General features: G+C 62.1%; 56 protein-coding genes (2 of these 56 only partly in view). 23 read left to right on the top strand and 33 right to left on the bottom strand.

Annotated elements, in window-relative coordinates:
• The 3 genes from MUM_RS0123795 to MUM_RS0123785 all read right to left on the bottom strand — a co-directional run.
• On the bottom strand, positions 1-487 hold the beginning of the coding sequence (locus MUM_RS0123795) for an FAD binding domain-containing protein (RefSeq protein ID WP_010174887.1). 503 nt of this gene lie to the left of the window's left edge; 487 of the gene's 990 nt are visible here — the first part of the coding sequence; its start codon is at positions 485-487; the stop codon falls past the left edge of the window.
• Entirely contained in the window at positions 484-1,008 is a 525-nt protein-coding gene (locus MUM_RS0123790) for a (2Fe-2S)-binding protein (protein WP_010174884.1), read from the bottom strand. Before MUM_RS0123790 ends, MUM_RS0123795 begins: the two co-directional genes overlap by 4 nt.
• A gap of 106 nt (positions 1,009-1,114) precedes the next feature.
• A complete protein-coding gene (locus tag MUM_RS0123785; protein ID WP_010174882.1) occupies positions 1,115-1,561 on the bottom strand; it encodes a DUF4879 domain-containing protein in 447 nt (148 codons plus the stop codon).
• Positions 1,562-1,761: 200 nt separating this feature from the next.
• Here MUM_RS0123785 and MUM_RS0123780 point away from each other — a divergent pair, with 200 nt between their 5' ends.
• Positions 1,762-3,057 carry an NCS2 family permease gene (locus tag MUM_RS0123780; RefSeq protein ID WP_010174880.1) on the top strand — a complete coding sequence of 432 codons (1,296 nt, stop codon included), beginning with the start codon at positions 1,762-1,764 and terminating at the stop codon, positions 3,055-3,057.
• Positions 3,054-4,133, top strand: coding sequence for a tRNA (uridine(54)-C5)-methyltransferase TrmA (trmA, locus tag MUM_RS0123775; RefSeq protein WP_010174878.1), 1,080 nt, complete (start codon positions 3,054-3,056; stop codon positions 4,131-4,133). Before MUM_RS0123780 ends, trmA begins: the two co-directional genes overlap by 4 nt.
• Before the next feature lie 58 nt (positions 4,134-4,191).
• Here trmA and MUM_RS0123770 read toward each other — a convergent pair whose 3' ends face one another.
• From MUM_RS0123770 to MUM_RS0123730, 9 genes are all read right to left on the bottom strand, one after another.
• Positions 4,192-4,659 carry a DUF2442 domain-containing protein gene (locus tag MUM_RS0123770; RefSeq protein ID WP_010174876.1) on the bottom strand — a complete coding sequence of 156 codons (468 nt, stop codon included), beginning with the start codon at positions 4,657-4,659 and terminating at the stop codon, positions 4,192-4,194.
• Complete coding sequence (locus MUM_RS0123765; RefSeq protein WP_010174874.1) at positions 4,656-5,084, bottom strand: hypothetical protein; 429 nt, start codon at positions 5,082-5,084, stop codon at positions 4,656-4,658. Before MUM_RS0123765 ends, MUM_RS0123770 begins: the two co-directional genes overlap by 4 nt.
• Positions 5,085-5,218: 134 nt before the next feature.
• Positions 5,219-6,547: a TolC family outer membrane protein gene (locus tag MUM_RS0123760; protein WP_010174872.1), complete on the bottom strand. Its 1,329-nt coding sequence runs from the start codon at positions 6,545-6,547 to the stop codon at positions 5,219-5,221.
• Positions 6,544-7,875, bottom strand: a complete 1,332-nt coding sequence (locus tag MUM_RS0123755; protein WP_010174870.1) for an HlyD family type I secretion periplasmic adaptor subunit — start codon at positions 7,873-7,875, stop codon at positions 6,544-6,546. Before MUM_RS0123755 ends, MUM_RS0123760 begins: the two co-directional genes overlap by 4 nt.
• On the bottom strand, positions 7,872-9,614 hold the full coding sequence (locus MUM_RS0123750; RefSeq protein ID WP_010174868.1) for a type I secretion system permease/ATPase: 1,743 nt from the start codon (positions 9,612-9,614) through the stop codon (positions 7,872-7,874). The genes MUM_RS0123755 and MUM_RS0123750 overlap by 4 nt, the downstream gene beginning before the upstream one ends.
• Before the next feature lie 176 nt (positions 9,615-9,790).
• Complete coding sequence (locus MUM_RS0123745) at positions 9,791-10,411, bottom strand: heme acquisition protein HasA (protein ID WP_003215551.1); 621 nt, start codon at positions 10,409-10,411, stop codon at positions 9,791-9,793.
• A 108-nt stretch (positions 10,412-10,519) separates the two neighbouring features.
• Positions 10,520-13,270 (bottom strand): TonB-dependent receptor, encoded by a 2,751-nt coding sequence (locus MUM_RS0123740; protein ID WP_010174864.1) that lies wholly within the window; start codon positions 13,268-13,270, stop codon positions 10,520-10,522.
• A 133-nt stretch (positions 13,271-13,403) separates the two neighbouring features.
• Entirely contained in the window at positions 13,404-14,393 is a 990-nt protein-coding gene (locus tag MUM_RS0123735) for a FecR family protein (protein WP_010174862.1), read from the bottom strand.
• Between the two features lie 63 nt (positions 14,394-14,456).
• Positions 14,457-14,978: an RNA polymerase sigma factor gene (locus MUM_RS0123730; protein WP_003215543.1), complete on the bottom strand. Its 522-nt coding sequence runs from the start codon at positions 14,976-14,978 to the stop codon at positions 14,457-14,459.
• 204 nt (positions 14,979-15,182) lie between these two features.
• Here MUM_RS0123730 and aroQ point away from each other — a divergent pair, with 204 nt between their 5' ends.
• The gene (gene aroQ, locus MUM_RS0123725) at positions 15,183-15,623 is read left to right on the top strand and encodes a type II 3-dehydroquinate dehydratase (RefSeq protein WP_010174858.1); all 441 of its coding nucleotides are present in this window, start codon (positions 15,183-15,185) and stop codon (positions 15,621-15,623) included.
• On the top strand, positions 15,620-16,480 hold the full coding sequence (locus MUM_RS0123720; RefSeq protein ID WP_177325014.1) for a shikimate dehydrogenase: 861 nt from the start codon (positions 15,620-15,622) through the stop codon (positions 16,478-16,480). Before aroQ ends, MUM_RS0123720 begins: the two co-directional genes overlap by 4 nt.
• A 125-nt stretch (positions 16,481-16,605) precedes the next feature.
• Here the strand turns inward: MUM_RS0123720 and MUM_RS0123715 are convergent, their stop codons facing one another.
• Positions 16,606-17,271: a TetR/AcrR family transcriptional regulator gene (locus MUM_RS0123715; RefSeq protein WP_010174854.1), complete on the bottom strand. Its 666-nt coding sequence runs from the start codon at positions 17,269-17,271 to the stop codon at positions 16,606-16,608.
• A gap of 71 nt (positions 17,272-17,342) precedes the next feature.
• The gene (gene quiC / locus MUM_RS0123710; protein WP_010174851.1) at positions 17,343-19,241 is read right to left on the bottom strand and encodes a 3-dehydroshikimate dehydratase QuiC; all 1,899 of its coding nucleotides are present in this window, start codon (positions 19,239-19,241) and stop codon (positions 17,343-17,345) included.
• Between the two features lie 255 nt (positions 19,242-19,496).
• Between quiC and MUM_RS0123705 the strand changes: the two genes are divergently transcribed.
• Positions 19,497-20,831: an MFS transporter gene (locus MUM_RS0123705; protein ID WP_010174849.1), complete on the top strand. Its 1,335-nt coding sequence runs from the start codon at positions 19,497-19,499 to the stop codon at positions 20,829-20,831.
• Positions 20,832-20,836: 5 nt separating this feature from the next.
• On the opposite strand, the gene MUM_RS0123700 is transcribed toward MUM_RS0123705, so the two are convergent.
• Positions 20,837-21,715 (bottom strand): DMT family transporter, encoded by an 879-nt coding sequence (locus MUM_RS0123700; RefSeq protein ID WP_003215531.1) that lies wholly within the window; start codon positions 21,713-21,715, stop codon positions 20,837-20,839.
• Between the two features lie 186 nt (positions 21,716-21,901).
• Here MUM_RS0123700 and MUM_RS0123695 point away from each other — a divergent pair, with 186 nt between their 5' ends.
• The 3 genes from MUM_RS0123695 to MUM_RS0123685 all read left to right on the top strand — a co-directional run bounded on the left by MUM_RS0123695 (position 21,902) and on the right by MUM_RS0123685 (position 24,426).
• Positions 21,902-22,318, top strand: a complete 417-nt coding sequence (locus MUM_RS0123695) for a hypothetical protein (RefSeq protein WP_010174846.1) — start codon at positions 21,902-21,904, stop codon at positions 22,316-22,318.
• Positions 22,319-22,554: 236 nt separating this feature from the next.
• On the top strand, positions 22,555-23,445 hold the full coding sequence (gene ypfJ, locus MUM_RS0123690) for a KPN_02809 family neutral zinc metallopeptidase (RefSeq protein ID WP_010174845.1): 891 nt from the start codon (positions 22,555-22,557) through the stop codon (positions 23,443-23,445).
• Positions 23,446-24,426, top strand: coding sequence for a hypothetical protein (locus MUM_RS0123685; protein WP_010174843.1), 981 nt, complete (start codon positions 23,446-23,448; stop codon positions 24,424-24,426).
• A gap of 129 nt (positions 24,427-24,555) precedes the next feature.
• Here MUM_RS0123685 and MUM_RS0123680 read toward each other — a convergent pair whose 3' ends face one another.
• From MUM_RS0123680 to MUM_RS0123670, 3 genes are read right to left on the bottom strand one after another with little or no spacing between them, the layout of a single operon-like run.
• The gene (locus MUM_RS0123680; protein ID WP_010174842.1) at positions 24,556-25,143 is read right to left on the bottom strand and encodes an HAD family hydrolase; all 588 of its coding nucleotides are present in this window, start codon (positions 25,141-25,143) and stop codon (positions 24,556-24,558) included.
• Positions 25,140-26,009 (bottom strand): acyl-CoA thioesterase II, encoded by an 870-nt coding sequence (gene tesB, locus MUM_RS0123675; RefSeq protein WP_010174840.1) that lies wholly within the window; start codon positions 26,007-26,009, stop codon positions 25,140-25,142. Before tesB ends, MUM_RS0123680 begins: the two co-directional genes overlap by 4 nt.
• A 41-nt stretch (positions 26,010-26,050) precedes the next feature.
• The gene (locus tag MUM_RS0123670; RefSeq protein ID WP_010174838.1) at positions 26,051-26,620 is read right to left on the bottom strand and encodes a GNAT family N-acetyltransferase; all 570 of its coding nucleotides are present in this window, start codon (positions 26,618-26,620) and stop codon (positions 26,051-26,053) included.
• Positions 26,621-26,696: 76 nt separating this feature from the next.
• On the opposite strand from MUM_RS0123670, the gene MUM_RS0123665 reads away from it, so the two are divergent.
• The gene (locus tag MUM_RS0123665; RefSeq protein ID WP_010174836.1) at positions 26,697-27,617 is read left to right on the top strand and encodes a histone deacetylase family protein; all 921 of its coding nucleotides are present in this window, start codon (positions 26,697-26,699) and stop codon (positions 27,615-27,617) included.
• Between the two features lie 172 nt (positions 27,618-27,789).
• Positions 27,790-29,061, top strand: a complete 1,272-nt coding sequence (locus MUM_RS0123660; RefSeq protein WP_010174834.1) for a TIGR03862 family flavoprotein — start codon at positions 27,790-27,792, stop codon at positions 29,059-29,061.
• 3 nt (positions 29,062-29,064) lie between these two features.
• Here the strand turns inward: MUM_RS0123660 and MUM_RS0123655 are convergent, their stop codons facing one another.
• The 4 genes from MUM_RS0123655 to yedA form a co-directional block, all read right to left on the bottom strand.
• On the bottom strand, positions 29,065-29,331 hold the full coding sequence (locus MUM_RS0123655) for a hypothetical protein (RefSeq protein ID WP_141629538.1): 267 nt from the start codon (positions 29,329-29,331) through the stop codon (positions 29,065-29,067).
• Between the two features lie 10 nt (positions 29,332-29,341).
• Positions 29,342-29,878 carry a hypothetical protein gene (locus MUM_RS0123650; RefSeq protein WP_141629537.1) on the bottom strand — a complete coding sequence of 179 codons (537 nt, stop codon included), beginning with the start codon at positions 29,876-29,878 and terminating at the stop codon, positions 29,342-29,344.
• A gap of 218 nt (positions 29,879-30,096) precedes the next feature.
• Complete coding sequence (locus tag MUM_RS0123645) at positions 30,097-31,428, bottom strand: DEAD/DEAH box helicase (protein ID WP_010174828.1); 1,332 nt, start codon at positions 31,426-31,428, stop codon at positions 30,097-30,099.
• Between the two features lie 48 nt (positions 31,429-31,476).
• Entirely contained in the window at positions 31,477-32,373 is an 897-nt protein-coding gene (gene yedA / locus MUM_RS0123640) for a drug/metabolite exporter YedA (protein WP_010174826.1), read from the bottom strand.
• A gap of 160 nt (positions 32,374-32,533) precedes the next feature.
• Here yedA and MUM_RS0123635 point away from each other — a divergent pair, with 160 nt between their 5' ends.
• Positions 32,534-32,995, top strand: a complete 462-nt coding sequence (locus MUM_RS0123635) for an Lrp/AsnC family transcriptional regulator (protein ID WP_010174823.1) — start codon at positions 32,534-32,536, stop codon at positions 32,993-32,995.
• A gap of 105 nt (positions 32,996-33,100) precedes the next feature.
• Here the strand turns inward: MUM_RS0123635 and MUM_RS0123630 are convergent, their stop codons facing one another.
• Positions 33,101-33,355: an acyl carrier protein gene (locus MUM_RS0123630; RefSeq protein ID WP_029616067.1), complete on the bottom strand. Its 255-nt coding sequence runs from the start codon at positions 33,353-33,355 to the stop codon at positions 33,101-33,103.
• A gap of 195 nt (positions 33,356-33,550) precedes the next feature.
• On the opposite strand from MUM_RS0123630, the gene MUM_RS0123625 reads away from it, so the two are divergent.
• Positions 33,551-33,844, top strand: coding sequence for a DUF6124 family protein (locus MUM_RS0123625; protein WP_010174819.1), 294 nt, complete (start codon positions 33,551-33,553; stop codon positions 33,842-33,844).
• Between the two features lie 193 nt (positions 33,845-34,037).
• Here the strand turns inward: MUM_RS0123625 and MUM_RS0123620 are convergent, their stop codons facing one another.
• The 3 genes from MUM_RS0123620 to MUM_RS0123610 form a co-directional block, all read right to left on the bottom strand.
• Entirely contained in the window at positions 34,038-34,649 is a 612-nt protein-coding gene (locus MUM_RS0123620) for a 3'-5' exonuclease (RefSeq protein ID WP_003215504.1), read from the bottom strand.
• A 24-nt stretch (positions 34,650-34,673) separates the two neighbouring features.
• Positions 34,674-35,150 carry an NYN domain-containing protein gene (locus MUM_RS0123615; protein ID WP_003215502.1) on the bottom strand — a complete coding sequence of 159 codons (477 nt, stop codon included), beginning with the start codon at positions 35,148-35,150 and terminating at the stop codon, positions 34,674-34,676.
• Between the two features lie 129 nt (positions 35,151-35,279).
• Positions 35,280-36,050, bottom strand: a complete 771-nt coding sequence (locus MUM_RS0123610; protein WP_010174816.1) for a DUF2076 domain-containing protein — start codon at positions 36,048-36,050, stop codon at positions 35,280-35,282.
• A 179-nt stretch (positions 36,051-36,229) separates the two neighbouring features.
• On the opposite strand from MUM_RS0123610, the gene MUM_RS0123605 reads away from it, so the two are divergent.
• Positions 36,230-36,889 (top strand): YciC family protein, encoded by a 660-nt coding sequence (locus MUM_RS0123605; RefSeq protein ID WP_010174814.1) that lies wholly within the window; start codon positions 36,230-36,232, stop codon positions 36,887-36,889.
• 41 nt (positions 36,890-36,930) lie between these two features.
• Positions 36,931-38,019, top strand: a complete 1,089-nt coding sequence (locus MUM_RS0123600) for an endonuclease/exonuclease/phosphatase family protein (protein WP_010174812.1) — start codon at positions 36,931-36,933, stop codon at positions 38,017-38,019.
• 138 nt (positions 38,020-38,157) lie between these two features.
• Here the strand turns inward: MUM_RS0123600 and hrpB are convergent, their stop codons facing one another.
• On the bottom strand, positions 38,158-40,665 hold the full coding sequence (gene hrpB / locus MUM_RS0123595; RefSeq protein WP_010174810.1) for an ATP-dependent helicase HrpB: 2,508 nt from the start codon (positions 40,663-40,665) through the stop codon (positions 38,158-38,160).
• Positions 40,666-40,854: 189 nt separating this feature from the next.
• Between hrpB and MUM_RS0123590 the strand changes: the two genes are divergently transcribed.
• Positions 40,855-41,274, top strand: a complete 420-nt coding sequence (locus tag MUM_RS0123590; RefSeq protein WP_003215492.1) for a hypothetical protein — start codon at positions 40,855-40,857, stop codon at positions 41,272-41,274.
• A 15-nt stretch (positions 41,275-41,289) separates the two neighbouring features.
• Positions 41,290-42,183 (top strand): cation diffusion facilitator family transporter, encoded by an 894-nt coding sequence (locus tag MUM_RS0123585; protein WP_010174809.1) that lies wholly within the window; start codon positions 41,290-41,292, stop codon positions 42,181-42,183.
• Here the strand turns inward: MUM_RS0123585 and MUM_RS0123580 are convergent.
• Positions 42,180-43,310, bottom strand: coding sequence for a DUF6515 family protein (locus MUM_RS0123580; protein ID WP_010174808.1), 1,131 nt, complete (start codon positions 43,308-43,310; stop codon positions 42,180-42,182). The two genes, MUM_RS0123585 and MUM_RS0123580, sit on opposite strands and share 4 nt — an antisense overlap.
• A gap of 414 nt (positions 43,311-43,724) precedes the next feature.
• Here MUM_RS0123580 and MUM_RS0123575 point away from each other — a divergent pair, with 414 nt between their 5' ends.
• Together MUM_RS0123575 and MUM_RS0123570 are read left to right on the top strand one after the other, a co-directional pair.
• Positions 43,725-44,204 (top strand): Lrp/AsnC family transcriptional regulator, encoded by a 480-nt coding sequence (locus MUM_RS0123575; protein WP_003194418.1) that lies wholly within the window; start codon positions 43,725-43,727, stop codon positions 44,202-44,204.
• Between the two features lie 186 nt (positions 44,205-44,390).
• A complete protein-coding gene (locus MUM_RS0123570; RefSeq protein ID WP_026077819.1) occupies positions 44,391-44,600 on the top strand; it encodes a DUF2788 domain-containing protein in 210 nt (69 codons plus the stop codon).
• Here MUM_RS0123570 and MUM_RS0123565 read toward each other — a convergent pair.
• The 4 genes from MUM_RS0123565 to MUM_RS0123550 form a co-directional block, all read right to left on the bottom strand.
• The gene (locus MUM_RS0123565; protein WP_029616066.1) at positions 44,595-45,236 is read right to left on the bottom strand and encodes a pseudouridine synthase; all 642 of its coding nucleotides are present in this window, start codon (positions 45,234-45,236) and stop codon (positions 44,595-44,597) included. The two genes, MUM_RS0123570 and MUM_RS0123565, sit on opposite strands and share 6 nt — an antisense overlap.
• 71 nt (positions 45,237-45,307) lie before the next feature.
• Positions 45,308-46,807, bottom strand: a complete 1,500-nt coding sequence (gene amn / locus MUM_RS0123560; RefSeq protein WP_177325013.1) for an AMP nucleosidase — start codon at positions 46,805-46,807, stop codon at positions 45,308-45,310.
• Between the two features lie 33 nt (positions 46,808-46,840).
• Complete coding sequence (locus tag MUM_RS0123555) at positions 46,841-48,493, bottom strand: acyl-CoA dehydrogenase family protein (protein WP_010174805.1); 1,653 nt, start codon at positions 48,491-48,493, stop codon at positions 46,841-46,843.
• A gap of 88 nt (positions 48,494-48,581) precedes the next feature.
• Complete coding sequence (locus MUM_RS0123550; protein WP_010174804.1) at positions 48,582-50,960, bottom strand: hybrid sensor histidine kinase/response regulator; 2,379 nt, start codon at positions 50,958-50,960, stop codon at positions 48,582-48,584.
• Between the two features lie 286 nt (positions 50,961-51,246).
• Between MUM_RS0123550 and MUM_RS0123545 the strand changes: the two genes are divergently transcribed.
• The 4 genes from MUM_RS0123545 (at position 51,247) to MUM_RS0123530 (ending at position 54,779) form a co-directional block, all read left to right on the top strand.
• Complete coding sequence (locus MUM_RS0123545) at positions 51,247-52,044, top strand: hydroxymethylpyrimidine/phosphomethylpyrimidine kinase (protein WP_010174803.1); 798 nt, start codon at positions 51,247-51,249, stop codon at positions 52,042-52,044.
• Between the two features lie 18 nt (positions 52,045-52,062).
• The gene (thiE, locus tag MUM_RS0123540) at positions 52,063-52,686 is read left to right on the top strand and encodes a thiamine phosphate synthase (protein ID WP_010174802.1); all 624 of its coding nucleotides are present in this window, start codon (positions 52,063-52,065) and stop codon (positions 52,684-52,686) included.
• Between the two features lie 17 nt (positions 52,687-52,703).
• Positions 52,704-53,987: a glutamate-1-semialdehyde 2,1-aminomutase gene (gene hemL, locus MUM_RS0123535; protein WP_010174801.1), complete on the top strand. Its 1,284-nt coding sequence runs from the start codon at positions 52,704-52,706 to the stop codon at positions 53,985-53,987.
• A gap of 225 nt (positions 53,988-54,212) precedes the next feature.
• Entirely contained in the window at positions 54,213-54,779 is a 567-nt protein-coding gene (locus tag MUM_RS0123530) for a tetratricopeptide repeat protein (protein WP_010174800.1), read from the top strand.
• Positions 54,780-54,818: 39 nt separating this feature from the next.
• On the opposite strand, the gene MUM_RS0123525 is transcribed toward MUM_RS0123530, so the two are convergent.
• Positions 54,819-55,145, bottom strand: coding sequence for a DUF1820 family protein (locus MUM_RS0123525; RefSeq protein ID WP_003215457.1), 327 nt, complete (start codon positions 55,143-55,145; stop codon positions 54,819-54,821).
• A gap of 133 nt (positions 55,146-55,278) precedes the next feature.
• Between MUM_RS0123525 and miaB the strand changes: the two genes are divergently transcribed.
• Positions 55,279-55,358, top strand: partial view of a tRNA (N6-isopentenyl adenosine(37)-C2)-methylthiotransferase MiaB gene (gene miaB, locus MUM_RS0123520; RefSeq protein ID WP_010174799.1) — the 5' portion only. The gene runs 1,249 nt beyond the window's last position; 80 of the gene's 1,329 nt are visible here — the first part of the coding sequence; its start codon is at positions 55,279-55,281; its stop codon lies off the right edge, out of view.

Below are 55,358 nucleotides of genomic sequence, written 5' to 3'. Positions count from 1 at the left end.
TGTCCGAGGGATGGGTGGCGACGCACTGGTCGCTGGCCCCGAGGATCGCGTGGATGCGGTTCAAACCGACCCGCGCCGGGCAACCACTGCCGGGCTCGCGCTTATTGCAGGGCACGGCGGCGTCATAGAAGTAGTAGCAACGGGTGCGCTGCAACAGGTTGCCGCCGGTGCTGGCCATGTTGCGCAATTGCGGTGAGGCACCGGCGAGGATGGCCTGGGACAGCAGCGGGTAGCGCTCCTCGATCAAGGGGTGCCAGGCCAGGTCGGCGTTGCTCACCAGGGCGCCGATCATCAAGCCACCCTCAGTGGTTTCTTCAACGTCGCGAAGCGGCAGGCCGGTGATATCGATCAGGTGTTCGGGGCGGCTGATGTTTTCTTTCATCAGGTCCAGCAGGTTGGTACCACCGGCGATAAAACGCGACGCCGGGCTGACCAGGTGCACCGCCTCCTGCACGTCGGCCGGCTTGCTGTAGTGGAAGGGATTCATTGCTCACCTCCCTGCGTGCGGCACGCGGGCAAGGCTTCTTCGATGGCATCGCGGATGTTGTTGTAGGCGCCGCACCGGCACAGGTTGCCGCTCATCAGTTCCTGGATTTGCGCGGTGTCGTGGGCACGGCCTTCGCGGGCCAGGCCCACCGCCGAGCAAATCTGCCCCGGGGTGCAGTAGCCGCACTGGAAGGCGTCGTGCTTGATAAAGGCCTGCTGCATCGGGTGCAGGTCTTCGCCCGAGGCCAGGCCTTCAATGGTGGTCAACTCGGCGCCGTCGCACATCACCGCCAGGGTCAGGCAGGCGTTCACCCGCTTACCGTTGAGCAACACCGTGCAGGCGCCGCACTGGCCGTGGTCGCAGCCCTTCTTGGTGCCGGTCAGGTCCAGTTGCTCGCGCAGCAGGTCCAACAGGGTGGTCCAGGGCAATACGTCCAACTGAAGGTCTTGGCGATTGAGGGTCAGGCGTATCGGATGGCTGACGAACGGCTTGGCCGCCGCGCCGTTGGGGGTCGCGCTCATAAACACCTCACGGATTGGTGTGCAATCGCGGCGTTCAGGGAAGTCGCCGTCTTAGCGGTACGACTTCCCGGGGTTATGAGCGTTCAAGGCAATTGATGGGTGGTGATCAGCGAATGCTGAGGGTGGTGACCAGTTGGTTGCGCGGCGGGTTGATCGAGGTGTTGCTGTACTGGAACGTGCCGCCGGCTTCGATATCCAGCTGGAACGTATAGATGTAGCCCATCAACGTGCCGGCGCCGCTGCACGCCTGGCTGATGGCGCCGACCTGGCAGATGGCGGTGCTGCTGCCGGACACCGGCGCGCCATCGAAAAACGCCTGGGAGCTGTTGCCCAGGCCGACTTCCATCACATACACGAAGGTTTGCCCGCGGTGCGTGCACATCTGGGTGCTGGCCGCCCGCTCTGGGATGGTTTCAGTGCAATTGGCCGACTGCACCTTGAACACCCGCACCTCGCTCAACGCCGGTGCAGGCGCGCCCCACGCCGGTGCTGCACCGAGCCACAGGCCGATACAACCGAACAGAGCTAGACTCCAGGCGCTGGCTTTTTTCATGCTGTCGATGACCCTGTAATAAACGTCGGCGCAGTATGCCTCAAGGCCATGATCAAGCCTATGCGCCACTGGCCCTCGGCTGCTGGTATGATGCGCCGCTTTTTCCGATCCTCTCTGGAACCACAGGCGCTTGGCGCAGTTTGTGCTTTGACTTAGAGGTCAACAAATAACGACGCAAAATAGCGTCACAGGGAGCAGGCATGCTGGAAAAGCTGTTTCAACTCAAGGCACACAATACGAATGTGCGCACCGAGATTCTCGCGGGCGTCACCACCTTCCTGGCCATGGCCTACATCCTGTTCGTCAACCCGAGCATTCTCGGCGAGACCGGCATGGACAAGGGTGCGGTCTTTGTCGCGACTTGCCTGGCAGCCGCCATCGGCTCCACCGTGATGGGCCTGATCGCCAACTATCCGATTGCCCTGGCACCGGGCATGGGCCTCAACGCGTTCTTCACCTACACCGTCGTCCTGCACATGGGCCACACCTGGCAAGTGGCGCTGGGTGCGGTGTTCATCTCGGCGGTGCTGTTCTTCCTGCTGTCGATCTTCCGCATCCGTGAATGGATCATCAACAGCATCCCGTTGCCGCTGCGTTCGGCGATTGCGGCGGGCATCGGCCTGTTCCTTGCGCTGATCGCCCTGCATAACGCCGGCATCGTGGTCAGCAACCCGGCCACCATGGTGGGCCTGGGCGACCTGAAACAACCGGCACCGATCCTCGCCACCCTCGGCTTCGCGCTGATCGTGGCGCTGGAAGCCCTGAAAGTGCGCGGCGCGGTGTTGATCGGCATCCTGGTGGTGACCATCGTCTCCATCGTGCTCGGTTTCACCCCGTTCGGCGGCGTGATGTCGATGCCGCCTTCGCTGGCCCCGACCTTCCTGCAACTGGACATCAAAGGCGCCCTGGACATCGGCCTGGTGAGCGTGATCTTCGCCTTCCTGTTCGTCGACCTGTTCGACAACTCCGGCACCCTGATCGGCGTCGCCAAGCGCGCAGGCCTGATGGGCAAGGACGGCCACATGCCGAAAATGGGCCGTGCGCTGATCGCCGACAGTACTGCGGCCATGGCCGGCTCTCTGCTGGGCACCTCGACCACCACCAGCTACATCGAATCGGCGGCGGGCGTGAGCGCCGGTGGCCGTACCGGTTTGACCGCCGTCGTGGTCGCCATCCTGTTCCTGCTGGCGCTGTTCTTCTCGCCACTGGCGGCCAGCGTACCGGCCTTCGCCACCGCGCCGGCGCTGCTGTTCGTCGCCGTATTGATGACCTCGGGCCTGGCCGAAATCGACTGGGACGACATCACTGTCGCCGCGCCGGTGGTGATCACCGCCCTGGCGATGCCATTCACTTATTCCATCGCCAACGGCATTGCCTTCGGTTTCATCGCCTGGACCGCCATCAAGCTGCTTTCGGGCCGCTACCGTGAGCTGAACCCGGCGCTGGTGATCCTGTCGATTCTGTTTGTGATCAAGCTGGGCTGGTTCAACGCATGACTTTTGACGCCGCAAGCTACACCGCTCAACTGCAAGACAAGGTCACGCGCTTGCGTGACCTGCTGGCGCCGTTCGACGCGCCAGAGCCGCAGGTTTTCGACTCGCCCTTGCAGAACTTCCGCCTGCGGGCGGAGTTCCGCCTGTGGCGTGAAGGGGGTGAACGTCACTACGCGATGTTTTCCCAGGACGACAAGCGCACGCCGATCCTCATTGAAGAATTCCCGATTGCCAGCCTGCGCATCAACCAGTTGATGCCGCAGCTCAAGGCCGCCTGGCAAGCCAGCGCCGCCCTGAGCCACAAGCTGTTCCAGGTGGAGTTCCTCACCACCCTGGCCGGCGACGCGATGATCACCCTGTGCTATCACCGCCCGCTGGACGAGCATTGGCACACCGCCGCGAACAAGCTGGCGGCTGATTTGAACGTGAGCATCATCGGCCGCTCCAAGGGCAAGCGTGACGTGATCGGCCGCGATTACGTGGTCGAGAAACTCGATGTCGGCGGTCGCACCTTCAGCTATCGCCAGCCGGAAGGCGCGTTCACCCAGCCCAACGGCACGGTGAACCAGAAGATGCTCAACTGGGCATTCGAAGCCCTCGGCGATCGCAGTGATGACCTGCTGGAGCTGTACTGCGGCAACGGCAACTTCACCCTGCCCCTGGCCACCCGCGTACGCAAAGTGCTGGCCACAGAGATCAGCAAGACTTCGGTGAACGCGGCGCTGAGCAACCTTGATGAAAACGCGGTGGATAACGTCACCCTGGTGCGCTTGTCTGCCGAGGAACTGACCGAAGCCTTGAACGAAGTGCGGCCGTTCCGGCGCCTGCACGGCATCGACCTCAAGAGCTACGAGTTCGGCAGCGTGTTCGTCGACCCGCCGCGTGCCGGCATGGACCCGGACACCTGCGAGCTGACCCGACGCTTCGAGAACATCCTGTACATCTCCTGCAACCCGGAGACGTTGGCGGCGAACATTGCGCAACTGCATGACACACACCGGATTACCCAGTGCGCGATGTTTGACCAGTTCCCGTGGACGCACCACATGGAATCGGGTGTGTTGCTGACTCGGCGGTAAGTCCCCAGGACACCGAAAATATCCCATGTGGGAGCTGGCCGGCTCTCACATGGGATCCTCATGTATCAGTGGAATCACCGTCCTCCAGCACCTCCTTGCGTGGCCGGCCGCCCTTCTTGCCATTGGCTCGGGCGGCCGCGGATTTGGCGGCGCTGCTCTTGCGACCGTTGCTGGAGGCGACCAGGCTTGTAGCCAGGGCCATTAACGGCTGGCTGGTGGCGATAAGGCCCGTGATGGAGACATCCAGGTCCTGACCCTCACAGCAAAGCGCCTTTCCGCCAAAACCCACCTCCAACTGCTGGAAATCCTGCAAGGTAAACCCTTTGAACTCCGGCAGCCCCGCCACCGGCAACAGGATCCGACTGCCGTCGCTGAAGCCAATGGAAATGCTGTCATTCTCATACCGCACGTTGCTGGCGTTGGCGTACAAACGCTTCGACCTGCGTCCCCGGTCGATGGCCTTATCGATATCGGCCTCGGTAATCGGTACATACGGTAGAACCTTGGCCTTTACGATTTTTTTCATAAATCGATCTCCACAAAACCCGGTGCCCTGACCAGATTCAAAATTGTTTTCTGCCCCACGACATCGTGCCGGGCACGTGCGATCACATAGACACCGCGCTGAATGATCAACCCAGGCAACACCTCGCTGGCTTCCCAATCCCAGGAGTGATTCTCCAGACAAACCGTTTGCAGTTTTTCCCACCAGATCCGGCGTGCCCGCGCCAGGTAATGCGGTTGCATCAGGGTGTAGCGAATTCCTTCAAGAATCGACATCGATGGCCGGCGCCGTTCGGGGTCTACGTCCCACAACGCCACATGCCCATCCAGAAAGCTGAAACGAAACCGCGCATCCCATTCCTTGCCCGCCACATGCACATGAGGCGGGCAATGCTCATCCCTGAGAAACACCGCAATCACACATCCTTTGTAAGTGCCTACTTTCATCGTAACCCATCCGTTAGGTTATTTTCCGTCAGGTAACACTTTTCCTCATGCACCCGACAACCGGCTCCATGCCCCGAAGCTGTTTCACAGATTAGTAACCACGAACAACCCGTCGAATGCCGGGTTGTAACCACTCATGCCGATGGCTGGAAATACCCCGCCAACGCCCGCAGGTCCTGCTCGTTCAGCAACCCGGCGAAATACTTCAGCTGTATCCGCGCCAGCAGGTATGCATGCCGTGCATCCGCCAGGTCACGCCGAGCCGTGAACAGTTGCTGCTCGGCGTCCAGAACGTCGAGGTTGACGCGCTCACCGCCGGTCACACTTTTTTTGGTCGCCGTCACCAAGGCCGTGGCCGAGCTGACCGCCATTTCATACGCCCGCACTTTGGCCGCGCCGCTGGTGTTGAGGTTGAATTGCTTGCGCAGTTCGATCAGCGTTCTGGCGGTTTGCGCGTCCAGTTCGTATTGGGCCTGGGACAGTTGATTGGCCGCCTGGCGCGTCGACGCCGACACCGAGCCACCGGCGAACAGCGGCAGGCTGACCTGGATGCCGACGCTGTTGGTGTCGTACTTCTGGTTGTAGCTGCTTTCCGAATCCGAGCTGGTCTGGCGGCTGCTCGCATACAGGCTGACCTTGGGCATGTGCCCGGCGCGCTTGCGCTCCACTTCGTATTCGGCGACGTCCAGCGCATGGTGCTGGGATTTGAGCTCCGGGTTGTTGGCCATCGCCATTTCCCGCCAGGTCTCGAAACGGTTGGGCTCCAGCGGCGGGATCTCGAACTGTCGAGTCAGCGGCGCCAACTCTTCTATCTGCAACGGCTGGCCCACAATCGCTTCCAGCTCGCGCAAGGCTGCGTCCTGAGTGTCCAGGGATTCAATTTCTTCGGCCTGGGCCAGGCTCAGGCGTGCCTGGGTTTCCAGCACATCGGTGCGGGTGCCCTCGCCGCCCTTGAGCAGCCGTTCATTGAGTTGCAGGCGCTCGGCGTACGCGCGTTTCTGGGCGCGGCTCAGCTCGATCCGCTCCTGGGCCAGCAACGCCTGGCTGTAGGCGCTCAACACCCGCACGGCCAGTTCCTGGCTCTTGCCGCGAAAGCGTTCATCGGCAAACAGCGCCTGCGCTGCACCTTGGCGATAGCGCGCATAGGCTTCGTAATCGAGCAGCGGTTGTTGCAGGGTCAGGGTCGAGGCATAGCTGCGGTAATCGCGGTCGCTGGTGACGTTGCCCACCGCCGTCGACTGGGTAACTTCGGATTCATTGCGCGAGTTGTTGTAGCTCCAGGACAGGTTCGGCAACAGCCCGGCGCGGCCGATGATGCGGTTTTCCTCGCCGGCCTCGCGCTCCTGGATTGCCGCCTGAAACGTCGGGTCGTTGCGCAGGGCCAAGTCATAGGCGTCGAGCAATCCCAGCGCCTGGACCGATCCACTGCAGGCAAAACACAGACCGAATAACAGCGCCTTCATTCTTCCACCAACGCCATGTGAGTCCGATCCAGCAAGGGTTTGAACAGGTAGTTGAGCATCGAGCGCTCACCGGTTTTGACGAACGCTTCCACCGGCATGCCCGGGCGAATCTGCAAGCCGTCGAGCTGGCGCATGCCGGCTGCGCTGACCTGGGCGCGCAAGGTGTAATACGGCTCATCGGTGCGCTCGTCGACCTGGCGGTCGGCCGACACCAGCGTCACTTCACCGGCAATGCGTGGGGTGGTGCTCTGGTTGAACGCCGAGAACAGCAACTCCACCGGCAAGCCCGGGTGCACCTTGTCGACCATCTGCACCGGCACCCGCGCTTCCACCAGCAGTGGTTCACCCTGGGGCACGATGTCCATCAGCGCCTGGCCGGGCTTGATCACGCCGCCTTCGGTGTACACGTCCAGCCCCACCACCACGCCAGCCGCCGGCGCGCGCACCAGGCTGTTGGCCAGTTCGAATTCGGCCGAGGCCAGCCGGTTGCGCAAGTCGTCGCTGCGGGTGCGGGTTTCGGCCAGTTGGCTGCGCAGGTCTTTCTGGAAGTCTTCGCCGAGCTGGCGGATGCGCAGGCGCAGTTCAAGGACTTGCCGTTGCAACTGGCCGATGCGGCCGAAATCCTCGGCAATCGCACCGTCGAGCTGGGCATACAGCCGTTCATTTTCCAGCAGCCGATTGCGCGGGATGTAGCCGTCCCGCGCCAGCTCGCGCAGGCCTTGCAGTTGTTCATTCATCGCGGTGCGCTGCAGCACTTTGCTGGCCTGGGATTCGCGGGTGCCGCGCAATTGTGCCTCAGCCCCGGCGATGGTTTCCCGCAGGCCTTGCTGCTCCGTGGCCAGGGCCTGGGCGCGACTGCTGAACAGTTGCCGTTGCAGGCTCAAGGTGGCGGCGGCCTCCGGCTCGTTCAGCAGTTCGGGGCCGAAAACGACGGCCGACAAGCCTTCGCTCTCGGCACTCAAGCGCGCTTCGCTGGCCTGGGACGCAATGAACTGGCTGCGCAAAGACTGCATCTGCCCGCGCAACGGAGTTTCCTTCAGGCGGATCAATACCTGGCCGGCGCTCACCACCTCGCCATCGCGCACCTCGATCCGCTCGACGATCCCGCCCGACGGGTGCTGCACCGTCTTGCGGTGCCCCGACACCATGACCTTGCCGGACACCGCCACGCCCTTGTCCAACGGCGCCAGCGCGGCCCAGCCGAGGAACCCGGCAAACCCGCCGAGCACCAGCAACCAGCCCAGGCGGGCGTATTTTTTATCGTCCAGCGCCAGCACGTTGTTCACCGGCGGCACGCTGTTGTCCGTGACAAGCACAGGTCGGCTCATGCTTTTTTTCCTTCACCGAGGCGGTAGCTCATGCTCATCGCCGACACCGGTTTGGGCGGCGCGGCCGCCGGTTTCTGCGTGGCCTCCAACACCCGCGCCGTGGGCCCGAACGCCTGCAACTGGCCGTCCCGCAGGATCAGCAATTGGTCCGTCAACGCCAGCACAGGGGTCTTGTGGGTGATCAGCACCAGCGTGCGACGCTGCGCCTTGAGCAAGGTGATGGCATGGAGCAAGGCCTGCTCGCCGGCCTCATCGAGATTGGAATTGGGCTCATCCAGTACGATCAGCGCAGGCAAGCCGTACAGCGCCCGCGCCAGCGCGACACGTTGCTTCTGCCCGCCGGACAACCCGGCACCGCCCTCCCCCAGTGGGGTGTCGTAGCCTTGGGGCAACTGCAGGATCAGTTGATGCACGCCGGCCATTTGCGCGGCAGCGAGCACCTTGTCCGAATCCACGCTGTCGAAACGCGCGATGTTGTCGGCAATGCTGCCGGCGAACAGCTGGATGTCCTGGGGCAGATACCCAATGTGCGGGCCGAGTTGCTGCTTGTCCCATTGCGCCAGGTCCGCGCCGTCCAGCCGAACCTTGCCGGCCATCGGCGTCCAGGCCCCCACCAGCAACCGCGCCAGGGTCGACTTGCCGCAACCGGAAGGACCGATCACGCCCAGCACGTCACCGGCAGGCAGGCTGAACCCGAGGTTGGCCAACGCGGGCCGACGACTGCCGGGCGCACACGCGCTTACCTGCTCGACCGTCAACTGGCCGCTGGGCACCGGCAAGCTCATGCGCTCGGTGCGCGCCGGGTTGGCCGCCAGCATCAGGGTCAAACGCTCATAGGCCAGGCGCGCCGAACTCCACTGTTTCCAAACGCCGATCAGTTGGTCGATAGGGCTCAGTACCCGCCCCATCAGGATCGAGCCGGCGATCATCATGCCCGGCGTAATCGCCCCCTGCACCGCCAGCAATGCGCCCAAACCGAGGACCAATGACTGCAACGCCAGGCGTACGCCCTTGGACCAGGCACTGATGGCGGCGGTCTTTTCACTGGCCAGGTTCTGCGCCGCCAGAAACGCCTGGTGCTGGGCAAACCAGCGCGCACGCAGGGTTGCCAGCATGCCCATGGCTTCGATGGCTTCGGCATTGCGCAGGTTGGCCGTGGCCTGCTGGCTGGCGCTGATCGACAGCTGATTGGCCTGGGTCAACGGGGCCTGGCAGATGTGCTGGTTGGCCCACGCCAGCGCCATCAGCATCAGCGCACCGGCCAGCGCCAGGACGCCGAGCCAAGGGTGGAACAGGAAGATCACCAGCAAGTACACCGGAAACCACGGCGCATCAAAAAATGCGAACAGCGCCTGGCCGGTGGCGAACTGGCGCAAGGTCGTCAGGTCGCTCAACGCCTGCCCTGCCGCCTGGGTGCTGCCCTTGAGTTGCGCCTCGAACGCGGCGTCGTACACCCGCTGGTTCAGGCGCATGTCCATCTGTGTACCGAGGCGGATCACCACCTGGCTGCGCACCCACTCCAGCGCGCCCATCAAGCCGAACAAGCCAAGGATCATCAGCGTCAGCATCAACAGGGTCATCGGGTTGCCGGAGGCCAGCACCCGGTCGTAGACCTGCAACATGTACAGCGCCGGGGCCAGCATCAACAGGTTGATCACTGCCGAAAACAGGCCAATGTTGAGGAAGCCACTTTTATAGGCCGTGAGAGCGGCCAGGGTTTCGTTGCCGGCATGGCGCATCGAGGGATTCTCATGGGGGAAATCGGGAAGCGCCGCCCGCGTTTGACACGCCGCGCGCCGCTCCGCAGAATTTGTCACCGCCGTCGCCCTGGCCTTCGAAACTCACGGCGACGACGGGGTTTACGCAGCGAATGGGAGAGTGACCTTCCATTCGCTTTTTTCATTGCGCAGCAAAGTCAGGCAGCGAGTGCCCAGTCCTGTGCAACGTCCTGCACGCCTACCAGGGCGACGTCGGTGGTGGTTGCCGTAGCGTGTGCTGCCAGGCCGGCCGAGATCTCGTCGAAGGTGTTGGCGGTGGACAGGCCGAAGTCGTCCAGCAGGTTGTTGAGCACGGTTTCCAGTGCCGAGGTGTTGCCTTGCATCAGGCTGTAGATCACGTTCTGAACGTCGTTGCCGACGCGGCCTGCACCTTGTGCCGCGCTCAGGTCGAGGCCGTTGAACGCCACTTTGAACGCATCGAGGGTGAAGTCGCTGCCATTGCCGCCGCCCAGGCCGGTGCCCAGTTGAACGTTATCCAGGTTGCCCCACAGGTAGTGGTTTTCGTTGTGGCTGGCTGGCAGCGCCGGGTTGAATACGTAGTGCAGGCCGTTGCTGGTGTTGCTGTCGGCAATGAAGGCGTAGTCGGAATTGTTGGCGCCGTGGGTCGAATACTGGTCGCCGCTCAGGGAGCCGTTGCTGAAGCCGCCGGTGTTGCTGCTGCCGTGACCCGCAGTGTTGAACCCCAGTGCCCAGTCGGTCAGGTAGTCCGAGACGGAGTAAGCACCGAGCGCAGCTTCGTAACTAACAGAAATAGTCATCACTTAACCTCGTTATAAACAACACGATTGATCAGCACGCTCATACAGCGCACTTTTTGCCCACCCTTGGGCAAAACCGTTGGTTGATAAAGTGCCGTGGCACCTTGATCAGAACTTGTATTCGAGCATCCCGCTCAACGTTCGCCCGCGCGCCAGGCTCAGGTTATTGGCATCCCCCATGGCGACGAAGTAGGCCTCATCGGTGGCGTTTTCCAGCGCCAGGGCGATGTTCAATTGGTCGGTCATCCAGTAGCTGGCGTACAGGTCATAGAGGGTGTACTGGGGCCATAGCGCCTGGTCGATGAAGTCATAACCTTGTGAGTCGAGGTTCTCGCCATTGCCTGAGCTGTAGCGCACGCGGACGCCCATATCGAGTCGCTTTTCCAGGAAGCGCGCGCCCAGGGTCAGCGAGCCGCGATCAGCCGGCATATAGGTGGCGTTGCCCATGATCCGGCCACAGCTTTCCTTGTTGTTGGCGGCATCGTCGTCCAGCACTTCATACGTGGTCACCGGGCGCAGGCCGATCGTGCCGTTCGGCCGGGTGTAGCGTTCATAGCGTGTGGTGGACGGCCCGTTCTTCTTCGCCCCGCCCATGTAATAGTTCTTCGAGCAGAACTCGTTGCTGCCGATCATGTGGGTGTAACTAAGGTTGGCGTACGCCCGCCCCATGTCGTAGTTGAGTTGGTACTCCACCCCCCGAAAGCGCGTGGGGTTGGTGTTATTGACGTACGCCATCGTGCCGAGAAAACCGCCGACGGAGGTCTCCGGCAAACTGACGCTGTGATTGAGGAAAGAGAAGTTCTCGATCCGGGTATCGAAGTAAGCCACCTTCATGCCCAGGCGGTCGTCACCGAACAGCAGCCCCTCTTTGAATACGTTCACGCCCACTTCCCAGTCCCGCGACTCTTCGGGTTTCAGGAACGGGTTGGGAAACACCCGCTCTGATGAGCTGCCACCGTGAGGACGCCCGGTCATAAAGGTTTCCGTCACCGCCGGCGGGCGCCAGCCCTTGCCCCAGCGGGCGTAGAGTTGCATCCAGTCCAGCCCCGGCTTTATGCCGATACCGAACGTGGGAGAGAACTGGCCCTCTTCTCTATCAATGTCGAAAACCTCCTCGACACGCTTGGCACCTACCGTGCTGCTGTAGAACCGATCGCGCCGGTACAGCGTCATCCCGGTGACCCCTTCCAGCCGATAGCGGTCGTACCGCAAGCCCGCCTCCAGCGTCAGCCAGTCGCCATATTCGTACTGCAGGTGGTTGAACAGGCTGGTGATGGTGCGTTTGCCACCTGGCGTCCCGCCTTCAACGTAAGGCAACAGGCCGGAAAGGTTAGTGGCCTCGACCTTGTTGGTACTGGGCTTGAACTTGTCTTGATACACCTCCACGCCGTAGTTCCAACTCACATGACCCAACGCATCGAAGTCGAACCGCGACGTGTTGTCGCCCTGTACACCCCAGGTATCGGTCTGAAAATGATCCGTGTAGCCCGCCACATAGTTGCCGGAGGTCAGTGTCGCGGCGTTGGGCGCATTGTCCCGGTCCATCTGTGTGGTGACGTAGTAGACCTTGGCTTTGAAATCGATCATCGGGTTATCCGGCGTGTAGCGATAATCCAGCCCGACGTTCTTGGCATTGAGGTTGTTCTTGCTGACGCGCTGGTAGTACACGCTCTGGTTATCCGGGGCGGTGTAGGCCCACGCGTCATTGCTGTCGCTGTCACTTTCCAGGTAGCTCAGTTGCACCCGTTGGTCATTGGGCAGGTTCAGGCCGAACTTGACGATTTGGGAGCGGGTCACGCTGCCGGTGTCACCGACCTCACTGTTCAGCCAATCGTCGAAGGCCGCAGGCTGGGAGTCGCGAGCGCGCAAATGAGTGCCCAGTTTCTGGTCGTTGTGGGTACCGGCGCGGTAGTCGCCAAAATGCCGTTCGCTGTACCCCAGCAGCACGTCGCCGCGCTCGTCGCCAAAGGCAAACACACCGCTGCCGTTGAAATAGGTGCCGTTACCCAGCTCACCAATCCCGCTACCGGCACGCAGACGCCCGCCATAGTCCTTGCCATCGGCCAGGAACTCACTGGCCTCCAGGGTCTTGAAGGATGCAATCCCGCCCAACACGGCAGCACCGCCCTGCCCGGACTGGCTGCCCTTGTCGATTTCGATGCTGGAGATGAACTCCGGGTCGATCAACATCGTGCCGTTGCGCTGCTGGTGGCCGTTGACGTTGAAGTTCTGGCGCATGCCGTCGATGTTCATGTTGACCCGGCCGTAGTCCTGCACGCCGCGGATGTTCACCGACAGGCCCGGGTCACGCTGGTTGACGGCGGTGTACACGCCGGCGGTTTCTTCGAGCATGTCGGCGGCGTGGCGCGGCGGGCGTTTGTCGATCTGCTCGCGACTGATCACGGCCACCGAGCGCGGTGTGTCGTATACCCAGTCGCTTGGCTTGCCGTTGGTGTTGCCGGTGATGGTGGTGGTGCCCACGGTCAGCGCACCGTCATGGTCGGCGCTGACGCGCGTCAGCGTCACTTGCCGGTCCCCGGTAAAGCGGTATTCCACCGGTGCACTGCCCACCAATCGGCCGAGGCCTTCCTGGGCGCTGTAACGACCCTTGAGCGCGGTGCTGGTGAGGCCTTGCAGGCGCGCGCTGTCGAAGAGCACTTGCAACCCGGCCTGGTCAGCGAACGTCAGTACGGCAAGGCCCAAGGGTTGCGCCGCAATATCAAACGTCAATGTGACAGGCTGTGACTCACCGACTGGCGCCTCGGCGGCCTGCACCTGGCAGGCGGAGGCGAACAGCCCCAGGTGGATGGCAAGGGCCAACCGGCTACCGGTGTTGCGCCCCTTGGTGATTGCAGACATCGACGTTATCCCTTCGCTGACCATTCTTGTTTATGCGAATACTTCTCACTTAACAGGACGTGTCAGGCGTCGGAACTCAGTAAGGTTTTTTTGAAAGTTTTTCGATGGGCGTAAATGGGCCCCGGCGACCCCATCAATAGATCAGGCTCAGCCCCGCCAGATCAAAGCGCTGCACCTGTAATTCTTCGGTCAGGGTGCCGAGGGCCGTGTCGAGCATATCGAGGCGGAACACGCCGCTGACTTCACGGGTGCCGAGGTCGGCATTGGTCAGCACCACCTTGCCCGGCCGGTAGCGGTTGAGCTGCTCGATGACCTTGGCCAGCGGCAAGCGGTCGAAGATCAACACCCCGCGACGCCAACTGGTGGCGCGCTCCAGGTCGAGGTCGTCGAGGGCGACCACGCCGTTCTCGGGGCTGTAGCGCGCAGCCTGGCCTTCCTTGAGCACGGTTTCTTTCTGCGGCACCGCTTGCAGCGTGACGGCCACACTGTGTTGCAACACTCCGACCCAAGCCTGCCGGTCGTCCTCACGCTCGACCACAAACCGCGTGCCCAGGGCGCGGGTTTGCCCGCTGGCGCTCTGCACCACGAACGGCCTTTTTTCCTCACCGGCCATGGGCGCCACATCAAAGATCGCCGAGCCTTTGATCAGGCTGATGCGCCGCTGCACACCGTCAAAATCCAGCTTGATCGCACTCGCAGAATCCAGTTGCACGCTGCTGCCGTCCGCCAGGTGCACGGTGCGCACCTCGCCTTTTTGGGTGAGGTAATCGGCCTGCATCTGCAGCAGCGCCTCAGGCCCGCGCACCCAGCCGACGCCGGCCACCACCAGCAACAGCGCAACACTCGCCGCCATGCGCCACGGCCTGCGCCGACGAGAGCCGCGCACCGGCGCCGCGGTGGCGGGCGGCCGCTGGCGATGCACCGTCTCATCACGATGCACCTCGCCCAGCGCCGCCCACGTCTGCTCGGCAAACCGCAGCGCCGCTTCATGGCGGCTGTCCCTGGCGATCCATTGGCGCAACTCGGCCTGCTCCTGATCAGTCAGGGCGCCGGCGTGCAGGCGCACCGCCCAATCGGCAGCCGCCTCGGTAATGCTGTGCTGTTGCGGACCCGGGCTATTCACGTGTGAATCTCGAATTTTTCGTTATATAACGCTGTGACGTCTGACCCCAGGTTTGTCGGTAATTCATTCGTCGGACGGCCCCGCCTCACCTTCCTGCAAACGCTGCATGACATACGCCAGCGCCTTGGCCAGGTGCTTTTGCACTGAGCTGTCGGAAATGCCCAGGTGGCGCGCGACCTGGGCATGGGTCATGCCCTCGATCCGGTTGAGGCGAAAAATCTGCCGGGTACGCTCCGGCAATTCCGCCAGTGCCTGCTTCAATGCCTGCCGCTGTTGCTGCGCCATCGCCTGAGCCTCCAACCCGGCCATTTCATCTTCAATCTCGGCCAGCGCCTCGTGGGGCACGGAGTCGGTCTTGCGCCGCGCCTCCTGGCGAATATGGTCGATCAGCAGATTACCGGCCGTGCGATAGAGATAGCCCTGGGAGTTGTCGATGCGCTCGCCGGCCGGCTTTTGCGCCAGGCGCAGGAAGCTCTCCTGCACCAGGTCTGCGGCCAACTGCGGGTCCCGTACCTTGCGCGCGAGATACCCGCGCAGGGTATCGGCGTGCTTGAGAAACAGGCCTTTGAGATCCACGTCCGACAAACCGACTCCCTGGAATGTAGAGGAAACAGGCGGGCATCTTAAGCGTTGTCGAGAATGATTTTCAATTGATATCAGCTCTGATCTGCACAATGGCGGTTTTCATTCTGCGTTCGGTAATCGAACGGTTCCCACCCCGGCGATTGACCAAATTAACCATTCAGTACATTTTATCCGCAGACATAAAAACAACAGTGGAGATCCCTCATGCCCCCTATCGTGCTGGTGCTCAACGGCCCCAATCTCAACCTGCTCGGCACCCGCGAGCCCGCCACTTATGGCCATGAAACCCTGGCCGACCTTGCCGCCCTGTGTGGCCGCAGCGCCGAGCAACTGGGACTGAAAGTCGAATTTCGCCAGACCAATCGCGAAGGCGAATTGCTGGACTGGATCCACGGCGCCCGCGCCCGTTGCGCCGGGATTGTGATCAACCCGGCAGCCTGGACCCACACCTCGGTAGCGATCCGCGACGCGCTGGTGGCCAGTGAAGTACCGGTGATCGAAGTGCATTTGTCCAACGTGCATGCCCGGGAAGCGTTCCGTCATCACTCCTTTGTGTCGCCGATTGCAAAGGCGGTACTCGCTGGCTTTGGCAGCCATGGTTATCACCTGGCCCTCGAACACTTCAGCAAGACCTTGAAGGGATGAACCCGGTGTCCAGACGTCGAATTCTCGCCGGCCTGATCGGCGCCGGCATCCAGGCCTCCCGCACGCCGGCCCTGCATGAGCACGAGGGCGATGCCCAGGGCCTGCGGTACCTGTATCGCCTGATCGACCTCGACCAGTTGCAGGTGGATACCCGCGCCCTGCCCGACCTGTTGATGGCGGCCGAGCAGATGAACTTCACTGGCTTGAACATCACCTACCCGTGCAAACAGGCGATCCTGCCGTTGCTGGATGACCTGTCACCCGAAGCACGAGGCATCGGCGCGGTGAACACCGTGGTGTTCCGCAACGGTGAACGCATCGGCCACAACACCGACTGCCTGGGTTTTGCCGAAGGCTTTCGCCGCGGCTTGAATGACGTGGCACGCAGGCACGTGGTGCAGATGGGCGCGGGCGGTGCCGGTGCGGCAGTAGCCCATGCGCTGCTGGGCGAAGGCGTGGAACGCTTGAGTATTTTCGACATGGACGCCGAGCGCGCCCGGAGCCTGGCGGACAACCTCAACCAGCATTTCGGTGCCGGCCGGGCCCAGGCGGGCAATGACCTGGAAAGCGCCATGGCCGAGGCCGACGGCCTGGTGAACACCACACCGATGGGCATGGCCAAGCTGCCCGGCATGCCGGTGCCGCCGCACACTTTGCGCGCTGATTTGTGGGTGGCAGAGATTGTGTATTTCCCGCTGGAAACCGAACTGCTGCGCAACGCCCGCGCCCTGGGTTGCCGCACGCTGGATGGCGGCAACATGGCGGTGTTTCAGGCGGTGAAGGCGTTTGAGTTGTTCAGCGGAGAAGTGGCGGATGCAGAGCGCATGCTCGCGCACTTCCAGAGCATGAACATCTAACTGTCGAAACCGAATCAAAATGTGGGAGCTGGCTTGCCTGCGATGCAAGCACCTCGGTACTTCAGACAAACCGAGTTGATCCTATCGCGGGCAAGCCCGGCTCCCACATTTGCTCGGTGTTGAACTCAGGCCTGCAGGTAGCGCAACACCGACTCGCAGATCATCGCCCGATGCCGCTGCTTGACCGCCTCGTCCGACAACTCGATCTGAAAGATCTCGCTGAAGGTGTGGCGGTTGGACACCCGGTAAAAGCTGAACGAGTTGATCAGCAAGTGCACGTCCAGCGGCTCCAGCCCTTCACGGAACAGCCCCAGTTCGGCGCCCCGGCGCAACGTGGTGCCGAGGGCTTCGAGGATGTTGCTGTTCATCGCCTTGATCGACGTCGACTGCTTTACATACTCGGCGTTGTGGATGTTCTCGATGCTCACAATCCGCACAAAATCCACGTTCTGATCATGGTGATCAAAGGTGAATTCCACCAGCCGACGGATCGCTTCCCGGGGCTCCAGGGCCGTCAGGTTCATCCGGGTTTCGGTGTTGCGAATGTCGCCGTAGAGCTTCTCCAGCACCTCGACGTAGAGCTGCTCCTTGCTGCCGAAGTAGTAATAAATCATGCGCTTGGAGGTCTGGATACGCTCCGCGATCGCGTCCACCCGGGCGCCGGAAAGGCCCTGGGTGACAAACTCGACGATGGCTTCCTGGAGGATGTTCTCGCGGGTCTTTTCCGGGTTGTTCTTGCGACTCTTGCGCGGCGCGGCGGCCGCGGCGGGAAGCTCGGAAGTCAGGGTCATGGTGCGCTCACGGCCTTAGGTGCAGGCGGTGATTATGGGCCGCCGCGCACGCCGAAGGAAGCGCCGGCACCTTACAGCCTGGCCTGGCGCGCCGCACCGCTGCGGGACTTGGCCATGGCCGCCAGGCGCACCGCCACGTTGGCCGCGCCGTAACCGGCGTAACCGTTCTTGCGCTGGATGATCTCGAAGAAAAACCGGCCTTCGAACGGCTCGGTGTACACGTGAAACAGCTCACCGCCCTGGGCGTCGCGGTCGTACAGCACGTTGTAGTACGCGAGCTGGCTGAGGAACTCGTCATCGAAGTCAAACCGCGCCGCCAGGTCATCGTAGTAGTTCAGCGGGATATCCAGCAGCGGCACGCCGGCATCCTTGGCCCGGCTGACCTCGGCGAAAATGTCCGCGCAGTCGAAGGCAATGTGGTGCACACCCGAGCCGCGATAGCTCGACAGCGCGTGGGAAATCGCGGTGTTGCGGTTCTCTGAAATATTCAGCGGCAGGCGAATCGAGCTGCAACGGCTGCGCAGTGCGCGGCTTTTCACAAGGCCGTACGGGTCGGGCAGTACCACTTCGTCATCGGCTTCGAAATCCAGCAGGCTCTTGTAGAACAGCACCCAACTGTCGAGGCTGTCGGCGGGCAACGCCATGGCCATGTGGTCGATGCGCAGCAGTCCGCCGCTGGCAGCGCTCGCCGGTTGCAGGTTGAAATCGGTGTCGTAGAGGCCACCTTCGTTCTGGTCTACCAGGTAGATCAGGCTGCCATCCGGTGCACGCACCGCCGCCAGCTCCAGCTCATTGGGGCCGACCAGGCCGCGATACGGCTGGCCCTTGTAGGCCACCGCCCGCTCCAGGGCCTTGGCGCTGTCTTTCACGCGGATCGCCGTGGCGCACAACGACGGGCCATGGGCCTCGAAAAAATTATGGGCGAAGGAATAGGGTTCACAGTTGAGGATCAGGTTGATATCACCCTGGCGCAGCAGGCTGACGCTCTTGGAGCGATGCTGCCCGGCCTTGACGAAGCCCAGGCGCTCCAGCCATGAGGTGAGCTTGGCGCCGAGGTTTTCATCCACAGCGAATTCGAGGAATTCAATGCCGTCGTATTCGCTGGCGGCGGGGGTTTGAAACAATATCTCGGGGACCGGTTTGGCTTCCTCGGCCAGCCGCTGGCGGGTCTTCTCTTCGAGATACAGCAGCGAGCGCAGGCCGTCGGCGGCATTCGCCCGGGTCGGTGCGGCGCGGAAGCCGTCGTTGAAGATTTCCAACGACAACGGCCCGGTGTAGCCGCTCTTGATGATCGGGGCCAGGAAGCCTGCCAGGTCGAATTCGCCCTGGCCGGGGAAGCAGCGAAAATGCCGGCTCCATTCCAGTACGTCCATCGCCAGGATCGGCGCGTCGGCCATCTGCACAAAGAAAATCTTGTCGCCGGGGATCTCGGCGATGGCACTCGGGTCGCCCTTGAGGGACAGCGTGTGGAAGCTGTCGAGCAACACGCCGAGGCTCGGGTGATCGATCTTGCGCACCAGGTTCCACACCTGTTGCCAGGTGTTCACATGCCGTCCCCACGCCAGCGCTTCGTAGCCAATGCGCAGGCCACGGCGGCCGGCGTGTTCGGCCAGCAGGCTCAAGTCATCCAGCAGAATGCTTTCATCGCCGACGGCATCGGCTGACGCGTTACTGCACACCAACACCAGGTCGGTGCCCAACTCCTGCATCAAATCGAACTTGCGCTCGGCCCGCTCCAGGTTGCGCGCCAGGCGGTCGCGGCGGCAGCCTTCAAAATCCCGGAACGGCTGGAACAGGGTGATGGCAATGCCGAGGTCGGCGCACATTTGTCTAACTTCACGCGGACTGCCGTCGTAATACAGCAGATCGTTTTCAAAGATTTCCACGCCATCAAACCCGGCCGCCGCGATGGCTTCGAGTTTTTCCGGCAGGGTTCCGCTCAAGGAAACGGTGGCGATGGAGCGTTGCATGGGGCGACTCCCGGCATTGAGGCATGTCTTGTTTACGGCAAATTATTGGCCGCTAAACTCATCACAGCAATTGAAATGTACGAACCGGTTAGTTTTATGGGCGATTATCGAACAGAATGGCAATCAGCGAATTGACGATTTTTTAGCCACTGCGCACCATCGACAGCACATTGAGTCCCGCTCCTGTTGAGCGGCCTCGGTTAACCAAGACCCTGAACACACCATAAAAATTTCAAAAAAAACGGGTACTTCCTCATGCCTTCGCAAACTCCCGCCGTGGCCGTGCGCCACAGCAATCCCCATAGCGGCATCGGCGACAAAATCCGTGGCGCCATGGCTGTCGGTAAAACCCGCTGGGGCATGCTGGCCCTGGTGTTTTTCGCCACCACCCTGAACTACATCGACCGCGCCGCCCTTGGCGTGATGCAGCCGATCCTGGCCAAGGAAATGAGCTGGACGGCGATGGACTACGCCAACATCAACTTCTGGTTCCAGGTGGGTTACGCCATCGGCTTTGTGCTGCAAGGCCGGCTGATCGACCGGGTCGGCGTCAAGCGCGTGTTCTTCTGCGCGGTGCTGCTGTGGAGCCTGGCCACCGGCGCCCACGGCCTGGCCACCTCGGCAGTGGGCTTTATGGTGTGCCGGTTTATTCTCGGGCTCACCGAGGCCGCCAACTACCCGGCCTGCGTCAAGACCACCCGCCTGTGGTTCCCCGCCGGCGAGCGTGCGGTGGCGACCGGGATCTTCAACGCCGGCACCAACGTCGGCGCAATGATGACGCCGATGCTGCTGCCACTGATCCTCCACGTGTGGGGCTGGCAGGCCGCGTTCCTGTGCATGTCGGCACTGGGCGGCATCTGGCTGGTGTTCTGGGGTTTGAAGTACTACAACCCAGAAGACCATCCGAGCGTGAAGCAATCGGAACTGGACTACGTGCAGCAGGAAGTCGAGCCGGAACAACCCCGCGTGCCGTTCAGCCGAATCCTGCGCATGCGCGGTACCTGGGCCTTCGCCCTCGCCTACTCGATGACCGCGCCGGTGTTCTGGTTCTACCTGTACTGGCTGCCGCCGTTCCTGAATCAGCAATACAACCTGGGCATCAACGTGACCCAGATGGGCATCCCGCTGATCATCATTTACCTGACGGCGGACTTCGGCAGCATTGGCGGCGGGATTCTGTCTTCGTTCCTGATTGGCCGCGGGATGAATCCGATCAAGGCGCGGCTGTTGTCGATGCTGCTGTTCGCCTGCTGCATCGTCGGCGTCATCATGGCCGCCGGTTCCAGCCAACTGTGGGTCGCGGTGTTTGCCATCTCCTTGGCCATCGGCGCGCACCAGGCCTGGACCGCCAATATCTGGAGCCTGGTGATGGACTACACGCCCAAGCACATGATGAGTACGGTGTTCGGTTTTGGCGGCATGTGCGCGGCCATCGGCGGGATGTTCATGACCCAGATCGTCGGCCATATCCTGACCGTGACCAACAACAACTACACCGTGCTGTTCACCCTGATTCCGGCGATGTACTTCATCGCGCTGGTCTGGATGTACTTCATGGCGCCACGCAAGATTCCGACCGTCGAGGTCTGAGTTTCCTACCTGCGCCGCTGCTGCCAGGCAGCGGCCAACCCGCTCAGGCAAATCACCCCGATCCCGACCACGGTGGTCAGGTCCGGGGTGTGATTGAACACCAGCCAGCCCAACAACCCCGCAAACACGATCTGGCAATAGCCGAACGGTGCCAGCAGCGCTGGCGCCGCGAAGCGGAAGGCCTGGGTCAGCATCAAGTGTGCGGTCATCCCGCAGGTGCCCAGCGCCAGCATCAACACCCCGTGCCACAGGCTCGGCACCTGCCAGAAGAACGGTACCAGTGCACTCATCACCAGGGTGTTGCACAGCCCGGCGAAGAAGTTGCTGGTGGTGGGTGTGTCGTACTTGCTGAGGATGCGCGTGAGCAGCTGGTAGAAGCAGAAGAACAGTGCGGAGGTCAGCGGCAACAACACCGCCGGCGTAAACAGCTCACCGCCCGGATGCACGATGATCAGCACCCCGATAAACCCGCAAATCACCGCCAGCCATTGGCCGCGGGTCACGTGCTCGCCCAGCAGCGGCACCGACAACGCGGTGACCAGAATCGGCGCAAGAAAGTTGACCGCCGTGGCCTCGGCCAACGGGATAAAGTGCAGCGCCGCCGTAAAGAACAGGCTGGTGCCCAGCAGGCACAAGGCCCGCGCCACCTGCAGCAACGGCCGCTTGCTGCGCAGCACCCGCAGGCCCGATTGCGGCAGGAAGATCCCGGCCATCAACAGCGTGTGCACCAGGTAACGGGCCCACACCACCATCACGATCGGGTAAAACCCGGCCAGGTATTTGGACAGCGCGTCGTGGCTGGAAAACAGAAAAGTCGCCACCACAATCAGCAAAATGCCTTTGAGCGGGTGGTTGACGCCGGAAAGTGGGGTACTGAGGGTCATTGCATTCTCTTGAGTGGCAGGCTGAAATGACCGCCGCATACCGCGGCATAATCTAGAACGGGTGACGCGCCTCGCTCAAGAGCATAACCAAACACTGTTCGAACAGCGCACTAAATTGCGCTTTTCCAGTCCAACGCTCCACGCCCACCCGCCCATTGCGCGTTTTTTAACCAAGGCCTTCTCACCATGAAAAAAACCCTGTTGATGCTTTCGACCCTGGCGCTGCTCAGCGCCTGCGATAAACAAGCCGAGACGGCTAAAGCGCCTGCTCCGCCGTCGGTTCAAGCAACGCTGGTGCCGGAAGTGCTGCCCACCGACAAATGGGTCGGCAAGTGGATGGGCGTCGAAGGCCTCAACCTGACCATCGCCAAGGACGACAGCATCGGCCGTGGCCACTATGTACTGACCATGAAATACGGCCTGGATGACGATGACTCCGGCACCTTCAAGGGCCAGGCGTCTGAAGACGGCATCACCTTTGAACGCCCGGACGGCCCGCAGATCCTGAGCGCCGGTGACGGCGAAGCCACGGGCCTCAAATGGCTGGCCGACAAGAAGGACTGCCTGATCGTCGACACCGGCGAAGGTTATTGCCGCGACTGACACCAACAACTTCCCGCCGGACACCCATCACCTGTGGCGAGCGGGCTTGCCCCGCGTTGGGCTGCGCAGCAGCCCCATAACAGGCCAGGGTGTTCTTTTTGGAGGAATTCGGTGTTCTTATTGGGGCTGCTGCGCAGCCCAACGGGGGACAAGCCCCCTCGCCACCGACAGCCGGACTGGCGCCAACCCTACACACCAACAACACTGAGCTGCAGGTTCAACAAGAGGATTGCCACATGCTATGGAAAAAAGGCCGACGCAGCGACAACGTGGTGGACGCCCGCGATGACAGTGGCGGCGGTGGCGCAGGCATGCGCTTTGGTGGCGGCAAGGGCCTGAGCCTGACGGCGATCGTGCTGATCGTCGGCATCGGCTGGCTGACCGGCCAGGACCCGATGCAGATCCTCGGGCAACTCAGCGGCCAGCTCACCGAGCAAGCGCCCTCCGTCAGCCCGCAAACCCGCCAAGCGCCGCCGGCCAATGATGAACAGGCTGACTTCGTGCGCGCCGTGCTCGGTGACACCGAAGACACCTGGGCCCAGGTGTTCCAGGAGAACGGCCTGACCTACAAGAACCCCAAGTTGATCCTGTTCCGTGGCCGGGTGAACTCCGCCTGCGGTGGCGCCACGTCCGCCAGCGGGCCGTTCTATTGCCCGGCAGACCAACAGGTATACCTGGACCTGGATTTTTTCCGGGAAATGTCCCAGCGCTTCAAGGCCGCTGGTGATTTCGCCCAGGCCTACGTGATCGCGCATGAAGTCGGACACCACGTTCAGACGCTGCTGGGCATCTCCGCGAAGATTCAGGCAGCCCGCCAGCAAGGCCGGCAGATGCAAGGTGACGGCGGCCTGTTGGTACGCCAGGAACTGCAAGCCGACTGCTTCGCCGGGGTGTGGGCCAACCGCGCACAAAAGCGCCTGAACTGGCTGGAGCCTGGCGATATTGAAGAAGCACTGAATGCGGCCAACGCCATTGGCGATGACCGCTTGCAGCAACAGGGCCAGGGCCGTGTAGTGCCTGACTCATTTACCCACGGCACCTCGGCACAGCGGGTTCGCTGGTTCAAGACCGGCTTCGCCCAGGGCCAGATCACTCAATGCGATACCTTTACCGCCAAGAGCCTTTAAATGAATAAACGACTGGGTCTGCTGTTAGGTTTGTTGATCACCTGTTCTTCCTCCTCCTGGGCCGCCGAGCATGGCGTCAAGGAGGTCAGTCCCGATCGTTTCCACCTGGATGCCGGCGACCTCAGCGTCGGCTTGAGCCAGGACTGGCGCCAGCCACTGCCTCAAGTCACCCGCGCGCTGATCATCGTGCATGGCCGTTTGCGCAACGCGATGACCTACCTGGACAGCGGCGAAAAAGCCGCCGAAGCCGCAGGACAAAACGCCAACACCCTGGTGATTGCGCCGCAGTTCCTCAACCAGACCGACCTCAAGCGCAACCAGATCGACAGCCAGACCCTGCGCTGGAACAGCAATGACTGGATGGCCGGCGAGCCGTCCACCGGCCCGGGCCAGATCAGCTCCTATGGCGCCCTGGACCAGATCATCAAGCACCTGGGCAACCGCAAGCTGTTTCCGAACCTGAAGGAAATCGTGGTGGCCGGCCATTCCGGCGGCGGCCAGGTGGTGCAGCGTTTTGCCCTGACCGGGCATGATCACCCGCTGCTGCAAACCGAAGGCATCAGCTTGCGCTATGTAGTGGCCAACCCGTCGTCCTACGCGTACTTCAGCCCGCAGCGTCCGGTGAAGTTCGATGTGTCCAGTTGCCCTGATTTCAATGACTGGAAATACGGCATGCAAAACCTGCCGGCCTACGCCAAGGGGCAAAGTGCCGAGCAGCTTGAGCAGGCGTATGTGTCGCGCAATGTGACTTACCTGCTGGGCCAGCAGGACACCGACCCGAATCACCCGGCGCTCGACAAGAGCTGCGGGGCTGAAACCCAGGGTGCGTATCGCCTGATTCGCGGGCACAACTATTTTGACTACCTCAAGCAGCGGCACCCGCAGTTAGGCCACAAGTTGGTTGAAGTACCGGGCGTTGGGCATAACGGGGACAAGATGTTTACCTCGCCTGAAGGGCAGAAGGTGCTGTTCTCCCAATAACTGACGAAACCGGATCAAAAATGTGGGAGCTGGCTTGCCTGCGATGGCATGCGCTGGGTGTTACTGATACACCGCAGTGTCTGCATCGCAGGTAAGCCAGCTCCCACATTTGATCTTCATTGCCTGGGGTTAGAGCATCCGGCGCAGTACCGCGCAATCTTCGGCATGCCAATCCGCGAGTTCCGGCCACGGGTTATCCGGCAGATTGACCAGCACAGTCTTCGTGCCCGCCGCCCGCCCGCAATCCAGGTCAAACCGGTAATCACCGACCATCACCATCGCTTGCGGCGCCACTTCCCACGCTTGCGCCAGCTTCAACAAACCACCCGGATCAGGCTTTGGCGGCGCATCATCACGCCCCAACACATCCTCGACCGCAAAGCAGTCGGCCAAACCAATCGCCTGCAATGTCACATGGGCCAGCTCCCGCGCATTGCGCGTCAGGATGCCCAGGCGATAACCCCGCCCGGCCAACTCCCGCACCAACTCCACCGCACCGGTCGCCGCCACCGAACCCAGCGCCAACTCACGCTCGTGCTCCAGCAACCACGCGTGCTTGGCCGCGGCTTCATCGGCAGGCAACGCCGCCAGGTGGGTCAGAATGTCGTCGGTCGCCGGAATACCCAGCGCCACGCGAATCGCCGCAAAGTCATGCACGGCCACCGTCAGGGTGCCGTCCATGTCGAACACCCAGTGCTTCACATCAGCCAGGCTCATGCCCAGTCCTTGCGATGACGAATCAAGCCTTCCTGCGTAACCGACGCCACCAATTGCCCGGCGCGGTTGTACACGCTGCCCCGGGAGAACCCACGGGAATTGCCGGCCCACGGGCTGTCCATGGCGTAGAGCAACCAGTCATCGGCACGCAGGTCGGCGTGGAACCACAGCGCGTGGTCGAGGCTGGCGACTTGCATGTCTTTCTGCCACACGGTCTTGCCATGGGGCAGCAGCGAGGTGGTCAGCAAGCCGAAGTCAGAGGCGTAGGCCAGCAGGTATTTGTGCAGTGCCGGCGAGTCGGCCAGGGCGCCGTCCGCGCGAAACCACACGTACTTGACCGGGTCGGACGGCTGCGGGTTGTAGGGGTCTTTCTCGGTGACCGGGCGCACTTCGATCGGCTTGGGACACAGCAGCTTTTCGCGCATGTGCTCAGGGATCAGGTGCGCGCGCTGTTGGGTCAGCTCCAGCTCCGACGGCAGGTTCTCCGGGCCGACCACCACCGGCATGGTGGTCTGGTGCTCGAAACCTTCTTCGTCGTACTGGAACGAGGCGCTGCAGGTGAAGATCGGATTGCCCTTCTGGATCGCCGTCACCCGGCGCGTGCTGAAACTGCCGCCATCGCGCACCCGGTCCACCGAATACACCACCGGCAACGCCGCATCGCCGGGACGCAGGAAGTAACCGTGCAACGAATGCACATGCCGCGTCTCCTCAACGGTCTGGCTGGCCGCCGACAGCGACTGGCCCAATACCTGGCCGCCGAACAGTTGGCGAAAGCCCAGGTCCTGGCTGCGGCCGCGAAACAGGTTTTCCTCGATCGGCTCCAGGGTCAGCAGGTCCACCAGATCTTCCAACACTTGGCTCATAGAGCATCTCCTACAACAATCTATTGGGCATTCCGGGCTGCTTATCCGTGCAGCGTGTCCAACCATTGGGCGCGGGTGATGCGATACAACACATGATGCCGCACCGGGTCATCCGCTGCGACCTTGGGGTGCTCAAAATCTGCCAGGGGATCGTAATGCATACCGATGGCCTGCATGACTTTTTGTGATGGCAGATTGGCTTCAGTGGTAAACGAGACAATTTCGTCCAGCTTCAGCCGGTCGAAACCGCAGCGCAGGGCGGTCCAGGCGGCTTCACTGGCATAGCCCAGGCCCCAATGCTCCCTGGCCAGGCGCCAGCCAATTTCCACCGCCGGGGTGAACGGGGCGTCGAAGCTCACATTCAACAACCCGGTGAGGCCGATGAATTCGCCGCTGTCCTTGCGCTGCAAGGCCCACAGGCCAAACCCGTACTCGGCGAAATGGCCGCGAATGCGCCCGATCAGCGCGGCGCTTTCCAGGCGACTCAAAGTGGCCGGGAAATACCGCATCACCTGCGGGTCGGCGCACATGCGCGCAAACTCCGGCAAGTCGGCATCGCTCCATTGGCGCAGCACCAGGCGTGCGCTCTCCAATTCCAGTATCGGCTCCATTGGTCCCCCTCCCTTGCCATGTGCGTGAGTGTAACGCGCTGTTAAGATCCTTCGCTGGTTCCCGTCAGAAATCGCCATGCCTTTGCCATTGATCTACCACGACGACTACAGCCCCGAGTTCCCGGCGGACCACCGCTTCCCCATGGATAAATTCCGCCTGCTGCGTGACCACCTGGTGGAGAGCGGCCTGACCCGGGACAGCCAGCTGCTGCGCCCGGAACTGTGCCCCGCCGAGATTCTGGCCCTGGCCCATGAACCTGGGTATATCGAACGCTATATGAGCGGCGAGTTGTCCCGCGAAGACCAGCGGCGCCTCGGCCTGCCCTGGAGCGAAGCGCTGGCCCGGCGCACCGTGCGCGCAGTGGGCGGCTCGTTGCTGGCCGCCGAGCAGGCGCTGGAACACGGCCTGGCCTGTCACCTGGCCGGCGGCACCCATCACGCCCACTACGATTACCCGGCGGGGTTCTGCATCTTCAACGACCTGGCGGTGATCAGCCATTACCTGCTGGCCAGCGGGCGGGTCAACCGGGTGCTGATCTTCGACTGCGACGTTCACCAGGGCGACGGCACCGCGCGCATCCTGCACGACACCCCGGACGCGATCACCGTGTCCCTGCACTGCGAAAAGAACTTCCCCGCGCGCAAGGCCGAAAGCGACTGGGACATCCCGCTGCCCATGGGCATGGGCGACGAGGATTACCTCAAGGTCGTCGACGATGCCCTCAACTACCTGCTGCCGCTGTATCAGCCCGACCTGGTGCTGTACGACGCCGGCGTGGATGTGCACAAGGACGACGCCCTCGGCTACCTCAAGCTGACAGACGAAGGCGTCGCCGCCCGCGATGAAAGCGTGATGCGCCACTGCCTGGGCCGCGATATTCCGGTGGTCGGGGTGATCGGCGGCGGCTACAGCAAGGACCGCCCTGCCCTGGCCCGTCGCCACGGGATTCTGCACCACAGTGCGCAGCGCGTCTGGACGTCATCAGGCTGTCATTGAGTTATGCACGTTACCCACAATCGCTGTGGAACTGCCTGTGGATAACCTGAGTGGAAACCTCTGCAAGCCATACGCCGCATGGCCTGCAGAACACTGTACGTTTTTTGATCAGGCAGCATGAGCATCCTCGGGTAGAATGCTCGGCCTACTTTGCCGAACCGCAGTTATCCCCATGTCCCAGACTCAAACCCCACCTCAACACGTCATCATCATCGGCGGTGGCCCGGCCGGGCTGATGGCCGCCGAAGTGTTGAGCCGGGCCGGCGTGCGCGTCGACCTGTACGACGGCATGCCGTCGGTGGGTCGCAAATTCCTGCTGGCGGGCGTTGGCGGCATGAACATCACCCATTCCGAGGCTTACCCGGCGTTCCTGTCGCGCTACGCCGAGCGGGCGCCGTTTATGGCGCCGTTGCTGCGTGAGTTCGGAGCCGAAGCGTTGTGCGAATGGATACACGGGCTGGGGATTGAAACCTTTGTCGGCAGTTCCGGCCGGGTGTTTCCGACCGACATGAAAGCCGCCCCGCTGCTGCGCGCCTGGCTCAAGCGCCTGCGGGACCAGGGCGTGGTTATCCACACCCGGCATCGCTGGCTGGGCTGGACCGCCGACGGCGGCTTACTTATCCACAGCCCGGACGGCGAAAAAACGGTCCACAGCGACGCCGTGCTGTTGGCTTTGGGTGGCGGCAGTTGGTCGCGACTGGGCTCCGACGGTGCCTGGCTCACGTTGCTGGAAGACAAGGGCGTGCCGTACACCCCGCTGCAACCGAGCAATTGCGGCTTCGAGGTGCCGGCCTGGAGCGACCTGATGGTCAGCAAATTCGCCGGTGCACCGTTGAAAAACGTCGCCATCGGGTTGGCAGACGACAAGCCCCGATTGGGCGAATGCGTGGTCACCGCCACAGGTATCGAGGGCAGCCTGATCTATGCGCTGTCGGCGCCGATTCGCGAGGCCATCAATCGCGATGGATCGGCCACCGTGCATCTCGACCTGCTGCCGAGCAAGCCACTGGACAAGGTGATTGCGGCGCTGAGCAAGCCGCGAGGGTCACGCTCGATGAGCAAACATTTGCACAGCCAGTTGGGGTTGGATGGGGTGAAGGCCGCTCTGTTGCGCGAATTGGCACCGGCGGAGCACTTCAATGATCCCGCGCAATTGGCAGTCGATATCAAGGCGCTGCCACTGACGCTGGTGAAAACCCGGCCGATGGATGAGGCCATCAGTACCGCCGGCGGTGTGCCGTTTGAGGCGCTGGATGAGCGGCTGATGCTCAAGCAACTACCCGGCGTATTTTGCGCAGGCGAAATGCTGGATTGGGAGGCGCCTACCGGCGGGTATTTGCTGACCGGGTGTTTTGCCAGCGGGCGAGTGGCGGGGCAAGGCATTTTGGCGGCGCTGAAAGTTGCAGAGGGGCAGCCCCTTCGCCAAGGGATGCACCCTCTCTGAGCGTTACAGCAGTTGTTTTCTCAAGCCACCGTGAACATACCGCTGATTGGCCTTCGGGCACCCTTGCAGGTCAATCACCATCGTTCGCACACGCTGCTGAAACGCCTGCAAAGCGTCGAGCACCTGGTCATCCACCGGAAGCCGCTGTACGGCACTTGGCGCGCAATGCTCACCGGATGAATGACCGGTCTCCAGCGCCTCCAGCTCGAACTCCTCAAACTCGTCACTTCCCGTCAAAGCACGTCCCTCCGGTTCTTCTGGAGTCTCCACACCCAACCCGTCAATTTTGCTTTAGACCCTGTTTATGAACCTGGTAATTAACACCAAACGAATCTTCCACCACCTTGAGGTGTGGAGCCCCGGCCCCCAGTAGTTTTTCCAAATCACCCAGGTATTTCTCCTGGACGTAATAAAGTGCAACACCACTGTCGTCATACCCGGCCTCGCCGGCATCTTTTTTGTACGCTTCCTTCAAGTTGCGGTATTGCTGCTCAGCCGTCTCCTTGATTGTATTAAGCGTCTCTTCCAGGCCCTGTTTGGTTCCCGGCGATAACTCGAAGTTATTCTTCATATGCTCCACATACTCCTTGCCAGCCCGATAGGCTGGATAAAGAGTACCCGCCGTTATCAGCTCGTTCGCCTTGTCCAGTAAGCGACTCGCGGTTTCTTTTATTTTGGCGTCGGCCTCCGCCTTGCTCTTCCTGGATTCGTTGACGCCAATACCGACACCCGTAACGACCAACCCACCTATTATCGCCGCCGCGAACGGCACCAAAAAAACAGCCATATGTGCTCTCCACTTAAAGTCGATATTCATAAGTCAGTCCACTGACTTAATCATAGTGACCCGTGGCGGCCTTCAGTTCCGGTCGAACACAACTTTCAACCAGACAAAGTATGTCCGAGCGAGAACAAGGTAATCATTCAGGATGAGATACCCTAACTATCAGTTGCACACTATTCGATATGTTAAACATGAGCGGGATTGCCCCGCCCATCTCATTCGCCGACCGTCTATTTTATAGACCCGGACACTTATTTTTTCTTGCGCGGCCCGGTGTTAAACGCAGGCACCTTGCGCACTGGCTTGATCGACGGCTCCGCCACCGACACTTCACCACTTTCCACCCACTTGCCCAGGTTGCGCTTGCCGCCACCGGATGCCTTGGGTTTCTTCGGCTTTTTCGGCTTCTTCACCACCTGGCCGCTGGCATCGGTGTCCGGCACGCGATGCTCAGGCTCGAAGTCCTGCTCCATCTTGCGGGTCAACGTCTGACGGGTCAGCATCTCAATGGCCGACAGCATGTTCACTTCATCGGCACACACCAGGGAAATCGCCTCACCGGTGTTGCCCGCACGACCGGTACGGCCGATGCGGTGGATGTAGTCCTCGGCCACGATCGGCAGGTCAAAGTTGACCACCAGCGGCAAGTCTTCGATGTCCAGGCCACGGGCCGCCACGTCGGTAGCCACCAGGATCTGCACGTCGCTGCTCTTGAAGCGATCCAGCGCACGCTGGCGCGTGGCTTGTGGCTTGTCGCCGTGAATCCCGTCGGCATTGATGCCCAGGCCCTGGAGTTTTTCCACCAGCGCGTCCACACCGTTACGGGTCTTGGCGAACACCAGCACCTGCTTCCAGCGACCCTTGCGCATCAGGTGCACAAACAGCTCGGCCTTGCGCTTCTTGTCCACCGGCACCACCCATTGCTTGACGGTGTTGGCGGCAACGTTGCGCGGGCTGACTTCGACGGTCAGCGGGTCGTTGAGCATCTGCCCGGCCAACTGGCGGATCTCGTCGGAGAAGGTCGCGGAGAACAGCAGGGTCTGGCGTTTTTTCGGCAACATGCGGTAGATGTTCGCCAGTTCTTCGGAGAAGCCCAGGTCGAGCATGCGGTCGGCTTCGTCCAGCACCAGGGTTTGCAGCTGATTGAGTTTCAGCGCGTTCTGGCGGAACAGGTCGATCAGGCGGCCAGGCGTGGCCACCAGCACATCGACACCTTTGCGCAGCTTCATCATCTGCGGGTTGATGCTCACGCCGCCGTACACGGCGTAAGTGGTCAGCGGCAGGTTTTGCGCGTACTCGGCGACGCTGGCGTGAACCTGTTCGGCGAGTTCGCGGGTCGGGCACAGGATCAGCGCGCGTACCGAGTTGGCGCTGACTTTCGGCCCTTCCATGGTCAGCAGTTGCAGCAGCGGCACGGCGAAACCGGCGGTTTTGCCGGTGCCGGTCTGGGCCGCAGCCATCAGGTCGCGACCGGCCAGCACCGCCGGAATGGCTTGCGCCTGCACCGGCGTCGGGGTCTGGTAGCCAAGCGTCTCAAGAGCGCGCAGCAAGGGTTCGATCAGGCCAAGTGTGGCGAAAGTCATGGAAATACCGTAGGAAAAAGTCAGCGCAAGGTCGCAATGCGCGGCAGTTTACCTTATTTCCGGTTTCGGCTTTCGCCACTGTGGCAGGCTGATCAGCAGCACCGCGCTGATGATCACCAACATTGCCAGGGCTTCTTCCATGCCGATGGTCTCGCCGACAAACACAATCCCGAGCAACACCGCCACCGCCGGGTTGACGTAGGCATAGCTGGTGGCCGCCGCCGGGCGCACGTGCTTGAGCAGGTACATATAGGCGTTGAAGGCGATGATCGAACCGAACACGGTCAAGTAAGCCAGGGCCAGCCAGCCTTCCAGCGGCGGCATGGCTTGCAGGTGTTCGCCGCTGACAGCGCTGAGCACCAGCAGCACGGCACCCGCAATCAGCATCTCCGCCGCACTGGCCATGGCGCCTTGAGGCAGCGGCAAATGCTTGCTCCACACCGAACCGAAGGCCCAGGCCGCCGCCGCAAAAATCAGCAAGGCCGCACCGGTGGGGCTCGATTGCAGGTTGGAACCCATATTGAGCATGGCGATGCCGATAATCCCCAGCACCACCCCGGCCCATTCCAGACGGGTATTACGCGCACCCCAGAAATAACCGCAGAGCAAGGTGAACAGCGGCACGGTCGCCACCGCCAACGCGGCCACGCCGGAAGCCACGCCCGTGTGCTCGGCCACACTGACCGCGCCGTTACCGAAGGTCAGCAGCAAAATGCCGATCTTGCCGGCGGCCTTCCACTGCACCCAGGTCGGCGCCGGGGCCCCACGCCAGCGCAGGAAGGCATACATCAGCGCGCCTGCCGTCATAAAGCGAATCCCCGCCAGCAACAGCGGCGGCCAGTACTCCACACCAATGCGAATCACCAGGTAGGTAGACCCCCAGATCACGTACAACGCAAAAAAGGCGGCGATCAACGGTAAGGGAAAGCGACGTGGGCCAGGCATTGGGCAGCTCTGCGGCAGGACAAGGGAGCGTTATTTTAGAAATCCCCGACTGTAAACATAAGTTACAAAACCTGTTTAAAGCGCCAGTACACTTTTCAAAACACGGTTATCAAGGCTATAAACCGTGCTTTCGAAAGCCACGCATTCCCGGAGCCTTATCATGGACAAATACGACCGCATGCTTCTCAGCGCCCTGCTGGAAGACGGCCGCGCGTCCTACGCGCAATTGGCGCGCACGGTAAACCTGTCCGCGCCCGCCGTGGCCGAACGGGTGGCGAAGTTGGAAGCCAGTGGGGTGATTACCGGGTATCAGGCCAAGGTCGACCTGTCCAAGGTGGGGTTGCCGATCCAGTGCGTGATTGAGCTGAGGTTGACCAATCATGGGAGCCAGAAGGTGTACGACGCGCTGGCGGAAATTCCCGAGTTGACTGAATGCCATCGGGTGACCGGGGACCCGTGCGTGATCATGCAGGCGGCGGTGGGCTCGATGCCGGAGCTGGAGAGTTTGATCAATCGGGTGGCGAAGTTCGGGTTCAGCAAGACCTCGATCATCTTGTCGAGTGCGATAGAGCGCCGGGTGCCGCTGGGGCAGTTGGAAGGGAATGGGAAGAATGGTGGGTGATCTATCGCCATCGCGGGCAAGCCCGGCTCCCACAGTTGACCGAGTTGCCCGAAATACACGCGATCAACTGTAGGAGCTGGCTTGCCTGCGATGGCGTCAGTAGCTTCACCGCTGCCGCACAATCAAGTCTACGATTTGCTTGATGGTAGTAATTCCGTTCCAGTCTTCTTGGGTAGCGCGCAAATCGAATTGCCACTTGATCTGCATGACGAAGCAAGTCAGATCATCATCAATGATCTCAAAGTCATGAATAAAGTCTGTCTGCTCTGTCACCTGACTTCGATCTATGAAGCCGACGATATCAACAAAAAGTTGAATGACTTTTTCGCTGACCTCAATTCGCGTGAGGTTACTTTCCATTTCCTTCCTCATACACCTACTTTTTAAGGGCCAGCAAGACTGATCCCTTTCATTTGCAGGACCTTTCCTAGCGCGCTTTCAAGCCTCGCCCACACTGGATCACATAGCTAGTCTCGCCCGGTCATCGACCATTCGGTGACCGGATGTGCAAGTCCGATTGCAAGGGGTGACAGCTTCCATTTCAGGAGTTCCACCATGATCAAAACAACCAGTTCCCACGAAGAAATCCTCAGCGACAACACCCTCACCCGCCGCGCCATCGATTACTACCTCAAAGCCTCCGCCCCGGACGGCGCCCCCTTCGTGCTGAACGACAACATGAGCTTCGAAGACGCCCTGGCACGGGCGGCCGATTTGCTGCATTGCGCCGTGGCAACCGCACAGATACCCGGCGAGCCCATGAACGGGCAGCAGCGGGCGGTGATGCATTTGGTGGAGATGGCGAAGGTGGTGGTGGATCGGTCGCTGGACTGTTTACAGCCTCGGTAAACGTGCTTTCTGTGGCGAGGGGGCTTGTCCCCCGTTGGGCTGCGCAGCAGCCCCAGCAGGCTCACCGAAGTTTTTCAGACAGATAGCGGAGTTTTTGGGAGGGGCTGCTTCGCAGCCCAACGGGGGACAAGCCCCCTCACCACAGAGAGCCCCTCTCCAAGAAAGTACCCAGCCACAGGGAACGGTGCAGGAATCAGAACCCGCGATGCTTCTTCAGATGATCATTGATCTTCGCCGCCGGAACCTTCTGCAAGCTGCACAGCAATTCGTGTGACAACTCCCGCAACCCGTGGGTGCGGCGCAGTTCCTCGGCCAGGTGTGCGGTGAGGTTGGCCGCCATCTCCGCATCCGCCATCGCCCGGTGAGCCTTGCCGGTGTGGGGCAGTTGGGCAAATGAGGTCAGCGTGCCCAGTTTGTGATTCGGCGCCGCCGGCATCAAACGCCGCGCGAGTAACAGCGAACAGGCAAACTTCTGCAAACGCGTACGGCGGATCAACCCCAGCTCGAAATCCCAGAACTTCTGGTCAAACGCGGCGTTGTGCGCCAGCAGCGGCGTGGTGCCGACAAACTCGTTCACCTCGTTCATCACCCGCTCCGCCGACGGCGCGGTACGCAACATGGCGTTGCTGATGCCGGTCAGTTGCTCGATAAACCCCGGCACGCGCACGCCCGCATTCATCAGGCTCTGGTAGCGGTCCACGATCTGGCCCTGCTCCAGGATGACCACGGCGATTTCCGTGGCCCGGCAGCTGCTGCTCGGCTGGATGCCGGTGGTTTCAAAGTCGATGACCGCTATACGTTCCAAACCTGTTCCAACTCCGTCAAAAATCTATTTAAGCAGCAACGCGCCTTCGATCGGCACGTAGCGGCTGGCGGCGCGTATCAATGAGTTGGCCGTCAGCCCCGGCACGCCGTAGGCCACGGCTTCGACGCCGTGCTTGCTGATGATGCGGTCCAGCAGCATGTCGAAATCACCGTCGCCGGAGGCCAGCACCACTTCGTCGACATGGGCGGCGGCGTCCATGATGTCGATGGTGATGCCCACGTCCCAGTCGCCCTTGGCCGAGCCGTCGCTGCGCTGGATGTAGGGCTTGAGCTTCACGGTAAACCCGAGGTTGCGCAGGATCTGCTGGAATTGCTGCTGCTTGCTGTCGCCACGGTCGATGGCATAGGCGTACGCCTCGACAATCTGCCCGCGCTGGCTGATGTCAGCCCACAGGGCGGCGTAGTTGAAGTGACAGCCGTACGCCTGGCGCACGGTGTAGTAGAGGTTTTGTACATCGGCGAACACGGCTATCTTTTTCACCGCAAATCCTCATGACACGCGCATGGACCCCGGACTCAAAGGCCCGGAAAGGTTGCCAGTATGCCAGCCACACGGAAGTTTCCGAGAAAAATCAGCCCGGGGCGACGAAGCGCCCCGGTTGAGTGTGGGTCAGACGAAGGAATCGTCGTCGCCAAAGGAGGAGGAGTCGTCGGAATAGTCGTTGTCGGCGAAGCTGTCGGATGAGTTGTCGCTGCCCCAACTGTCGTTGCCGGCAAATTTCTGGTCGTCGTTGCCCCAGTTGCTGTTGTCGCTGGCAGGCGCCGGCTCTTCGCGGATGATCTCTTCAACCACTTGAGGTTGTTGCGAGTTGTGGCTGAACAGGCTGCTGATGCCTTCTGCCAGCATCACACCACCGGCCACGCCGGCTGCGGTTTTCAGTGCGCCGCCGAGGAAGCCGCTGCCAATCGGCGCTGCGGGTGCCTGTTGCGGCTGTTGATAATTCTGCTGGGGCGCGCCGTAGTTCTGCTGCGGTGCAGGTTGCCCACCAAACGACGGACGCGCCGGTTCACGCCAGCCACCGCCGGAAGACGCAGGGGCGCTCTGGGCCGGCTGCGGGTCGCGGGAGCCACCGCCAAAGATGCTCGACAGGAAACCGCCACTGCTCGGGGCAGGCTGCGCCGCCTGGGATTTGGCCTGTTGCAGTTGGTCCTGCAATTGCCGGATCTGCTCGGCCTGCTGCTTGTTCTGCGCATCAAGGCTCTTGATCGCATGCTCTTGCACCAGAATCGACTGGGTCATGTAGTACGCAGCGGCCGGTTGGCGAGTGACGTGTTCCTTGATCCGCGCTTCGGCCTGGGCGTCGCGGGGGGCTGAGTCCGTTTCGGCTTGCTGCAACCGTGAAAACAGTCCATCGATCAGGGTTTGCTCTTCGCTGTTCATGGCGACCTCGTTAGATTGCCGGTAGAAATCTTCGCCTTGCCCACTATGTGCAAGGTACAACCCAGTTATGGGGCTGTTACTGATTGTTTCAATGGTCTTTACGCAAGGTTTACGTTTGCTTGCATCTGGTCATGATCGGTTAAAGTAACGCCCTTGCTTTTCGGCCTGTGAAGACCCTGATGAATCCGTTAGACGTACTGCGCGACTCCTTCTTCTTTTTCAAGCGCAACCTGGGCGCCATCGTGCAGTTGTGCCTGCCGTTGGTGATCTTCGAAGCCCTGCTGCAACAGGTGCTCGACCACACCCTCGGCCCGGATGCGTTTCCCGGCTACAGCGTGGTCATCGGTTTGCTGGTGTATCCGCTGTACACCGGCGCACTGATCCTGTTCCTCGACGCCCGCACCCGGGGCGAATCGCCACGTACCCTGGATGTACTGGCCATGGCCCTGACCCTGTGGCCGCGTTTTGCCTTGCTGACGGCTGTCAGCACGCTGCTGATCCTGCTGGGCTTGTCGCTGTATTTTCTGCCGGGCCTGTGGCTGATGGTGGTGCTGGCCTTCGCTGAATACCTGCTAGTGCTGCGGGGCATGTCGGCGCTGTCGGCCATGAAGGAAAGCCTGCGCCTGACCCGTGGGCATTTCTGGCGCATCCTGGTGTGCCTGCTGTGCGTGATGACCCCGCTGTGGTTGCTCAAGGGCGCCAGCGTCGCGGTTTACCCGGATCCGAACCCGCTGCTGGGCCTGCTGATCGACAGCGCACAAAGCTTCCTGCAGCTGTTCACCAGCGTGGTGTTGTTCCGCCTGTTCATGTTGATTGGTGGCGACGCCGACGCGCGGTGATATGCTCCGGGCCTTGTCCTGCAACGCCATAAGCCGAGCCGATGACCCGACTACTGCACATTACCTTGCTGGGCCTGCTGATTCTCGCGGCCCTGCTGACCGGCTTGATCTACAGCCTGACCTGGCGCCCTGCCGACAAGGAAACCCTGCCCATCCGCTGCGTCGCGCCCCGCGCACCCACCCTGTTGCCGGGCCAGGCGCTCAAGGTGATGACCTGGAACGTGCAGTACCTGGCGGGCAAGAACTACGTGTTCTGGTACGACACCCCGGACGGCAGCGGCCCGGACGACCGCCCCACCGTTGAAGACATGGCCGCCAGCCTCGACGAAGTGGCGCGAGTGATCCGCGACGAACAGCCCGACATCCTGCTGTTGCAGGAAGTCGACGAAGGCGCCAAGCCTTCCAGCTACCAGGACCAACTGGCCCTGCTCCAGGAGCGCCTGGCCGATCTCTACCCGTGCAGCGCCCAAGCCTTCGACTGGAAAGCCGACTTCGTGCCCGACCTGCACATCTTCGGCAGCGTCGGCCGCAAGCTGGTGACCATGAGCCGCTACCAGATCGAACACGCCGAGCGCCTGCAACTTCCGGTAGCCCACGCCAACCTGATCAGCCGTCAATTCCAGCCCAAACCCGCGTTATTGCTGACCTACCTGCCGCTGAGCGATGGCGGCCAGTTGGCCGTACTCAATACTCGCCTGGACGGCACGGCCCCCGGGCACAACGCGGTGCAGGAACAGGTGCAGGCAACCGTCAAGCTGGTGGATAAATTCGAAAGCCGTGGCACGCCATGGCTGATGGGCGGGGATTTCAACCTGTTGCCGCTGGGACAATTCCTGCGCCTGGACGCCGGCAAACGCGGGCAATATTCGCCGGACAGTGAACTGCATCTGCTGTGGGAAAAGTACCCGATGATTCCGAGCAACAGTGAATCCAGCGGGATTGATCGGAACCAGTGGCTGACGTATTTCCCGAACGACCCGACTGTAGAGGGCCCGGATCGTACGCTGGATTATCTGTTCTACAGCTCGCGGATCAAGAAGGTCGAGGCCAAGGTGCGACAGAGCGATACGGTGCGCATCTCCACTCATTTGCCGGTGATTGCGCGATTCCTGTTGCCCGCCGCGCAGTAAGCCACGCGGCAAAACAGTAGGGGAGCTGGCTTGTGTGGGAGCCGGGCTTGCCCGCGATGCAGGCACCTCGGTCTATCCGACAGACCGAGGTGATGCCATCGCAGGCAAGCCAGCTCCCACAGTTGATCTTCGGCGCGCTTACTTTCTTGGTTTGATCCGAGCCGTAGGTTCAGCAATCAACGGATCATCTGGCCAGTAATGCTTCGGATACCGCCCCTTCAAATCCTTCTTCACCTCGGCGTACGTACTGCGCCAGAAATTGGCCAGATCCTGCGTTACCTGCACCGGGCGCCTTGCCGGCGACAACAGGTGCAGCTTGACCACCTGCCGTCCGCCGGCAATCCGCGGCGTGTCTGCCAACCCGAACAATTCCTGCAGGCGCACCGCCAGAATCGGCGGCTGCTCGCTGTAGTCCAGACGCACCGACGAGCCCGACGGCACCTTCAGATGGTGCGGCGCCAATTCGTCCAACCGCGCAGGCAACGGCCACGGCAGCAGGTTATGCAGGAAGCTGGAAATATCCAGATTGGAAAAATGGCTCAGGCGCGACACCTTGCCCAGGTACGGCATCAACCAATGTTCCAGGCTGGCAAGCAAGGCGCTGTCGCTGACATCCGGCCATTCGCTGGCCTTGCCGGTGTCCAGATGACGCAGCAGCATCACCCGCGCCTGCCATTGGCGCAGCTCCGGGGTCCAGGGCAGCAGTTCCAGGCCTTTGCGTCGCACCAGGTTGACCAGCGCCTGGCTGCGGGCAGACTCGTCCAGGCCGGTCAGCGGCTCGCGGCTGAGCACCAGCTCGCCGACCTTGCGCTGGCGTTCGGCGCGCAGCACGCCTTCGCGTTCGTCCCAGTCGAGTTGGTCGATATTGCGCACCTGCTCGGCCAGCACCGAGTCAAACAGCACCGGGTCAAAATCTGCCGCGAGGTAAATCCGTTCTTCGCGCTGGCCCTGGCGGCTGCCCAAGTCGGCGATCACCAGCCAGGGTTGTTTCATCAGGCTGTCGGCTTCGGCGAACAGTGCAGCACGGCCGTTGGCCAGGCGGTATTCAGCCCCGCCGGCACGCCGTTGCTGGGCGACGCGGTCCGGGTAGGCCAGCGCCAGCAAGGCGCCCAGCCAGCGCGGGTGATCGGGATCAGACACAGGCTGCTCGGCCTTGCCTCTTAAATAACCACGGTATTGCCGGGCCAGTTGCCGGGCGCGCTGCACGCCACCTTGGGTGCCACGGGCCTTTTCTTCTCCGGACAACAACGCCAGCCGGCTGTGCAAGTCCGCACCGGCGCCGCGCAAGATATCGCGCTCACCCAACAGCGCTGCCACGTCACACGCCATGTGCGCCAAGCCCAAATCCTGCCCACGCAACAGCAGATGGGCGATGCGCGGATGCGCCGGCAACCCGGCCATTTTCTGGCCGTGGGCGGTCAGCTTGGCGTCGCTCAGCGCGCCCAATCGTTCGAGCAAATCCTGAGCCTGTGCATAAGCTGCAGTGGGCGGCACGTCGAGCCACACCAACTGAGTCGGCGCCACGCCCCAGCGGCCCAGTTGCAGGGCCAGGCCGGAAAGATCGGCCGAGAGAATTTCCGCACTGGAATACGCCGCCAGCCCTTCATGCTGGTCCTCGGACCACAACCGGTAACACACGCCCGGCTCCAGTCGCCCTGCCCGGCCGGCACGCTGGGTGGCGCTGGCGCGGGAGATGCGCTGGGTGTCGAGGCGGGTCATGCCGCTGCCCGGGTCGAATCGCGGGACCCGCGCCAGCCCGGCATCGATCACCACGCGCACGCCGTTGATGGTCAGGCTGGTCTCGGCAATGTTGGTGGCCAGCACCACTTTGCGCTTGCCGGCGGGCGCCGGGTCGATAGCGGCGCGCTGGGCAGCCAGGTCCAGTTCGCCGTGCAGCGGGCACAGCAGCACCTCGGTGTTATCGCCCAGCGCGTCAGCCAATTGCTGATGGACCCGACGAATCTCGGCCTGCCCCGGCAGGAAAACCAGCACGCTGCCGGTCTCGTCATGCAGGGCTTCCAGGAGGGTCTGCACCAACCGTGGCTCGATAAATTCGCCGGGCTGGAATGGCCGGCCCCAGCGCATCTGCACCGGGTACATGCGCCCTTCGCTGCGCAGGATCGGCGCATCGTCCAGCAGGCCGGCGAGGCGCTCGCCTTCGAGGGTGGCGGACATCAGCAGGATTTTCAGCGGCTGCTCGTCGCGAAACAGGTCCCGGCCATTCAGGCTCAGGGCCAGCGCCAGGTCGGCGTCCAGGCTGCGTTCGTGGAATTCGTCGAAGATCAGCAAACCTACGCCGTCCAGCGCCGGATCATCCTGCAAACGGCGGGTGAGGATGCCTTCGGTGACCACTTCGATCCGGGTGTTGGGGCCGACTTTACTGTCCAGCCGGATGCGGTAGCCGACGGTTTCGCCGACCTTTTCACCCAGCTCGCTGGCCAGGCGCTCGGCGGCAGCGCGGGCAGCCAGGCGCCGGGGTTCAAGCATCAGGATGGTTTGCCCGGCCAGCCAGGGTTCATTCAACAGCGCCAACGGCACCCGTGTGGTTTTACCGGCGCCGGGCGGTGCTTCGAGCACAGCTTCATGGCGCGTCGCCAGGGCGTCACGCAGGGCGGGTAAAACATCATCGATTGGCAACGAATTCATACTGGCTCCAAAGCAGAGCGGCGAGTATAACGGCGAACTGCCGGGTGTCGGTGGTGGTCTCAACGACACGGCCCTGTCCTGACTGGAATGCGGTCAAAGGTGGGAGCTGGCTTGCCTGCTCCCACCTTTGATCATCGTCGCCTTGTAGACTGGCTTATAGTCACTTTCATTATGTTCAAGGAGAGTTCCATGCGTGTTGCTTCCCGTGTCATCGGCGGTGTTCTGGCCGTCACCCTGCTGAGCCAGCTGACGGCTTGCGGCTCGATTTTCTACCCCGACCGCCGTGGCCAGATCGACGGCAAGATCGACCCGGCGATTGCCGTGCTCGATGCGGTCGGTCTGCTGTTCTACGTGATCCCGGGCCTGATCGCCTTCGGTGTCGACTTCGCCACCGGCGCGATTTACTTCGAGCCAGGCAAGACCGCCCAGGTCGCCCCGGAAAAACTCCAGCAAGCCATCGGCGCCGACGGCAAGGTCGATAACGCCAAGCTGCAAACCATCATCCAGAAAGAAACCGGCCGTAACCTGCCGCTGGACGACCCGCGCATGATCCAGTTCAAGGGCAGCGTGCAACAACTCGCCACCCTGGGCCTGCAACCCGCCGCTTAAGGACTGACCCGCCCCATGACCAGCAGTCCAGAACACGCCCGGCTGTTGCGCCTGGCCACCCGCGCTTCCGTCGGCGTGGCCTGTGTGCTGATTGTGACCAAGGCCATCGCCTGGTGGCTCAGCGGCTCGGTGAGCATGCTCGCCGGGTTGACCGACTCGCTGCTCGACGGCGTCACCTCGCTGCTCAACTTGCTGGCCGTGCATTACGCGCTGCGCCCGGCCGATGACGACCACCGTTATGGCCACGGCAAGGCGGAGTCCCTGTCGGGCATGGCCCAGGCGCTGTTTATCGCCGGCAGTGCGGTGTTGATCGCCTTCCAGGCGTTCCAGCGCTTGCAGCATCCGGAGCCGGTGGGCGCACCGTGGCTGAGTATCGGCGTGATTATTCTGTCCCTGGCGCTGACAGCGGCGCTGTTGGTCCTGCAACACCGGGTGATCCGCGAAACCGGCTCCAACGCCATCCGCGCCGACTCGCTGCACTACCGCTCCGACATGATGCTCAACGGCAGCATCCTGGTGGCGCTGGTGCTGGCGGCGTTTGGTTTCCATCAGGTGGACGCCTGGTTCGGCCTGGGCATCGCGGCCTACATTTTGTGGAGCGCGATCCAGATCGCCCGGGAAAGTTTTTCGGTGTTGATGGACGAGGAACTGCCGCCGGACGTCAGCCAGCACATGCTGGAACTGGCGTGCAGCGTGCCCGGCGTACTGGGCGCCCATGACTTGCGCACACGGATTTCCGGCAGCCACTGGTTTGTGCAGTTGCACCTGGAATTGCCGGGGGAGCTGAGTCTGTCTGTGGCCCATGGCATCAGCGACCAGGCCGCCGATGCCATTCACAACGCCTACCCGCGGGCCGAAGTGCTGGTGCACGCCGACCCGCAGGAAGTGGTCAAGGGCGCGAAGGCCTAGTACTGCACCTGATACCCGCGACTGGTCAGGCAGTTGCCCTGGGCCTGGCGGTAGGTTTGCACCACCGCCGGGTCTGGAGCGTAGGTGACGGTCCTTGGGTCAAAACCACTTTGTTGCACGGCCCAGCGATAGCAGTCGTAACCGTCCTGCTGGACTTGCGCCGGTGACTGGCCGTTGGCCGGGTAAGCCACCACGTCATAACCATTGCCCTGGGGCACGGGTTGCGGCGCTGGCGCGGCCGGTGGCGGCTGCACCACTACGTACTGCTGGCTGCTTTCTTCGTAGGTGTAATAGGCACCGGCGGCGAGGAAGAACAGCGCGCTGCCCACCCACACTTCCCGCGCGTAGTCGGGCAGGTATTGCACGCGAATCCCGTAAGGCGGCGTCACGACGACGTAGCGCGGGCCTTGCGGGCGGTACCAGTAGCCACCCGAAAAGAAGTAGTCCTGGCCGCGATACGGCACGCGGTAATTGCGGTCGGGGAAGCGGTCCACGATGTAACCCGGGCGGTATTGCGGGCCTGGGCCCCAGCCATTGCCGTGCCCGTCGGGGCGGCCTGGCCAGCGGTGATCGTTGGGATGGTAGTTGTTGCCACCGCCGTTACCGCCATTAAAACCGGGCCGGCCCGGGCCGCCCTGGCCGCCGTTGCCAGCTTGCCAATGCGGGTTGCCGTCGTTGCGACGCGGAATGTCCTGATAGTTGCCGGGGCGCGGTTCCTGGGTCTGGCGCACGGTATCCGGGCGACCCTGGATCGGCAGGTTATTGGCGGGCTGGGGCGCCTGATGCGCAGGTTGCTGTTGATTGACCTGCGGACGACCTTGCCACTGGCCGCCACCGTTCGGGCGCTCGAAATTCTGGTTCTGCGGTCGAGGCTGATTATTTTCGAAATGCTGATTCTGCGGACGCGGCTGATTGTTCTCGGGGCGGGGAGCTTCAGGACGCGGTTGATTGTTTTGCGGTCGAGGCTGGTTGTTCTGCGGCCGCGGCTGGTTATTGCCCGGGTGCCCTTCCGGGCCTCTTTCATGCTGACCACCGCCCTCCTGGCGTGGCGGGTCGTCGGCCATCACTTGCGCACCAACGCTCATCATCAGCAAACCAACACCTGCCAAACGCCAGATGCGCTTCATGCTATTCCTCACTGCGGATTAGGGCCTACACGTAAGACTGGAAAACCGGGGCCCGGTTCTGCGACAGGTTATCAGTCACGAGAAGTATTTTCGCAGGCAATAAAAAGGGGCGACCCGTCGGTCGCCCCTTGAGAACTTCGTCCTGGCTCAACGCTTTTGACGTTGGCTCACCTCACGCCGTCTTGTGGACAGTGTGCAGCCCGGGGGCCGGGGCAACCCTGTGGGGTTGGCGGCCGCAGCCGGCCTTATTGGCGGGCTGCAGTGGACTGTATGTCCGGGCAGTGATTCTGTTGATAACTCTACGCCTCGGCCTCAGGCAGATGATTGCGAAGATTGCGTCAATAAACAGTGCTTGCGCAATTTTTAACCCTGGATAGATAATTCGCCGCAATAGTTACGACAAAGGCCAGCCCCATGAGCAAACTTGACCGATACGACCTGAGTATTTTGGCGGAATTGCAGCGCGACGCGAGGATCTCCAACCAGGAGTTGGCCGAGCGGATCGGCCTGTCGCCTTCGCCGTGCTCACGCCGGGTCAAGCAATTGGAGGACGACGGCTACATCGCCCGCCAGGTCGCCTTGCTCGACCGCAAGATGCTCGGCCTGAGCCTGACAGCCTACGTGCTGATCGGCATGGACCGACACACCCCGGAGCGTTTCGAGAATTTCGAGGCGGCCATCCGCACCTTGCCGCAAGTGCTGGAGTGCAGCCTGGTGACCGGGATGGACGCCGACTACCAACTGAAGGTGGTGGTGCCGGACATGGATCACTATCAGAAACTGCTGCTGGGCCACCTGACCCGCATCGAAGGCGTCACCAGCGTGCGCTCAAGCTTTGTGCTGAACCAGGTGCTCAACAGTACCGAATTGCCGCTGACCCACCTGCGCACTTAAGACCAGCGCGGAACAAATGTGGGAGCTGGCTTGCCTGCGATGCAAACGACTCGGTCTTTCCGAGACACCGAGGTGATGCAATCGCAGGCAAGCCAGCTCCCACAGACCGACGCAGGTCAATGTTGAGCCTACGATGCTGGCGTATACTTCTGGCCCTACCCCGCCGGAAACGACCCGATGAACTCGATTGATCCCGCCGTGTTTGAAGAATGGATGATGACCGGCCTGGTCAGCATCCTGATCATTTTCATGGGCTTTATCGTCTGGGACCTGGCGAAGAAATCCAAGGCCGGGCGCTTTGGCTCGATGATCCTGTTCTTCGTGCTGGGCCTGGGCGTTGCCGCGTTCATCATCAAGAGCGTGGTGATCGGCCTGATCGAGTCCGGCGCCTTATAAGCGCGCCGGCACTTCCTTCCATTGGCCTTGATCCAGGCCGTCGATCGACCAGTCACCTATCCGCACCCGCACCAGCCGCAACGTCGGCAAGCCCACCGCCGCCGTCATGCGTCGTACCTGGCGGTTACGCCCCTCACGAATCACCAATTCCAGCCAATGGGTCGGCACGCTTTTGCGAAACCGCACCGGCGGGTTGCGCGGCCACAGTTGCGGCTCGTCCAGTTGCCGCGCTTCGGCGGGCAGGGTCATGCCGTCGTTGAGTTCCACGCCGTCGCGCAGGCGTTGCAACTGCTCCTCGGTCGGCTCGCCTTCCACCTGCACCCAGTAGGTTTTCGCCAGCTTGTGCTTGGGGTCGGCGATGCGCGCCTGCAACTGGCCGTCGTTGGTCAGCAGCAACAGGCCTTCGCTGTCACGGTCCAGGCGCCCGGCCGGGTAGATGCCGGGGATGTCGATGAAGTCCTTGAGGGTCGCCCGCCCGCCTTCGTCGCTGAACTGGGTCAGCACATCGAAGGGTTTATTGAACAGGATCAACTTGGGCTCGGCCGGTGGCGCCTTGGCGACACGACGCGGGGCTGACGAAGTTTGCGGACTTTTCACACCGGGGCGGCGGGAAACGGGACGGGCAGGACGGGACATGGCAAAGGAACATCTAACGGTCAGGACCGACAATGCTAGTGGCCTGACCGTTAAATAACCATCCCAACCGTTTAGCGGAACGGCGGCTCGTCGAAGCTGCGCAGTTTGCGCGAGTGCAGCGAGTTGAGTTCAGTGCGCAACAGGTCCACCGCCTCGATGCCGATCTTCAAGTGCTGGCTGACCGCACGCTCATAGAACGCGTTGGCCGAACCCGGCAGCTTGATCTCACTGTGCAGCGGTTTATCCGACACACACAGCAGCGTGCCGTACGGCACCCGCAGGCGGTAGCCCTGGGCGGCGATGGTGCCGCTTTCCATGTCCACGGCCACGGCGCGGGACAGGTTGATCAGCGGCCGTTCCTGGGCCCAGCGCAGCTCCCAGTTGCGGTCGTCGTAGGTCAGCACGGTGCCGGTGCGCAGGCGTTTTTTCAGCTCTTCGCCCTTCTCGCCGGTCACGTTGGCGGCCGCTTGCTGCAAGGCCATCTGCACTTCGGCCAGGGCCGGGATCGGGATGTTCGGCGGCACTACCCGGTCGAGAATCCCGTCGCGGCGCATGTAGGCGTGAGCCAGCACGTAGTCGCCGATGGTCTGGGACTGGCGCAGGCCGCCGCAGTGGCCAATCATCAACCAGCAATGCGGGCGCAACACCGCCAGGTGATCGGTGATGTTCTTGGCGTTGGACGGGCCGACGCCGATGTTCACCAGGGTCACACCGTGGCCATCGCTGGCTTGCAAGTGGTAGGCCGGCATCTGGTAACGGTGCCAGACCACGCCCGCAGCAATGGCAGACGCTTCGCCGTGGTCCATGCTCTTGTCGATGATCACGTTGCCCGGCAGCACCATGCGGATAAAGCGCGGGTCACTGCGCAGCTGTTCCAGGCCGTGCACGATGAACTGGTCAACGTAGCGGTGGTAGTTGGTCAGCAAAATCCACGGCTGCACATGGCGCCAGTCGCTGCCGGTGTAGTGCACCAGGCGGCGCAGGGAGAAGTCGACGCGGGCGGCGTCGAACAACGCCAATGGCAGTGGGTCGGTGTTTTCCCAATCGTAGAGACCATCGGCAATGCCATCGGTGGCAGCGGACAGGTCGGTACTCGGGAACACCCGCGCCAGCGTGGCGGCGGTCACGCCGGAGCCGGCCAGTTCGTCGCCCTGCTCCACCACGTACGGGTAGGGAATGTTCTGCTGGCTGACGCCCACCTCTACCGTCACGGTGAAGTCGTGCATCAACGGCACCAGTTGCTCCAGCAGGTATTTGCGGAAGGCTGACGGATGGGTGACGGTGACGCTGTAGGTCCCCGGCAACTGGACCTTGGCATATGCCCGGGTGGTCTGAGGGACTTCGCCCTGCACCAGGTAGGTCAGGCGAAGTTCCGGGTAGCGAAACAGCGCACGTTGTTCGGCATCGGGTTCGACGCGGTCTTTGAGGTAGCGCTTGAGGGCTTGATTGAGCGCGCCGGTAGCACGCTCATGGAGAGCCGCCAGCCGATCCACGGCTTCTTCGGCGGTTTGAACGACAACAAAAGCTTCGGTCACGGTAAGCATCCTGTGTTCTGACTTGCAGGCCTTCATCTTGCCTGTATCCCTGGCAGACGGGAACCTCCTTCAGAAACCTTGGGGTGTCGACCGGGCGACAATGGCCTCCACATCCACACCACGCGGCAAGGTGCCATACACCCGGCCCGACGACTCACCCAGCCGGCTGGCGATAAAGCCATCACTCACACTGGCATTGCCTGCCTCCAGCAACAGCTTGGCCTGCAACGCCACCGCAATGTCTTCGGTGAGTTGCCGGGCACGGTACTGGATGTCCTGGGTGTCCATAAACGCCGACTTCAGCTGTTCGATGTGCCGTGCCAGGTGCTGGTGACCATGGCCATCCCCCAGCTCGACAAACAATGCCTCCAACACGCCCGGCTCTTTCGACAAGGCCCGCAGCACATCCAGGCACTGCACGTTGCCGGAACCCTCCCACGTCGAGTTGACCGGCGCCTCACGGTACAGACGCGGCAAAATGCTGTCCTCCACATACCCCGCGCCGCCCATGCACTCGGCGGCTTCGTTGATCATCGCCGGGGCACGTTTGCAGATCCAATATTTGCCCACCGCCGTTACCAACCGGGCGAATTTGGCCTCTTGCTCGTTATCCAGATGGTCCAGCGCGCGGCCCATGCGCATGCTCAAGGCCAGGGACGCCTCGCTTTCCAGGGCCAGGTCGGCCAGCACGTTTTGCATCAGCGGTTGCTCGCTGAGCACCCGGCCACCCACCAGGCGATGGGCGCAATGATGGCTGGCCTGGGTCAGCGCCTGGCGCATCAGGGCGCTGGAGCCGACCATGCAATCGAAACGGGTCATGGCCACCATCTCGATAATGGTCGGTACGCCGCGCCCTTCCTCGCCGATCATCCAGGCCAGCGCACCGCGAAACTCCACTTCGCTGGAGGCGTTGGAGCAATTGCCGAGTTTGTTTTTCAGGCGCTGGATGTAGAACTCGTTGCGGGTGTCGTCCGGGCGGTGCCGGGGCAGCAGGAAACAGGTCAGGCCCTTGTCAGTCTGCGCCAGGGTGAGAAAGGCGTCGCACATCGGCGCCGAGCAGAACCACTTGTGCCCCACCAGTTCATACGCCTGGCCCGGGCCGCCGGCGCCCACCGGGTAAGCGCGGGTGGTATTGGCGCGCACGTCGGTGCCGCCCTGTTTCTCGGTCATGGCCATGCCCATGGTGGCGCCGGCCTTATGGGCGATGCCGACGTTGCGTGGGTCGTATTCGGTGGCGAGGATTTTCGGCAGCCAGGTGTCAGCCAGGTCCGGCTGCAAGCGCAGGGCCGGGACGCAGGCGAAGGTCATGGTCAGCGGGCAGCCGGTGCCGGCTTCGGCCTGGCTGTGCAGGTAGGTCATCGCGGCGCGGGCCACGTGGGCGCCGGATTGCGGATGAGCCCACGGCAACGACGGCAGGCCATGTTCGACGGCGGTGCGCATCAGTTCGTGGTAGGCCGGATGAAACTCCACCAGGTCGATGCGATGGCCAAACCGGTCGTGGCTGTTGAACACCGGCTTGTTCTGGTTGGCCAAAAAACCGGCCTCCATCAGCGGCCCGCCCGCCAGCGCACCATAGGTATCGATGCGCTGCTCGGCCCAGCCGGCGCCAAAACGCCGGGACCAGTCTTGCAGGGGCAAATCGATACGGTACAGGTTGGTGCCGTCCAGGGACGGTGGCTGATTGGTGACGTCGTGGGTTTCGGCGAACGGGTGCAGGTTCATGACGGGCCTCCTGAAAAAAGGCCACGTTCATTGAGGCCTGAATTTCAGTTAAGCACCGTCACCCGGCTTAAAAAAGTGGCATACACGCCTAATTCGCGGCGCTTTCGCCCTCGACCTGATGCAGCAACCGCAGTTGCAGCACCAACTGCAAGGCTTCGAAGCGTACCGGTTTGGTCACTCGGTCAGTGATACCCACGCCGTGGCAGCCCTCGCGTTCTGGCGCATGCTGCGAGGTGCTCAAGGCGATCACTGGCAGTTCGCCACAGCCGGGCAACGCACGAATCTGACAGCACAGAGAGAACCCGCCCTCCGGCACATCCAGCAACACTGCATCGAAGGTTTCACTCTGCAACAGCGCCAGGGCGGCCGGCCCGTTGTCGACGGTTTTCACGCGGTAACCGAGCTTGAGCAACATGCCGCGCACCACCAGTTGGGCCACGCTGTTGTCGTCTACCAGCAACACTGCGCACTCCTGAGGGCTGCGTTGTGGCTGCGGTACTCGCCGCACTGGCGCTGGCTCGGGTTGCACCGGGCTGACAGCCAGTTCCAGCTGGAAGCGGCTGCCACGCCGCGGCTCGGAATTGTGGGTGAGGCGCCCACCGAGCAATTCGATCAATTGCCGGCAGATTGCCAGGCCGATGCCCATGCCGCCGTACCGACGCGTGGTCGAGCCATCAAGCTGGAAGAAGCGCTGGTAAAGGGTCGCTTCATCGAGGTAAGCGAACCCGATGCCGGTGTCGGTCACGATAAAGGTCAGGCGCAACGTCCCGTCAGCCTGGGGCACGCCGACTACCCGCACCCGCACCGAACCTTCGTGGGTGAACTTGAAGGCGTTGTCCAGCAGGCAATCCAGGCATTGCGCCAACTTGCCGGGATCAGCGTTGATGCGGTCCGGCAGCTCATCCGCCAGGTCGATCGAAAACTCCAGGCCCTTACTCTGGGCGCTGGTCGCGAACTGCTGGCGCAAGGTGTCGAGCACGCCACGCAGGCTGAACACCTCGGGTTGCGGGCTGAGGCGCCCGGCCTGCAGTTCGGTGAGGGTCAGGATGCCGTTGACCATGCGCATCATCTCGCGGGCCGAGCCGGCGGCAGTTTGGTGATACTGGGCGAGGTCGCCTTGCAGCGGCTCGGTCTGCATCAACTCCAGGGAGCCGATCACGCCGTTCATCGGCGTGCGCAGTTCGTGGGTCAAGGTGGCGAGGAATTCATCCTTGAGCTGGTTGCTGTGGGCCAGTTGGGTGTTGAGCACTTCGAGTTTCTGGCTGGCATCAAACAGGATTTGCGCCTGCTGCTCACGCATCGAGTTGATGCGGTCGGCCAGTGCCAGGGACAGCAAGGCTACTTCGAGTGCCGAGCCGATCTGGCTGGCGTACATCGTGAGGAACACATTGGGCAGGTAGCCCAGCACCATCATCGTATTGACCACCCCGCCCAGCAGGAACGCGGTCCAGGCAATGATGAAGTAACGCGCCATCCTCTGGCCGCAGTACCAGGCCTTGATGGCCGCGACGAAGATAGTCACGGTGAACACCAGCGCCAAACCGGTGGCCAGGCGCAGGGCCAATGCATAACTGGTGAACAGCGCCAGCACCATCACCGCCGCACCGCTGACCGCCAGCGCCAGTAACAGCCGATTGATCCAGCGACTGTAAAGCGCGGTGTGCAGGAAGCTGCGGGCAAACAGGCTGCCGAACAGCGCCGCCGAACCGATCAGGAACGGCACCGCCGCATTCGCCCACCACGGGTTATCAGGCCAGAAGTACTGCACGGCCACGCCATTGACCGACAGTTGATACAGGCCGAACGAAGCAATGTAGAGGATGTAATAGAGGTAGCTGGTGTCGCGCACGCTCAGGTAGATGAACAGGTTGTAGACCAGCATGCCGAGCAGCACGCCGTAGATCACGCCCAGCACGTACAGGCGCAGCGGCTGTTCTTCGAGGTACGCGGTGGTGGACCAGAGGGTCAGCGGTGCCTGGATCGAGCCTTGGCTTTGCAGGCGCAGGTACAGGGTTTCCCGTTGGTCCGGCGCGAAGTCGAGCTTGAACAGGTAGTTACTCTGGCGAATTTCACGGCTGGAAAACGGCAAGCTGCTGCCGGTGCGCGAAACCAGTCGATAGTTGCCGACGCTGTCGGGCTCGTAGAGCTCCAGTTGGTTGAGCGGCGGATACGCCAGTTCCAGCAGCCAGTGGCGCGAGACATCCAGAATTGTCGGGCGGTAATGCAGGTCGAGCTTTAGCCAGAACACCGAGCGCGAATAGCCGGCATTCAGGGTGGCTTTGTCATGGGTCTTGAAGCGACTGGCGAGGACCGGCGAGCTGATATCACCAATGGTCAGGGCGCCACTTGGGTCTTCAAGCACTTGCATCACTTGGCCCAGGGGCAACCGCGTGGTGGTCTCGTTGAACTCGACTGCGCCGGCCAGCATCGGCAGCCCGCTCAACAGTAACATCAGCAAATAGCGCATAGAGCCCCAGCGTGACCTGTCCGGTTATGTCAAAAGCCTCCATTCCTTTTGAGCAGACGTATACCGGCGATACAGTTATTGGTTTGGATCCACTCTAGCATAGCCATTACAGGCCAAAAGACACCATTGAAATAATTTTTTGAAAGGCTCTAGAACGGGCATTACAGAGTATTTGACCTGTATTTTCGCGTGATAGCAAACAGCCATTTCGTCCGACTCCTCCGCTAAAAATTCAACCATCGCCCGACAGCCACCCAAAAAGCGTTTGGTGGTAAGCTCGCGCACCATGAATATCTACAGCTCTCGCCCCGTTGTCCTCTGTCTCTCCGGCCATGATCCCAGTGGTGGCGCCGGCTTGCAGGCAGATATCGAAGCCCTGCTCGCCCAGGGTTGTCATGCGGCCCCGGCCGTCACCGCGTTGACCGTGCAGAACACCGTCAACGTCAGCGATTTCCGCGTGCTGGACCGCGAGTGGGTGCTGGCCCAGGCCAACGCCGTGCTCGGCGACTCCGACGTCGCGGCGGTGAAGCTGGGCATGCTCGGTTCCCTGGAGATGGTCGACACTGTGGTCGAACTGCTCCAGGCGCACCCGCATTTGCCGGTGGTCTGCGACCCGGTGCTGCGCGCCGGTGGCGGCGGCAGCCTGGGCAAGGACGAAGTCGGCTATGCCATGCGCGAACGGCTGTTGCCGCTGTCGCTGATCGCCACGCCAAACCTGCCCGAAGCGCGCATCCTCGCTGAACTGCCCGAAGGCACGGCGGACGAATGCGCCGCCAGGCTGCTGCCGTTCATCAAGCACCTGCTGATCACCGGCGGCCATGGCGACGAGCACGAAGTGCACAACCGCCTCTACAGCCGCGACGGCACGCACCAGACCTTTACCTGCCAGCGCCTGCCCGGCAGTTATCACGGTTCCGGCTGCACCCTGGCCAGCGCGCTGGCCGGTCGGCTGGCACAGGGCGAAGGCTTGGTGAGCGCGGTGCAATCAGCCCTCAACTACACTTGGCGCACCCTGCGTGACGCTGAACAACTCGGCCAGGGGCAATTCGTGCCTCGTCGTCTGCCGTTGGATTTCTGCTCGTAACACCAAGAGGCCTGTCCGATGAAACTACGTGGCCTTTATGCCATTACCGACAGCCAACTGTTGGCCGGCAAGTTCCTGGCCTACGTCGAAGCGGCGTTGGACGGTGGCGTGACCCTGTTGCAATACCGCGATAAAAGCAGCGACGAAGCGCGCCGCCTGCGGGAGGCCGAAAAGCTGCGTGAGCTGTGCTCGCGCTACAAGACACAACTGATCATCAACGATGACGCCGAACTGGCCGCGCGCCTCGGCGTCGGCGTACACCTGGGCCAGACCGACGGCCCGTTGACCCCGGCTCGTGCACTGCTGGGCTCCAAGGCGATCATCGGTTCCACCTGCCACAGCCAGATCGAGCTGGCCGAGCAGGCCGCCAAAGAGGGCGCCAGTTACGTCGCCTTCGGCCGCTTCTTCAGCTCCAACACCAAGCCCGGCGCCCCGGCAGCCACCGTTGAACTGCTGGCCCAGGCCCGCGCGCGGTTGCACCTGCCGATCTGCGTGATCGGCGGCATCACCCTGGAAAACGCCGAACCACTGGTGGCCCACGGTGCCGACCTGCTGGCGGTGGTGCACGGCCTGTTTGGTGCCGACAGCACCCAGGAAGTCACCCGCCGCGCCCGCGCCTTTAACGATCTTCTAAAATCTTGAATTCAGAGAACACGATCATGTCCCGTTCCGAAACCCTGTTTGCCAATGCCCAGAAACACATCCCCGGCGGTGTGAACTCCCCCGTGCGAGCGTTCAAGAGCGTTGGCGGCACCCCGTTGTTCTTCAAGCATGCCGAAGGCGCCTACGTCACCGACGAAGATGACAAGCGCTACGTCGACTACGTGGGTTCGTGGGGCCCGATGATCCTCGGCCACAGCCACCCGGACGTGCTGGATGCAGTACGCCAGCAACTGCAACACGGCCTGTCCTATGGCGCACCCACCGCCATGGAAACCGAGATGGCAGACCTGGTCTGCTCCATCGTGCCGTCCATGGAGATGGTGCGGATGGTCAGCTCCGGCACCGAAGCCACCATGAGTGCGATTCGCCTGGCCCGTGGTTTCACCGGCCGCGACAGCATCATCAAGTTCGAAGGCTGCTACCACGGCCACTCCGACAGCCTGTTGGTCAAGGCCGGTTCCGGCGCACTGACCCAGGGCGTGCCGAGCTCCGCCGGGGTGCCGGCCGCGTTTGCCAAACACACCCTGACCCTGCCGTTCAACGACATCGCCGCCGTCGAGCAGATGCTCAGCGAAGTCGGCCAGGAAGTAGCCTGCATCATCGTCGAGCCAGTGGCCGGCAACATGAACTGCGTACCGCCGGCACCGGGCTTTCTGGAAGGCCTGCGCGAACAGTGCGACAAGCACGGCGTGGTGCTGATTTTTGACGAAGTGATGACCGGTTTCCGCGTTGCCCTCGGCGGCGCCCAGGCGCACTACGGCGTGACGCCGGACCTGAGCACCTTCGGCAAGATCATCGGTGGCGGCATGCCGGTGGGCTGCTTCGGCGGCAAGCGAGAAATCATGCAACACATCGCGCCACTGGGCCCGGTGTACCAGGCGGGCACGCTCTCGGGTAACCCGCTGGCCATGGCCGCCGGCCTGACCACCTTGCGCCTGATCAGCCGCCCGGGTTTCCACGCCGAGCTGACCGACTACACCACCCGCCTGCTGGACGGCCTGCAACAGCGTGCCGACGCGGCTGGCATTCCGTTCGTGACCACCCAGGCAGGCGGCATGTTCGGCCTGTACTTCAGCGGCGCCGACGACATCGTCACCTTCGACGACGTGATGGGCAGCGATGCCGATCTGTTCAAGCGCTTCTTCCACCTCATGCTGGAAGGTGGCGTGTACCTGGCACCGAGCGCCTTTGAAGCCGGTTTCACCTCGATTGCCCATGGTGATGCCGAGCTGAAACTGACCCTCGACGCCGCTGAACGCGCCTTCGCCGCCTTGAAATAAGCGCCTCGAAAATCTGACGTCGCCCCTGGCGGCGTCAGATTTGCTACTTTGCTTACAGATATTTCCGTCTTTTTTCGAGAATTTACCTGCAATCCGGCAGATAACTTGCCCACGCAGCAGAAAAACGAGTAAAGACTTTGTAAGCAGGTGCCTGCTTATTTCATAATGCGCGCTTATTGGATCCCCCCGTGGGTCCCGCGCCCCGTCAGAGGTAAGTCGATTCCCATGAAACGCACCGGCCGCACCCTGGTTCTGGGCTGCCTGTTGCTCCTTCAGCCGCTGCTGGCGTTTGCCCAGGCAGGCGGCAACTCGTTGTTAATCCCAGCGATGGGTCGTTGCACCCTCAATACCCAGCCAGAAAGCCAGGCCGAAGCCCTGAGCGCGTGCCAGAAACAGGCCGATGGTGGGGATGCGCAGGCGCAATACGAGTTGGGCGAGTACTTCTACGACAGTAAAAACCCCGCACGCGACCTCAACAAAGCCTTGAACTACTTCGAGAAAGCCTCGTTGCAGGGCCACGCCCAGGCACAATTCCAGCTCGGCACCATGTTTTTCCATGGCGAAGGCGTACCGGCCAATAACGTTCAGGCGTATATCGTGCTGAAAATGGCGGCGGTCAACGGTGCCGAAGATGCGCTGGACACGGCCGACGAAGTGGCCGAGCACATGCAGCGCGATGAACTGGAAGTGGCGACCCAGGTACTGGGGCAGATTTTCCGCAACTACCTGCAGGAACTGCAGAGTGCAGATGGCAGCTCGCCATTCTCGCCACTGCCGGATCCTTCACGCTGAGGAATTGCTCCCATGCCTGGCATGGGAACATTCACGGTCTTACTTCTCTGGCATCGGCATCGGAAACGGCATGACGTTGCTCATGCCCCGGGCCTCGCTGATTTTCGGCGTCCCCAGGCGCTCGACTTCATCGATGCGCACAATCGAATGCATCGGCACAAAACTGCGCACCACGCCTTCGAACTGAGCCTTGAGTTTTTCCTCGCCCGGGTCGACGACCAGCTGTGTGCGCTCGCCAAAGACGAACTCTTCCACTTCCAGGAAGCCCCACAGATCACTTTGATAGATCTGCTTGGCGTACATTTCGAACACCTGGCCCTGGTTAAGGAAAATCACCTTGTAGATTGGAGCTTCACGTTTGGTCATGGTGGGCGGGTAACACATCGGGGGATATAAAAGAGGGCGCGAACTATAGCATGGCGTCCGATGCACAGTGCTAGGAACCTATCGGCATGCCCCCTATAATGCGCGGTTCTTTACCACCAGTTGACGATCCCCCATGGCCAAGAAGCTTTACATCGAAACCCACGGTTGCCAGATGAACGAGTACGACAGCTCGCGCATGGTCGATCTGCTGGG

This window comes from Pseudomonas sp. PAMC 25886, assembly GCF_000242655.1.
Lineage (GTDB): Bacteria > Pseudomonadota > Gammaproteobacteria > Pseudomonadales > Pseudomonadaceae > Aquipseudomonas.
Note: the sequence above shows the minus strand (reverse complement) of the source record. Positions and strands in the feature narration are given on the sequence as shown.

What these genes read in the sequence shown, in the direction of transcription:
- MUM_RS0123790 (WP_010174884.1), bottom strand. Translation starts at nt 1,008, where the DNA reads ATGAGCGCGACCCCCAACGGCGCGGCGGCCAAGCCGTTCGTCAGCCAT.
- MUM_RS0123785 (WP_010174882.1), bottom strand. Translation starts at nt 1,561, where the DNA reads ATGAAAAAAGCCAGCGCCTGGAGTCTAGCTCTGTTCGGTTGTATCGGC.
- MUM_RS0123780 (WP_010174880.1), top strand. Translation starts at nt 1,762, where the DNA reads ATGCTGGAAAAGCTGTTTCAACTCAAGGCACACAATACGAATGTGCGC.
- trmA (WP_010174878.1), top strand. Translation starts at nt 3,054, where the DNA reads ATGACTTTTGACGCCGCAAGCTACACCGCTCAACTGCAAGACAAGGTC.
- MUM_RS0123770 (WP_010174876.1), bottom strand. Translation starts at nt 4,659, where the DNA reads ATGAAAAAAATCGTAAAGGCCAAGGTTCTACCGTATGTACCGATTACC.
- MUM_RS0123765 (WP_010174874.1), bottom strand. Translation starts at nt 5,084, where the DNA reads ATGAAAGTAGGCACTTACAAAGGATGTGTGATTGCGGTGTTTCTCAGG.
- MUM_RS0123760 (WP_010174872.1), bottom strand. Translation starts at nt 6,547, where the DNA reads ATGAAGGCGCTGTTATTCGGTCTGTGTTTTGCCTGCAGTGGATCGGTC.
- MUM_RS0123755 (WP_010174870.1), bottom strand. Translation starts at nt 7,875, where the DNA reads ATGAGCCGACCTGTGCTTGTCACGGACAACAGCGTGCCGCCGGTGAAC.
- MUM_RS0123750 (WP_010174868.1), bottom strand. Translation starts at nt 9,614, where the DNA reads ATGCGCCATGCCGGCAACGAAACCCTGGCCGCTCTCACGGCCTATAAA.
- MUM_RS0123745 (WP_003215551.1), bottom strand. Translation starts at nt 10,411, where the DNA reads ATGACTATTTCTGTTAGTTACGAAGCTGCGCTCGGTGCTTACTCCGTC.
- MUM_RS0123740 (WP_010174864.1), bottom strand. Translation starts at nt 13,270, where the DNA reads ATGTCTGCAATCACCAAGGGGCGCAACACCGGTAGCCGGTTGGCCCTT.
- aroQ (WP_010174858.1), top strand. Translation starts at nt 15,183, where the DNA reads ATGCCCCCTATCGTGCTGGTGCTCAACGGCCCCAATCTCAACCTGCTC.
- MUM_RS0123720 (WP_177325014.1), top strand. Translation starts at nt 15,620, where the DNA reads ATGAACCCGGTGTCCAGACGTCGAATTCTCGCCGGCCTGATCGGCGCC.
- MUM_RS0123715 (WP_010174854.1), bottom strand. Translation starts at nt 17,271, where the DNA reads ATGACCCTGACTTCCGAGCTTCCCGCCGCGGCCGCCGCGCCGCGCAAG.
- quiC (WP_010174851.1), bottom strand. Translation starts at nt 19,241, where the DNA reads ATGCAACGCTCCATCGCCACCGTTTCCTTGAGCGGAACCCTGCCGGAA.
- MUM_RS0123705 (WP_010174849.1), top strand. Translation starts at nt 19,497, where the DNA reads ATGCCTTCGCAAACTCCCGCCGTGGCCGTGCGCCACAGCAATCCCCAT.
- MUM_RS0123700 (WP_003215531.1), bottom strand. Translation starts at nt 21,715, where the DNA reads ATGACCCTCAGTACCCCACTTTCCGGCGTCAACCACCCGCTCAAAGGC.
- MUM_RS0123695 (WP_010174846.1), top strand. Translation starts at nt 21,902, where the DNA reads ATGAAAAAAACCCTGTTGATGCTTTCGACCCTGGCGCTGCTCAGCGCC.
- ypfJ (WP_010174845.1), top strand. Translation starts at nt 22,555, where the DNA reads ATGCTATGGAAAAAAGGCCGACGCAGCGACAACGTGGTGGACGCCCGC.
- MUM_RS0123685 (WP_010174843.1), top strand. Translation starts at nt 23,446, where the DNA reads ATGAATAAACGACTGGGTCTGCTGTTAGGTTTGTTGATCACCTGTTCT.
- MUM_RS0123680 (WP_010174842.1), bottom strand. Translation starts at nt 25,143, where the DNA reads ATGAGCCTGGCTGATGTGAAGCACTGGGTGTTCGACATGGACGGCACC.
- tesB (WP_010174840.1), bottom strand. Translation starts at nt 26,009, where the DNA reads ATGAGCCAAGTGTTGGAAGATCTGGTGGACCTGCTGACCCTGGAGCCG.
- MUM_RS0123670 (WP_010174838.1), bottom strand. Translation starts at nt 26,620, where the DNA reads ATGGAGCCGATACTGGAATTGGAGAGCGCACGCCTGGTGCTGCGCCAA.
- MUM_RS0123665 (WP_010174836.1), top strand. Translation starts at nt 26,697, where the DNA reads ATGCCTTTGCCATTGATCTACCACGACGACTACAGCCCCGAGTTCCCG.
- MUM_RS0123660 (WP_010174834.1), top strand. Translation starts at nt 27,790, where the DNA reads ATGTCCCAGACTCAAACCCCACCTCAACACGTCATCATCATCGGCGGT.
- MUM_RS0123650 (WP_141629537.1), bottom strand. Translation starts at nt 29,878, where the DNA reads ATGAATATCGACTTTAAGTGGAGAGCACATATGGCTGTTTTTTTGGTG.
- MUM_RS0123645 (WP_010174828.1), bottom strand. Translation starts at nt 31,428, where the DNA reads ATGACTTTCGCCACACTTGGCCTGATCGAACCCTTGCTGCGCGCTCTT.
- yedA (WP_010174826.1), bottom strand. Translation starts at nt 32,373, where the DNA reads ATGCCTGGCCCACGTCGCTTTCCCTTACCGTTGATCGCCGCCTTTTTT.
- MUM_RS0123635 (WP_010174823.1), top strand. Translation starts at nt 32,534, where the DNA reads ATGGACAAATACGACCGCATGCTTCTCAGCGCCCTGCTGGAAGACGGC.
- MUM_RS0123630 (WP_029616067.1), bottom strand. Translation starts at nt 33,355, where the DNA reads ATGGAAAGTAACCTCACGCGAATTGAGGTCAGCGAAAAAGTCATTCAA.
- MUM_RS0123625 (WP_010174819.1), top strand. Translation starts at nt 33,551, where the DNA reads ATGATCAAAACAACCAGTTCCCACGAAGAAATCCTCAGCGACAACACC.
- MUM_RS0123610 (WP_010174816.1), bottom strand. Translation starts at nt 36,050, where the DNA reads ATGAACAGCGAAGAGCAAACCCTGATCGATGGACTGTTTTCACGGTTG.
- MUM_RS0123605 (WP_010174814.1), top strand. Translation starts at nt 36,230, where the DNA reads ATGAATCCGTTAGACGTACTGCGCGACTCCTTCTTCTTTTTCAAGCGC.
- MUM_RS0123600 (WP_010174812.1), top strand. Translation starts at nt 36,931, where the DNA reads ATGACCCGACTACTGCACATTACCTTGCTGGGCCTGCTGATTCTCGCG.
- hrpB (WP_010174810.1), bottom strand. Translation starts at nt 40,665, where the DNA reads ATGAATTCGTTGCCAATCGATGATGTTTTACCCGCCCTGCGTGACGCC.
- MUM_RS0123590 (WP_003215492.1), top strand. Translation starts at nt 40,855, where the DNA reads ATGCGTGTTGCTTCCCGTGTCATCGGCGGTGTTCTGGCCGTCACCCTG.
- MUM_RS0123585 (WP_010174809.1), top strand. Translation starts at nt 41,290, where the DNA reads ATGACCAGCAGTCCAGAACACGCCCGGCTGTTGCGCCTGGCCACCCGC.
- MUM_RS0123580 (WP_010174808.1), bottom strand. Translation starts at nt 43,310, where the DNA reads ATGAAGCGCATCTGGCGTTTGGCAGGTGTTGGTTTGCTGATGATGAGC.
- MUM_RS0123575 (WP_003194418.1), top strand. Translation starts at nt 43,725, where the DNA reads ATGAGCAAACTTGACCGATACGACCTGAGTATTTTGGCGGAATTGCAG.
- MUM_RS0123565 (WP_029616066.1), bottom strand. Translation starts at nt 45,236, where the DNA reads ATGTCCCGTCCTGCCCGTCCCGTTTCCCGCCGCCCCGGTGTGAAAAGT.
- amn (WP_177325013.1), bottom strand. Translation starts at nt 46,807, where the DNA reads ATGAAGGCCTGCAAGTCAGAACACAGGATGCTTACCGTGACCGAAGCT.
- MUM_RS0123555 (WP_010174805.1), bottom strand. Translation starts at nt 48,493, where the DNA reads ATGAACCTGCACCCGTTCGCCGAAACCCACGACGTCACCAATCAGCCA.
- MUM_RS0123550 (WP_010174804.1), bottom strand. Translation starts at nt 50,960, where the DNA reads ATGCGCTATTTGCTGATGTTACTGTTGAGCGGGCTGCCGATGCTGGCC.
- MUM_RS0123545 (WP_010174803.1), top strand. Translation starts at nt 51,247, where the DNA reads ATGAATATCTACAGCTCTCGCCCCGTTGTCCTCTGTCTCTCCGGCCAT.
- thiE (WP_010174802.1), top strand. Translation starts at nt 52,063, where the DNA reads ATGAAACTACGTGGCCTTTATGCCATTACCGACAGCCAACTGTTGGCC.
- hemL (WP_010174801.1), top strand. Translation starts at nt 52,704, where the DNA reads ATGTCCCGTTCCGAAACCCTGTTTGCCAATGCCCAGAAACACATCCCC.
- MUM_RS0123530 (WP_010174800.1), top strand. Translation starts at nt 54,213, where the DNA reads ATGAAACGCACCGGCCGCACCCTGGTTCTGGGCTGCCTGTTGCTCCTT.
- MUM_RS0123525 (WP_003215457.1), bottom strand. Translation starts at nt 55,145, where the DNA reads ATGACCAAACGTGAAGCTCCAATCTACAAGGTGATTTTCCTTAACCAG.